At 39.6% G+C, this 57,671-nt stretch carries 62 protein-coding genes, 1 pseudogene and 1 riboswitch (2 of these 64 only partly in view); all 63 genes and pseudogenes read right to left on the bottom strand.

What is annotated here, in order from left to right; genetic code table 11:
• Positions 1-26, bottom strand: the beginning of a protein-coding gene (gene eutD, locus DW738_RS03605) for an ethanolamine utilization phosphate acetyltransferase EutD (RefSeq protein ID WP_023023508.1). Its footprint begins 601 nt before the window's first position; only the first 26 of its 627 coding nucleotides appear in the window; its start codon is at positions 24-26; the stop codon falls past the left edge of the window.
• A gap of 16 nt (positions 27-42) precedes the next feature.
• Positions 43-648: a hypothetical protein gene (locus DW738_RS03610; RefSeq protein WP_224781603.1), complete on the bottom strand. Its 606-nt coding sequence runs from the start codon at positions 646-648 to the stop codon at positions 43-45.
• Between the two features lie 203 nt (positions 649-851).
• On the bottom strand, positions 852-1,133 hold the full coding sequence (locus DW738_RS03615; protein WP_003006897.1) for a BMC domain-containing protein: 282 nt from the start codon (positions 1,131-1,133) through the stop codon (positions 852-854).
• A gap of 33 nt (positions 1,134-1,166) precedes the next feature.
• Positions 1,167-1,460, bottom strand: a complete 294-nt coding sequence (locus tag DW738_RS03620) for a BMC domain-containing protein (protein ID WP_123160347.1) — start codon at positions 1,458-1,460, stop codon at positions 1,167-1,169.
• 31 nt (positions 1,461-1,491) lie between these two features.
• A complete protein-coding gene (locus tag DW738_RS03625; RefSeq protein WP_023023514.1) occupies positions 1,492-2,967 on the bottom strand; it encodes an acetaldehyde dehydrogenase (acetylating) in 1,476 nt (491 codons plus the stop codon).
• Positions 2,968-2,978: 11 nt separating this feature from the next.
• Positions 2,979-3,611 (bottom strand): BMC domain-containing protein, encoded by a 633-nt coding sequence (locus DW738_RS03630; protein WP_023023516.1) that lies wholly within the window; start codon positions 3,609-3,611, stop codon positions 2,979-2,981.
• A 14-nt stretch (positions 3,612-3,625) separates the two neighbouring features.
• Positions 3,626-4,279, bottom strand: a complete 654-nt coding sequence (gene eutL / locus DW738_RS03635; protein WP_009730856.1) for an ethanolamine utilization microcompartment protein EutL — start codon at positions 4,277-4,279, stop codon at positions 3,626-3,628.
• A gap of 16 nt (positions 4,280-4,295) precedes the next feature.
• Positions 4,296-5,219 (bottom strand): ethanolamine ammonia-lyase subunit EutC, encoded by a 924-nt coding sequence (gene eutC, locus DW738_RS03640; RefSeq protein WP_023023519.1) that lies wholly within the window; start codon positions 5,217-5,219, stop codon positions 4,296-4,298.
• Positions 5,220-5,235: 16 nt separating this feature from the next.
• The gene (locus DW738_RS03645) at positions 5,236-6,606 is read right to left on the bottom strand and encodes an ethanolamine ammonia-lyase subunit EutB (RefSeq protein WP_023023521.1); all 1,371 of its coding nucleotides are present in this window, start codon (positions 6,604-6,606) and stop codon (positions 5,236-5,238) included.
• A 26-nt stretch (positions 6,607-6,632) separates the two neighbouring features.
• Positions 6,633-8,063, bottom strand: a complete 1,431-nt coding sequence (gene eutA / locus DW738_RS03650) for an ethanolamine ammonia-lyase reactivating factor EutA (RefSeq protein ID WP_023023523.1) — start codon at positions 8,061-8,063, stop codon at positions 6,633-6,635.
• Between the two features lie 105 nt (positions 8,064-8,168).
• Complete coding sequence (locus DW738_RS03655) at positions 8,169-9,605, bottom strand: sensor histidine kinase (RefSeq protein WP_023023525.1); 1,437 nt, start codon at positions 9,603-9,605, stop codon at positions 8,169-8,171.
• On the bottom strand, positions 9,592-10,170 hold the full coding sequence (locus tag DW738_RS03660; RefSeq protein ID WP_009730851.1) for a response regulator: 579 nt from the start codon (positions 10,168-10,170) through the stop codon (positions 9,592-9,594). Before DW738_RS03660 ends, DW738_RS03655 begins: the two co-directional genes overlap by 14 nt.
• Positions 10,171-10,192: 22 nt before the next feature.
• On the bottom strand, positions 10,193-10,537 hold the full coding sequence (locus DW738_RS03665; protein ID WP_006596180.1) for a BMC domain-containing protein: 345 nt from the start codon (positions 10,535-10,537) through the stop codon (positions 10,193-10,195).
• 128 nt (positions 10,538-10,665) lie between these two features.
• Entirely contained in the window at positions 10,666-11,859 is a 1,194-nt protein-coding gene (locus tag DW738_RS03670; protein ID WP_123160348.1) for an acetate kinase, read from the bottom strand.
• A gap of 144 nt (positions 11,860-12,003) precedes the next feature.
• Positions 12,004-12,717: an MIP/aquaporin family protein gene (locus DW738_RS03675; RefSeq protein ID WP_006596178.1), complete on the bottom strand. Its 714-nt coding sequence runs from the start codon at positions 12,715-12,717 to the stop codon at positions 12,004-12,006.
• 17 nt (positions 12,718-12,734) lie between these two features.
• A complete protein-coding gene (locus tag DW738_RS03680) occupies positions 12,735-13,226 on the bottom strand; it encodes a heme-binding protein (protein ID WP_123160349.1) in 492 nt (163 codons plus the stop codon).
• A gap of 26 nt (positions 13,227-13,252) precedes the next feature.
• Positions 13,253-13,633 carry a glycerol dehydratase reactivase beta/small subunit family protein gene (locus DW738_RS03685; protein ID WP_123160350.1) on the bottom strand — a complete coding sequence of 127 codons (381 nt, stop codon included), beginning with the start codon at positions 13,631-13,633 and terminating at the stop codon, positions 13,253-13,255.
• Complete coding sequence (locus DW738_RS03690) at positions 13,614-15,473, bottom strand: diol dehydratase reactivase subunit alpha (protein ID WP_123160351.1); 1,860 nt, start codon at positions 15,471-15,473, stop codon at positions 13,614-13,616. Before DW738_RS03690 ends, DW738_RS03685 begins: the two co-directional genes overlap by 20 nt.
• Positions 15,474-15,499: 26 nt before the next feature.
• Entirely contained in the window at positions 15,500-16,009 is a 510-nt protein-coding gene (locus DW738_RS03695; protein WP_123160352.1) for a diol dehydratase small subunit, read from the bottom strand.
• Between the two features lie 15 nt (positions 16,010-16,024).
• Positions 16,025-16,696 (bottom strand): propanediol/glycerol family dehydratase medium subunit, encoded by a 672-nt coding sequence (locus DW738_RS03700; RefSeq protein ID WP_123160353.1) that lies wholly within the window; start codon positions 16,694-16,696, stop codon positions 16,025-16,027.
• Between the two features lie 12 nt (positions 16,697-16,708).
• Positions 16,709-18,373 (bottom strand): propanediol/glycerol family dehydratase large subunit, encoded by a 1,665-nt coding sequence (locus DW738_RS03705; RefSeq protein WP_123160354.1) that lies wholly within the window; start codon positions 18,371-18,373, stop codon positions 16,709-16,711.
• Between the two features lie 18 nt (positions 18,374-18,391).
• Positions 18,392-19,096, bottom strand: a complete 705-nt coding sequence (pduB, locus tag DW738_RS03710) for a propanediol utilization microcompartment protein PduB (RefSeq protein ID WP_009730843.1) — start codon at positions 19,094-19,096, stop codon at positions 18,392-18,394.
• Between the two features lie 42 nt (positions 19,097-19,138).
• The gene (locus DW738_RS03715; protein ID WP_123160355.1) at positions 19,139-20,281 is read right to left on the bottom strand and encodes a 1-propanol dehydrogenase PduQ; all 1,143 of its coding nucleotides are present in this window, start codon (positions 20,279-20,281) and stop codon (positions 19,139-19,141) included.
• Between the two features lie 277 nt (positions 20,282-20,558).
• Positions 20,559-20,704: riboswitch (adenosylcobalamin (AdoCbl) riboswitch) on the top strand.
• Between the two features lie 309 nt (positions 20,705-21,013).
• A complete protein-coding gene (locus tag DW738_RS03720; protein ID WP_123160356.1) occupies positions 21,014-21,616 on the bottom strand; it encodes a cob(I)yrinic acid a,c-diamide adenosyltransferase in 603 nt (200 codons plus the stop codon).
• Between the two features lie 21 nt (positions 21,617-21,637).
• Positions 21,638-22,702, bottom strand: a complete 1,065-nt coding sequence (gene cobT, locus DW738_RS03725; RefSeq protein WP_123160357.1) for a nicotinate-nucleotide--dimethylbenzimidazole phosphoribosyltransferase — start codon at positions 22,700-22,702, stop codon at positions 21,638-21,640.
• Positions 22,695-23,570 (bottom strand): kinase, encoded by an 876-nt coding sequence (locus DW738_RS03730; protein WP_243634244.1) that lies wholly within the window; start codon positions 23,568-23,570, stop codon positions 22,695-22,697. Before DW738_RS03730 ends, cobT begins: the two co-directional genes overlap by 8 nt.
• Positions 23,567-24,652: a threonine-phosphate decarboxylase CobD gene (cobD, locus tag DW738_RS03735; protein ID WP_123160358.1), complete on the bottom strand. Its 1,086-nt coding sequence runs from the start codon at positions 24,650-24,652 to the stop codon at positions 23,567-23,569. Before cobD ends, DW738_RS03730 begins: the two co-directional genes overlap by 4 nt.
• Before the next feature lie 50 nt (positions 24,653-24,702).
• Positions 24,703-25,137: a EutP/PduV family microcompartment system protein gene (locus DW738_RS03740; RefSeq protein ID WP_123160359.1), complete on the bottom strand. Its 435-nt coding sequence runs from the start codon at positions 25,135-25,137 to the stop codon at positions 24,703-24,705.
• Positions 25,138-25,146: 9 nt separating this feature from the next.
• Complete coding sequence (locus tag DW738_RS03745; RefSeq protein WP_123160360.1) at positions 25,147-26,466, bottom strand: haloacid dehalogenase-like hydrolase; 1,320 nt, start codon at positions 26,464-26,466, stop codon at positions 25,147-25,149.
• 391 nt (positions 26,467-26,857) lie between these two features.
• Positions 26,858-27,559 carry an MIP/aquaporin family protein gene (locus DW738_RS03750; RefSeq protein ID WP_123160361.1) on the bottom strand — a complete coding sequence of 234 codons (702 nt, stop codon included), beginning with the start codon at positions 27,557-27,559 and terminating at the stop codon, positions 26,858-26,860.
• Between the two features lie 70 nt (positions 27,560-27,629).
• Positions 27,630-29,456, bottom strand: a complete 1,827-nt coding sequence (glpO, locus tag DW738_RS03755) for a type 1 glycerol-3-phosphate oxidase (protein WP_123160362.1) — start codon at positions 29,454-29,456, stop codon at positions 27,630-27,632.
• 33 nt (positions 29,457-29,489) lie between these two features.
• Positions 29,490-30,998 (bottom strand): glycerol kinase GlpK, encoded by a 1,509-nt coding sequence (glpK, locus tag DW738_RS03760; RefSeq protein ID WP_023026892.1) that lies wholly within the window; start codon positions 30,996-30,998, stop codon positions 29,490-29,492.
• Between the two features lie 155 nt (positions 30,999-31,153).
• Positions 31,154-32,593, bottom strand: a pseudogene (locus DW738_RS03765) (helix-turn-helix domain-containing protein).
• A gap of 286 nt (positions 32,594-32,879) precedes the next feature.
• Positions 32,880-33,731 (bottom strand): CbrC family protein, encoded by an 852-nt coding sequence (locus tag DW738_RS03770; protein WP_117744343.1) that lies wholly within the window; start codon positions 33,729-33,731, stop codon positions 32,880-32,882.
• A gap of 54 nt (positions 33,732-33,785) precedes the next feature.
• On the bottom strand, positions 33,786-34,175 hold the full coding sequence (locus DW738_RS03775; protein ID WP_117744344.1) for a hypothetical protein: 390 nt from the start codon (positions 34,173-34,175) through the stop codon (positions 33,786-33,788).
• A 53-nt stretch (positions 34,176-34,228) separates the two neighbouring features.
• Complete coding sequence (locus tag DW738_RS03780; RefSeq protein ID WP_117744345.1) at positions 34,229-34,420, bottom strand: hypothetical protein; 192 nt, start codon at positions 34,418-34,420, stop codon at positions 34,229-34,231.
• Positions 34,421-34,473: 53 nt separating this feature from the next.
• Positions 34,474-35,361, bottom strand: coding sequence for a DUF4300 family protein (locus DW738_RS03785; RefSeq protein ID WP_123160363.1), 888 nt, complete (start codon positions 35,359-35,361; stop codon positions 34,474-34,476).
• A gap of 211 nt (positions 35,362-35,572) precedes the next feature.
• Positions 35,573-35,845, bottom strand: a complete 273-nt coding sequence (locus DW738_RS03790; protein WP_123160364.1) for a hypothetical protein — start codon at positions 35,843-35,845, stop codon at positions 35,573-35,575.
• Between the two features lie 113 nt (positions 35,846-35,958).
• Entirely contained in the window at positions 35,959-36,453 is a 495-nt protein-coding gene (gene lnu(C) / locus DW738_RS03795) for a lincosamide nucleotidyltransferase Lnu(C) (protein WP_019543803.1), read from the bottom strand.
• A 23-nt stretch (positions 36,454-36,476) separates the two neighbouring features.
• Positions 36,477-37,514 (bottom strand): IS1595-like element ISSag10 family transposase, encoded by a 1,038-nt coding sequence (locus DW738_RS03800; RefSeq protein ID WP_061087933.1) that lies wholly within the window; start codon positions 37,512-37,514, stop codon positions 36,477-36,479.
• A gap of 586 nt (positions 37,515-38,100) precedes the next feature.
• Positions 38,101-38,793, bottom strand: a complete 693-nt coding sequence (locus DW738_RS03810; protein WP_123160365.1) for an Ltp family lipoprotein — start codon at positions 38,791-38,793, stop codon at positions 38,101-38,103.
• 144 nt (positions 38,794-38,937) lie between these two features.
• Positions 38,938-39,477: an RDD family protein gene (locus tag DW738_RS03815; protein WP_117744349.1), complete on the bottom strand. Its 540-nt coding sequence runs from the start codon at positions 39,475-39,477 to the stop codon at positions 38,938-38,940.
• Between the two features lie 79 nt (positions 39,478-39,556).
• Positions 39,557-41,308, bottom strand: a complete 1,752-nt coding sequence (locus DW738_RS03820) for a glycoside hydrolase family 13 protein (RefSeq protein ID WP_123160366.1) — start codon at positions 41,306-41,308, stop codon at positions 39,557-39,559.
• A gap of 259 nt (positions 41,309-41,567) precedes the next feature.
• Positions 41,568-42,179 carry a Fic family protein gene (locus DW738_RS03825; RefSeq protein WP_023023568.1) on the bottom strand — a complete coding sequence of 204 codons (612 nt, stop codon included), beginning with the start codon at positions 42,177-42,179 and terminating at the stop codon, positions 41,568-41,570.
• Positions 42,179-42,355: a hypothetical protein gene (locus DW738_RS10300; RefSeq protein WP_023023570.1), complete on the bottom strand. Its 177-nt coding sequence runs from the start codon at positions 42,353-42,355 to the stop codon at positions 42,179-42,181. The genes DW738_RS03825 and DW738_RS10300 overlap by 1 nt, the downstream gene beginning before the upstream one ends.
• A gap of 120 nt (positions 42,356-42,475) precedes the next feature.
• Positions 42,476-43,495: a DNA/RNA non-specific endonuclease gene (locus tag DW738_RS03830; protein WP_123160367.1), complete on the bottom strand. Its 1,020-nt coding sequence runs from the start codon at positions 43,493-43,495 to the stop codon at positions 42,476-42,478.
• 184 nt (positions 43,496-43,679) lie between these two features.
• Positions 43,680-44,123 carry a GNAT family N-acetyltransferase gene (locus DW738_RS03835; RefSeq protein WP_123160368.1) on the bottom strand — a complete coding sequence of 148 codons (444 nt, stop codon included), beginning with the start codon at positions 44,121-44,123 and terminating at the stop codon, positions 43,680-43,682.
• Positions 44,124-44,138: 15 nt separating this feature from the next.
• Positions 44,139-44,576 (bottom strand): hypothetical protein, encoded by a 438-nt coding sequence (locus DW738_RS03840; protein ID WP_123160369.1) that lies wholly within the window; start codon positions 44,574-44,576, stop codon positions 44,139-44,141.
• A 14-nt stretch (positions 44,577-44,590) separates the two neighbouring features.
• Positions 44,591-44,929 (bottom strand): type II toxin-antitoxin system RelE/ParE family toxin, encoded by a 339-nt coding sequence (locus DW738_RS03845; protein WP_123160370.1) that lies wholly within the window; start codon positions 44,927-44,929, stop codon positions 44,591-44,593.
• On the bottom strand, positions 44,922-45,215 hold the full coding sequence (locus DW738_RS03850; RefSeq protein WP_123160371.1) for an antitoxin: 294 nt from the start codon (positions 45,213-45,215) through the stop codon (positions 44,922-44,924). The genes DW738_RS03845 and DW738_RS03850 overlap by 8 nt, the downstream gene beginning before the upstream one ends.
• 199 nt (positions 45,216-45,414) lie before the next feature.
• A complete protein-coding gene (locus DW738_RS03855) occupies positions 45,415-46,188 on the bottom strand; it encodes an alpha/beta hydrolase (protein WP_123160372.1) in 774 nt (257 codons plus the stop codon).
• A 129-nt stretch (positions 46,189-46,317) separates the two neighbouring features.
• On the bottom strand, positions 46,318-47,196 hold the full coding sequence (locus DW738_RS03860) for a phosphotransferase (protein WP_123160373.1): 879 nt from the start codon (positions 47,194-47,196) through the stop codon (positions 46,318-46,320).
• A gap of 106 nt (positions 47,197-47,302) precedes the next feature.
• Positions 47,303-48,349, bottom strand: a complete 1,047-nt coding sequence (locus DW738_RS03865) for a DMT family transporter (RefSeq protein WP_123160374.1) — start codon at positions 48,347-48,349, stop codon at positions 47,303-47,305.
• 342 nt (positions 48,350-48,691) lie between these two features.
• Positions 48,692-49,417 (bottom strand): CPBP family intramembrane glutamic endopeptidase, encoded by a 726-nt coding sequence (locus DW738_RS03870; RefSeq protein ID WP_229038959.1) that lies wholly within the window; start codon positions 49,415-49,417, stop codon positions 48,692-48,694.
• Between the two features lie 196 nt (positions 49,418-49,613).
• Positions 49,614-49,937 carry a TfoX/Sxy family protein gene (locus tag DW738_RS03875; RefSeq protein ID WP_123160375.1) on the bottom strand — a complete coding sequence of 108 codons (324 nt, stop codon included), beginning with the start codon at positions 49,935-49,937 and terminating at the stop codon, positions 49,614-49,616.
• Between the two features lie 170 nt (positions 49,938-50,107).
• Positions 50,108-51,466 (bottom strand): 23S rRNA (uracil(1939)-C(5))-methyltransferase RlmD, encoded by a 1,359-nt coding sequence (gene rlmD, locus DW738_RS03880; RefSeq protein WP_123160376.1) that lies wholly within the window; start codon positions 51,464-51,466, stop codon positions 50,108-50,110.
• A 62-nt stretch (positions 51,467-51,528) separates the two neighbouring features.
• Positions 51,529-52,854 (bottom strand): LCP family protein, encoded by a 1,326-nt coding sequence (locus DW738_RS03885; RefSeq protein ID WP_123160377.1) that lies wholly within the window; start codon positions 52,852-52,854, stop codon positions 51,529-51,531.
• Positions 52,851-53,705 (bottom strand): prephenate dehydratase, encoded by an 855-nt coding sequence (pheA, locus tag DW738_RS03890; protein WP_123160378.1) that lies wholly within the window; start codon positions 53,703-53,705, stop codon positions 52,851-52,853. The genes DW738_RS03885 and pheA overlap by 4 nt, the downstream gene beginning before the upstream one ends.
• Entirely contained in the window at positions 53,696-54,181 is a 486-nt protein-coding gene (locus DW738_RS03895; protein ID WP_123160379.1) for a shikimate kinase, read from the bottom strand. The genes pheA and DW738_RS03895 overlap by 10 nt, the downstream gene beginning before the upstream one ends.
• Positions 54,174-55,457, bottom strand: a complete 1,284-nt coding sequence (gene aroA / locus DW738_RS03900; protein ID WP_023023589.1) for a 3-phosphoshikimate 1-carboxyvinyltransferase — start codon at positions 55,455-55,457, stop codon at positions 54,174-54,176. The genes DW738_RS03895 and aroA overlap by 8 nt, the downstream gene beginning before the upstream one ends.
• A gap of 273 nt (positions 55,458-55,730) precedes the next feature.
• On the bottom strand, positions 55,731-56,069 hold the full coding sequence (locus DW738_RS03910; RefSeq protein ID WP_023023590.1) for a YlbF/YmcA family competence regulator: 339 nt from the start codon (positions 56,067-56,069) through the stop codon (positions 55,731-55,733).
• Between the two features lie 99 nt (positions 56,070-56,168).
• Positions 56,169-57,275, bottom strand: coding sequence for a prephenate dehydrogenase (locus DW738_RS03915; RefSeq protein ID WP_023023592.1), 1,107 nt, complete (start codon positions 57,273-57,275; stop codon positions 56,169-56,171).
• Positions 57,276-57,287: 12 nt separating this feature from the next.
• Positions 57,288-57,671, bottom strand: the end of a protein-coding gene (aroC, locus tag DW738_RS03920) for a chorismate synthase (protein ID WP_123160380.1). The gene runs 783 nt beyond the window's last position; 384 of the gene's 1,167 nt are visible here — the last part of the coding sequence; the start codon falls outside the window, past its right edge — the gene reads right to left on this strand; it ends in the stop codon at positions 57,288-57,290.

The following is a 57,671-nucleotide window of genomic DNA, read 5'->3' on the forward strand; positions in this document are numbered from 1 at the left end:
TTATCAATTAAATTTTCTAATGACATTGTTATTCTCCACATTCTATTCTAAAGTAAGCCATACTAATACTTCAATCGATTTCAATAATGCAATCAGTTTCTCAGCATAAATATCCTGAGTTTCGGATACTACAAGAGCTAATTCCTTCCGAATATTAGCAATCTCAATATATAACTCATAACACGAAAGTTTCCAACTCTCACATTTGAAATCAACTTGTACACTTCCTTGATCCAACTGTTTAATCACCCGAACAGATTGTAACTCTTCATTCGTACCAAGATTTTGATTATAGTATGATATATCCTCTTCGATATAACAACCTACAATTTTTTCTATAATATGGAGAAGATTTCCTAATTGTTCTACTTTGTCATCAAGAAAAGCAAGGTGGAGTTCTTTTTGGCATCTTAGAAAATACGTATATAGTTTCGTTAGCTTGAAAAGTAGTGGATACACAGCAGACTCTTCTAGAGACGAAACAGTCTTATGAAATGTTTTGCTAATCTCTGTTTGAGTTTTTATTTTCGAATCAGTATAAGCTATCTGGATATGGCGATCATGCAAGAAACCTCTTGCTGCTGGAGTCAATTTATCATCACTCGAGAGTTTTAGAACGTTTTGCTCACTAACCTGTCCATCTTTCATTAGCTTCCTAATTCGTGATTCAGTATAAACTGTCATGCATTCACATCCTTCTACCACAAATTAAACACAGGGATACAACGAGGTTGAGATATAACTTCCCAACCTCGCTCAGCTATTAATATGAATGAATATTCTTTACATCAAAATGCTTATTCCTATCAAAACATTAATTGCTGATTACCTGCATGAGAAATTTTGAAAATCTACTCTTTATGAGGTAGGATTACTTCTACTTCTGAATGTGGACGTGGGATGACATGTACTGAAATCAATTCACCTACAGTTTCAGCTGCTGCTGCACCTGCATCTGTTGCAGCTTTAACAGCACCTACATCACCACGAACCATTACAGTTACCAAACCAGCTCCGACTTGTTGTTTACCAATCAATGTAACGTTCGCTGCTTTTACCATAGCATCTGCTGCTTCGATAGCACCTACTAAACCTTTTGTTTCAACCATTCCTAATGCGTTTGCGTTTGACATATTCTTTTCCTCCTATTATTGACTTAAACTTAATTATTCAGCTGATGGATGTTGATGTGGTAGAATGACTTCTACTTCTGAATGTGGACGTGGGATAACATGTACTGAAACCAATTCACCTACAGTTTCAGCTGCTGCTGCACCTGCATCTGTTGCTGCTTTAACAGCACCTACATCACCACGAACCATTACAGTTACCAAACCAGCTCCGACTTGTTGTTTACCAATCAATGTAACGTTCGCTGCTTTTACCATAGCATCTGCTGCTTCGATAGCACCTACTAAACCTTTTGTTTCAACCATTCCTAATGCGTTTGCGTTTGCCATTTTAATTTCCTCCAATTATGAAATAAGTAAATTATTTAGTTAATTTTGATAACACACGTTGAACAAGTAGATCGACCAATTGTTCCTCATCAACTTGCTTTTCGACTTGACAGTCAAGAATCTCTTGGTTTTCAGAATTTCTCAAATCTGCTAATTCTGATGTACCATATGCAACACGGCGAATATTAATCAGATTCAATGGACTGACATTATCAGAAGTAGCACTTCCACCGACAGCTCCGCAACCTAAAGTAAAGGCTGGGAACAAGCCAGTTGTAGCACCAACTCCTCCTAGCGCTGCAGGAGTGTTGACCAAAATTCTTGAAACAGGTTTTCTTAAAGCAAATTCACGAACGATGTTTTCATTTTGTGTATGGATTACCATGGTATGACCCGCACCTTCATGGTGAAGAATACGAATACTTAATTCACACGCTTCTTCCCATGTTTTAACAGTGTAGAAACCAAGAACTGGTGCAAGTTTTTCCATTGAGTATGGATATTGTTTACCAACCCCTTCTCCATCAGCAATCAAGACACGTGCATCATCAGGAACAGAGATTCCAGCGAGTTTTGCGATAACTTGAGGAGTCTTACCGACCATTTTTGGATTCATTGCTCCACTTGGTAAAATGATGAAGGCTCCTAATTTCTTCGCATCTTCTTTTGGAACGAAGTAAGCACCTTGACGTTTAAACTCTTCGACAACCTTTTCTTTCATTTCTTCTTCAACAATGATAGATTGTTCTGAAGCACAGATCACACCATTATCGAATGTTTTTGAATCAAGAATTTGACGAACAGCTTTAGGAACATCGGCAGTTTTTTCAATAAATGCTGGTCCATTACCAGGTCCTACACCAATTGCAGGAGTTCCTGAAGAATAGGCCGCTTTTACCATCGCATTTCCACCAGTTGCTAAAATCAGATTTGTATCCTTATGTTTCATCAATTCATTAGTTGCTTCAATCGAAGCACGTTGAATCACACTGACAGCACCTTCTGGGCATCCTGCTGAAACCGCTGCCTTTTTAATAATATCAACTGTTTCATTGATACATTTTGCAGCATGTGGGTGTGGAGAGAAGACAATACTGTTTCCACCTTTTAATGCGATAAGTGCTTTGTAAATAACTGTTGAAGTTGGATTGGTTGAAGGAATTAACCCGGCAATGACCCCAACTGGAACACCTACTTCAAAAACTTTATTCTCTTTATCTTCACGCAAAATACCAACTGTGCGCATATCCTTGATTTCTTCAAGGATGCCTTTTGAAGCAAGGGCATTTTTAAGAACTTTATCTTGCCACTTACCAAATCCAGTTTCTTCTGCGGCCATTTTGGCTAAACGTTCTCTTTGATCATAACAAGCTTTAGCTACAACTTTTACAATAGTATCGATTTGTTCTTGACTCATCAATGCTAGTTTTTGTTGAGCAACTTTAGCCCGTTGAATCAAATGGCGAACTTCCTGAATAGATAAAAGATCTTTATCTTCAATATACATTCAACTTTCTCCTATGATTTCAATTTTAGTAAAGTTTGAATAAGTAGTTGTTTATTCGCAAATTTAATTTCTTTCTTAGACAGATCGACTTTATCTTCCCGATAAGCAATACTTCTTAATTCAACAACTTTGAATTTTTTTAATTCTTCCTCAGAATATTTCGGCTGTCCTTCTGTTGGAATTTCCTCTTCAACCACAATATCAGAAACAATATCGGAAACAATTTCTTCAACGCTAGTTTCTTCAACTTCTGACACTAAAGGTTCTGGAATTACCTCAGTTATTTCTAATGAATCAAGATCATTTGATTCACTTTCTTCAACAGATGAGGTAGTTTCAACTTTTGACACTTCTTTACTCTCTTCCTTACGAATTGGAATGAGGATTGAATCTGTTTGTGAGTCTAGTCGTGCAATCACATGACTATGAAGATAGTAAGGTTGATCCTGTGCAATCTCAACTGCAGCTTCTACAGCTGATCTTACTGCACTAACGTCGCCTACTAACTGAACTGTGTTCAAACCTGACTTAACAGTTTCTACATTTAATAGTGAGACATTTGCAGCTTTCAAAGCAGCATCTGCTACAACAATTGCTCCAAGAAAACCTCGCACTTCAATTAATCCAAGTGCCTTTTCTACCATGAGCATACCTCATCTTAATAATTCTGTGGATTGTCTGCAATACTAATAACAGTTCGTGCAAATGCATCACACGCAGCACGACAAGCAGATTGAGATCCAGTCAATAAACCACCGGCAAAGTTTGTTTCACTTGGTGGACCATAGAAGGCTCCAACCGTCACATCAGCAGCTTTCAAAGCAGCATCCAAACCGACCATAGCTTCAGCAGGAGGGGCAATCAAGTAAGCAATTGCTGTTCCTTCTTGTGCGTTAGCACCTTCTGACAAATAAGTACCCGCTCTTGAAATACAATGAGCAAAATATGGGATACTATCATCATCATTTGCACTATAGAAGCTAGCTCCGTTTTCAATTTCATAGACCACAACATCCAAGCCACTACGAACTTCTTCTGGGTTTGGTCCTGCAAGGATACCGATAACTTCACCAGCTAGTTTAGTTGAGGCATTTCCAGCTCCAGCATACATACTGCGAGCGTAAACAACTTCAACATCGGCTGCCTTTGTTGCTTCATCCAAAGCAACATAGGTTACATCATCGCAGTCAGAGGTAACAATACCCAAACTTCTGTGATGTGGTTTCAATTCCAATGATGCTGCCAACCCTGCATCTACATTAGAAATCAATAATGCACTTAATACGTTAGCGCCAAGTCTATCATTTCTCAAAATCTAAACCCCATTTCTATTTTAATTCTACACCTGACTTCTTATTATCAAGAATCTTCTTAATAATTTCAGCCACGTAGGCACCAGCTTCAACCGCTGGAGTTCCACCTTTATGGATATTTGATACTACTGTACGACGAGATTCTGGCATACCAACTGTAGGTTTATAAGCCATGTAAGCACTCATAGATTCAGCTGTTACCAAACCTGGACGTTCACCTACAAGCATACAGATAACTTCAGCACCTGTAAGTTCAGCAATTTGGTCCATTGCTGCAACACGAGCATGTTTGATGAAAAGAACTTCATTAAACTCAAGACCAAACATTTTCAAACCTTGTTTCAAAGCTGGCAAGAAATCTTTTACGTTTGCTTCAATGGCTGATGAACTCAATCCATCACCAACAACAATCTGGACTTTTGGATTTGATTTGCAAGATTCTTTAATAATTTTTTGTTGATCTTCTGGGAACACACGACCATAGTCTGGACGAGTTAGGTATTCATCTTTAGTTGCCGCTTTGGTTTGAACAGGAATGAATCCCATTTCTTTAACAAAATCATCTGATACGTAAGAGAATACTGCATCTTGTGCCGCCGCGTGGTCAGCACGGAAACGAAGAACTGTTTCAGTCTTGTAACGGTTACCAGCTCTCCACAATCCCAAACGAGCTGGTGTGAATTTTTTAATCTTACGATAAGCTTCTTCGTTAATGGCATTCGGAATTAAAAATTGTTCCTGAATATCCACTTCTGTGATATCTGGAATAATTCCATCCTCAATGTGGCTTTCTTCTTTATCAGGTTGAACACTATTACTCACAGGAGCCTTCAAATCAGAGTTAACTGTCTGCACCTCTTTTTCAGGTTCTGTTATAGCATTCGTATCTAATTCACTTAACAAAGAACGAATCATTTCTTTTAAATCTTGTTCATTCACTGTCAGTACCTCCTCACTAATTTTGTCTCATAAAGATAGATCCATCTCCACCAATTTCAGTAAGATGTCCATCTTTCATCAATCCCATGCCTTCCATCCATTCTTCAAATTCTTTGATTGGACGTTTGTTCAAGAGATCACGCATTGTTGCAGTTTCGTGGTAACCAGTAGTTTGGTAGTTCAACATGATATCATCTCCATGAGGAATTGCCATGATGTAGTTAACGTTTGCTGCACCAAGTAGAACCAATAGGTTTTCAGCATCATTTTGATCGGCTTTCATGTGGTTCGTGTAACAGATATCACAACCCATAGAAATACCAGTCAGTTTACCCATGAAGTGGTCTTCCAAACCTGCACGAATAACTTGTTTTGAATCGTACAAATATTCAGGTCCGATGAATCCAACTACAGTATTTACCAAGAATGGATCAAAGCGTTTTGCAAAACCATAACAACGTGCTTCCATTGTTACCTGGTCAGCACCATGGTGAGCATCTGAAGACAATTCAGAACCTTGACCAGTTTCAAAGTACATCACGTTTGGACCAGCTGAGGTACCAACTTTTTGAGCCGTATCTTTAGCTTCTTGAATCACTTTCGCATCAAAACCAAAGGCTTCATTTCCTTTTTCAGAACCTGCGATAGATTGGAAGACCAATCCTGTTGGAGCGCCTTGGTTCATTGCTTCAATTTGAGTTGTAACGTGAGCTAGTACACAGTGTTGTGTTGGGATCTTATACTCTTCGATAAAGTCATTAAATTTATGAAGAATACGTTTTGTACTTTCAACAGAATCATCTACTGGGTTCAATCCTAGAAGAGCATCCCCACATCCATAGGCAAAACCTTCCATTGTAGAAGCCATGATACCATCAGGATCATCTGTAGTGTGGTTTGGTTGCAAACGAGAAGAGAATGTTCCAGGCATACCAATCGTTGTATTAGCACGTTTAGTGATGATGATCTTATTCGCTGCAACAATCAAGTCTAGGTTGGTCATCAACTTAGCAACCGCTGCAACCATTTCTGAAGTCAATCCACGAGATAGCCATTGAATATCTACATTTTGGTGTTTGTTATCCAAAATCCACTCACGGAGTTCAGAAACTGTCCAGTTCTTAATTTTTTCATAAGTTCGAAGGTTTACATCATCGATAATAATACGTGTTACTTCGTCCTCTTCGTATGGTACAACTGGATTGTTAAACAAATCGGAAAGTTTTAATTGTGATAAAACCACCTTAGCTGCCACACGTTCTTCAGAAGATTCAGCAGCTACGCCCGCAAGTTGGTCACCCGACTTGTATTCATTGGCTTTAGCTAGAACTTCTTTTACTGATTTGAATTCATAGACTCTTCCAAATAATTTTGTCTTTAAAATCATTTAAAGTCTCCTCCTTTAATAATTTCCTAATTAAAAACTAACGTTTTAACGACGACCGGTAAAACCGATCCCTCTATCACTGGATTACCAATATCTATATAGTCTCCATTTTGAACATCAACGGAATCTATACATACAAAAGGATAATCCTTCGGCAAGATAGCAAATAAACATTGTCCTAAAACTTTAGCCATATCTTCTCTCACGACCACCAGTAAGGGAATATTTTTTCGAATCGTTTCACTCATTCCTTGGACGATGGCTGTAGCATATTCTTGTACTCTTACAAAACTTGGACTTTTTTCTCCATTAAGTGCTAAAGCAACCTGTTGGACTTCATTTTCCAAAGTAAACCATTCTAATTTATCACGAATGATCTTGGTTAATTTTTCGCAACTTTCTAGTTCATCGTCCTTGGCTAATTTCAAAACAGGAATGTTCCTAATCGGTAATGTTTTGGAAATATAAGTAATGGTACTTCCACTAACTTCTGTTGTATGGCTACCAGCCCCCACAACTGTTGCCCGAATCGTTTCAGCCGATTCAATGACTTTCTTTTGTTCAAAAATTTTTGATTGACGAATGGCGCGTCCAAGTATGATACCAATGTCCCCGTATGCGAAATCATTCGCTACAGCTTCTTCAGTGATAGCATCTGCTACTCCACCAGAAAATGAAACACAATTAATTTCATAATCTAGCCTCAAACCATGATTGGTTTGTAAGAATTCATAATATGGAGCATCAACATCTAGGCCAACAGCCTTTTCTAATACACGGACCATGATTTGAATGAGTTTATTTAACTCATCTTTATTGACAATATCATTTAAGAACAATCTTAAATTTTCTTGTTTAATAATTTCTTGTAATTTTGGTGCAATGTATTGGATTTTATAGGTCGTTGGATCAATTTTGATCAAGCGTCCACCAATATCTAGACATCCAGTATCTATCACGTCCCCTTCGCGAAACGCTGCGAAGTTTGAAGTTCCACCTCCAATATCAATATTTACTACTGACGTATGGTGTTCCTGAGAATATTGATGAGCACAGGCACCCTTGCCCGCGATGATACTCTCAAGATCTGGTCCAGCAGTAGCAACTACGAAATCACCTGCGTAACCACTCAAGGCTTGTAAAACCTGACTAGCATTTTCCTTTCTAGCCGTTTCACCGGTAATGATCACAGCCCCCATTTGAATATTTTGCTTTTCAATTCCAGCTTTTTTATATTCTTGAATAACAAAGTCTTTTATCTTATCAACTTCTATCAAAGATTGATGTGAGATGGGTGTAAAAATAATTTTACTTTTGTAAAGGACTTTTTTATCCGTTATATAAACTCGCGGGATTGTAAATACTGAAGCAATATTTTCAATGGTAAGTTCAGATAGGACTAGTTGAGTCGTTGCAGTTCCTAGGTCTAACCCAACACTCAAAATTTTATCCGACATAGGAAACCTCCAAAAAAGACGCCTAAAGAATGCACTGAAACATCGTTTCTGCATTCTTTAAGCGTCATTGCTTTTCGACTGACTTCATTGTTAGTCTTTTATTATTTACACTTTAAAAATTATCTTAACTTGTGTCCCCTCATGATTTGAAGTTGTCACAAGTCTTCCAGATAATTTACTATCTACAAATCGTTGAACAAGGATTAAACCAAGATGCTCTTGGCCCACGGTTTCGACATTGTAACCGCTACCATTATCAATTACTTGTATACGTATTATATCATCATTTTTCGTCATTTGCAAACGAATACATTGATTTTTTTTATTTTTTTGATATTTTTTATTGGAAAAAGCATGCTCATAAGCATTTTGTAATAATTCATTAATAACCAGCGCTAATGATGATGCTCTATTATGATCTAGGTAGATTTGATCACATAATTCCAATTTTAATTGAATATCAGGTCTTTCTGCAAAACAACGTTGAAGATTAGATGAAACAATTTCAATCAGGGACTTCAGATCGATTTGCTCATGTTCTTGACTAGAAAGAAGCTCATAGGTAGCAGCAATCGAGAAAATCCGGTTAATACAATCTTCGAAAGCAACCTTTGTGCCCGATTCTTTAACCTGTGCTCCTTGCAATCGCAATAAAGAAATAATGGTTTGCAGATGATTTTTAACTCGGTGATTAATTTCTCGAGACGCTATCACACTCTCTTGAATCTCTTTGTCTTTTTCTTTAAGGTCACTGATATCCCTTATGGTAAGAACAGTTTGATGATTGCGAGCATTGGGGTAACACTTGACTTGAAAATAGTGCTTCCCATACTTAACGGTTTTATTACTATCTGAAAAATGATCTTCTACTAATTCAGAAAAGATGGTTCCATCCAAGGAAAGATTATCATAATGCATTCCTTGAACACTATCCAAGTAGCCCAACTTCGTTCGATATAAGAGAACAGCAGACTGATTGCAATGGAGTAGAAATCCTCCCTGATCAAACACTAATACTGCATCTTCTACATAATCCAGTAAGGAAACTTCGTCTTCTCGACTTGATTCTGAAGGAGCTTGAAAAATGTAAGAATTGTCACCTTTAGAAGGCTTGAGAGAGAAGCTAGACGAAAAGCTATTTGAAAAATCACTTTCAACAATTAAAGTAGCAATGACTTTTTCTCCTCTAGTAATCGGAAAAACAGTCTGTTCAATTGCAACTCCTTCTTGCGATTGTCCACGGAGTCCAACAGAAGGAACCCCTGTCTGAAGAGTTCGTAGCACCCCTGGTTCGTTTTCCAAAAATGCTGATTGCCCTACCACTGTCTTTTCATACAAGCTTTCCTTTGTATGAGGCTTTCTATGGAAAACGACAATTGCATGATCAGAATAAATATTTTTGACATCAATGAAGACGTCCTTATCCATAAACTCTTTGCTAGATAAAACCGCCTCTGATTGCCGAATCAAGTAATCAATATCCGCCTCATTTAAATCCGTTTTATCTTCACAAAATTTCTTTATTTGATTATTGTGCTTCATTATTTAATAACAGCAATTTTGCAATTTCAATCATTGGAACGCGTTTTTGCATACTAATGGTCCGAATCTGTTTAAAAGCTTCAGGTTCTGAAAGATTATCTCTTGTCATCAAGAGCCCTTTTGCCTTTTCTAAGAGAATTCGATCGTCGAGCTTTTTACTAATTTTGATTAATTCCTTTGAAAGTAATTGCTGTTGCCGCCCTTTCTCTATACAAACTGCTATTGTAGGAATTAACGATTTTGCATCCAACGGTTTTACTAAATAGGCACTAGCACCCGTTAAACTCGCTTTTTGAACATAATGGTCATCGCTAAATGCAGAGAGAATAATCACCCCGTACGCCAATCCATCATCTAGTATTTTTTTCCCCGCGGATAATCCGTCCAGTAATGGTAATTTAATATCCATAATGACTAGATCGAAAAAGTGTTTTTGGCAAAGTTCGATAGCTTCAAAACCATCACTTGCTTCTGCAGCCACTTCATAATCTGACTGTTCTAAAATTTGTTTGATATCTAAGCGAATAATTGGATCATCATCACAAATTAGTATTCTGCCCTTCATGAAATCCTTCCCTCGTTTGAAATTATGTTCTTGTTACAATGGTACTTGAAAAGCCTAGTATTTCCTCTAAGCCATTTAGAACTGCATGGAGTGAAGCATCTACTGATGCAACATCTCCAGTCATGACAACCGATCCACTAAAGCGATCGACAAAACCAATCTGTACTCCCGCTGCTTTCGTAGCAATATCCACAGCAATAATAGCTGCCTCACTTGGAGTGATGGTTAATATTCCAATAGCATCTTGAAAATCAGTCTGTAACCCCAATTTTTCAAAAATTACTGGATCAGGACTCGCAATCAAATGAGCTAATGTGACTTGTTTCCCAGGAACATATTCCTGAATCATTCTTTGTTTTTCTGACATATATTACCACCTCTGGATTGGTTTTACAATAAATATAGTTCCAAATAATATGATTATACTATAATTGGTATCCGCTTTCAACTCTAAATTTTCACAATCTTTGTTTCAAACGTCTATCTGTCTTTTATCTATACGCTTAAACGATAAGTTTCTCTAGCAATCATCAATTCTTCATTCGTTTGAACGACAAGGATCTTACAATTGGAATTGGAATCTTGGATATACAAACTGCCATTTTCATTTAGCTCTTTGTTCACAGACATTCCGAACACCTGTAATTTATCAACGATCAAGGAACGGATTAGGGCTGCATTCTCACCAATTCCTCCAGTAAATACTAAAGCATCAAGTCCATCCAGATCTACAATATAGGATGCGATCGTATGGGCCACACGATTCACAAACATCTCAATAGCTAATGTTGCTTTTTGATTCCCTTCCCTAGCGGCTTGAATCAAATCACGCATATCATTACTCATTTCGGAAATTCCAAGAAGACCAGAAGCATCATTCAGTAGTTTCTTGACTTCATGGATTGGCATCTGCTGTCTTTCAACCAAGTAAGGGATGATCATTGGGTCAATACTTCCACATCGTGACCCCATCATCAATCCATCAATGGGTGTGAAGCCCATACTAGTATTCACTGACTGCTGCTCTTTGATGGCACAAATACTGGCACCATTTCCTAAATGACAACTAATAATTTTAACATGTTGCTTAGGATGCTCTTCTTGTTGAAAGATCTTTTCTATCGTTTCTGCGATATAGGCGTGGCTGATGCCATGGAAACCATATTTTCGAACATGAAACTTTTCGTACAAACTATAAGGCAAAGGATAAAGGTAGTGGACCGGGTCCATAGTCTGATGGAAAGAGGTATCAAAAACAGCGACATTTTTGATGCTCGGAAAATGAGTTTTAAACGATTTGATGACAGATAGACTGATCGGATTATGACTCGGAGCCAAATCTCCTAAGTCTGAAATGATCTCCTCATTTTTTTCATCTACCAATACAGATCCCTTAAAACTCTCCCCACCATGAGCAACCCGATGTCCAACTCCAACAATCTCTTCTATTGACTGAATTTCTCCACTCTCTACAAGGGTCCCTAGCAATACTTGGACTGCAAATTCATGACTAGGAATACAAACATTTTTTTGAATCTGGTTTCTTTTGGTTTGGTACTTTATTTTACCATCTTTGAAACCGATTCGATCAAAAATCCCTTTCGCTATAACTGCTTCATCAGGCATTTCTAGTAACTGAAATTTCAAAGATGAGCTTCCTGCATTGATTGCTAATATTTTCTCCGACATTTTTTCACCTTCTTAAATAAAGAAGTAGGACAGACCTTATTTCAATAGCTTCTGTCCTACTATCTATTATGTACAACTTTTTAAACAATCATGCTTGTTCTCATTAAGTTGTATATTTTTCTGTATTTTTTCCGTATTCCACGATTACATGATATTGACAAGTAGGACTGCTAAGATCGCTCCAATAGTAGGACCTACGATTGGAATCCAGGCATAAGACCAATTTGCATCCCCTTTATTTGGAATCGGCAAAATAGCATACGCTAAACGAGGACCGAAATCACGTGCTGGATTTAGGGCAAATCCTGTAGTTGAACCCAAAGATAGACCCACTGCCATGATTAATAAACCAACTAGTACAGGTGTCAAGCCAGGTGTTATTTCACCATGAGTAATCATCAGCAATGCAAAGATAAAGAAGAAAGTCGCAATAATTTCACTTAGTAAATTATAGAAAGGATTTGGAATAGCTGGACCTGTTGCAAAAATGCCCACTGAATTTCCTTCTTCCTGGCTGGTTTCCTTAAAGTGTGTATGGTACATTACCGTTATAATCGCTGCACCAACGAAAGCTCCTGCTACTTGCGCAATGATGTAACCAAACACTTGATCCCAAGGGAATGATCCGCCAATTGCAAATGCAATGGTAACTGATGGATTTAAATGACCACCTGAGTTATAAAATCCTGCCGTATAAACGCCTAGAGTAACTGCTAAGCCCCAAGCAAAGACAGCTGTAAACCAACTAGGAGCAAAATTTTTAGCAATTGCCTTGTTCAAATTGAGAGATGCTCCAAGACCATTACCAAAGACTATCAGGACCATTGTCCCTAAGAATTCACCTAAATATTTTTCCATTATGACACCTCTAATGATTATCTACCGATGGCATATAACGCAATTTCTTGGTCTTGTATAGAATTTCCACCACTGACTCCAATGGAACCCAGTAGATGTTCTCCCTCAAAAATTGGAACCCCACCAGAAAGACTGACAATTTTATTGTCCAACATCATTTCCAATTGATATAACCATTCTCCTGGTTGAGTTAATGGTTTTAAATCTTTCGATTCCATTTTCATTCCTACAGCAGTATATGCTTTTTTATAAGCCATCTCATCGCTAACTAATAACGCATTTTCCATTCTATAAGTCATGATGACGCGAGCACTTGAATCAAGAAGCGTAATGACTACATCAACTTGTAAATCTTTCGCTTTTTTCACTGCTTTTTGTACAATATCCCATGCCTTTTGATAGAGTGGATTGGAATAATTCGAATGATTTGATTCAACAGGATAACGATTCAAAATTTCTTTAAGGATATTTAAAGTCATTTTTTCAATTTTATCCTCATTAATCGTCACTTTAACCACCTCCTGCTAATCTTGAACTAAAATGTAACATCAAAAACCGAACTTGTGTTAAAGGGGACACCTTTAACTAACCGAGCAGCATTCGTGCCCAGTAAACGTAACTCCCGATTTCCAACACCGCTATATTGTTTAATTCTATAAACATATTTTTCTTTGGGTAAATTCCTATAATGAAGGACGATATCATGTTTATTGGCCGCTATGCCAACTAGTAAGGACGATTCATGAGAAGCACGATGGGCCGTTAAAACAACATCTTCAACTGTTTCTGTCTGAATATATTCAAACGGTATCCCTTCTTCTTCAATACCAAAACCAACTTGATCAAAAACAGTTGTTTCACTATCCTTTGGGATATAGAAAATGATCTTTGGCTTATTAGATAATTGAATAGTCATAACGACCACCCTCTGCCTCTCTAGCATACGTTAAGATTAACCCAGTGGCTACAGCATTCCTTGGCCCTTCATTTCCTCGTACATTTCCGCGACCTGCTACGATTGCATGTTGTGACAAAGCTTCTGTCACTAGCTGTGGAATTTCAAAGTCTAATGCAGAACCACCAACGATGACTACAAAAGGAATATCACGAATATTTTCGGTAGGACTAACCCGTTTCAGAGCACGAATCGCATTGGTGACAAATACACGCTCTTTAGCAGATTGCCGAACGAGGCGAATCTTCTCAATAGAATAGTCCTGGTTGTTCAATGGAACAAACTCTTCTTCACCTTTTACAATAACCACACGTGCAAATAAATCACTCGATAAGGGTTGATCAAAGAATTGAACAGTTCCGTCTTCATGACGGATATGGAACAGACTCTCCACTTTAGCCAAAGGATATTTTTTGATATCTTCAGCTAAATGACGATTCTCAAGGCCAAGCTCTGAGTTAATCAGCATGGTCACCATATCCCCTGCTCCTGCCAAGTGAATAGCATGTATCTCACCTTGCTTATTAATGATTGAAGCATCCGTAGATCCAGCACCCAAATCCAAAATAGCAAGTGGTCTGTCTGATCCTGGAGTGGTTAAAGCCCCTAAAATGGCTGCTTCTGCTTCAGAGCCTCCTATTTCAACTGGGATCCCCAACTCATGTTCAATTTCTGTAGCTATGATAGACATTTGAAGTTTATCAGAATTAACCATAGAAGCAATTCCGACCGCTTGTTCCATCGAAAATTCACCGGCCAAGCCACCTTGAACAGAGATCGGGACAAAGGTATTTACTGCCAATAAATCTTGAATAGCTATCTGATCTTGACTTTTATCTGTCAGTTTGGCCATGGTTTGCCGTACTTTTTCAAGCATACCACCAACGTTTGTTCCCGCTTCTCCAATTACGTTTTGGATATTTTTGGCAAGGACCACCTGCTCCATGATTGCTTCAGATCCCTTAGAAACATCCACACGTAAGATTTGATTTTCACCAATAATTTGTATAGTCCCTGCTGGAATTTTGCGGGCTTTGACATCACCTTTTGGCGTTTTAATCACTACCGCTGAACGATTTCCAATTAGGGCACGCGCGATTGGCACAATGCTCTTGGTTTCTTCTGGATTCAGTTCAAAAACAGTCGCAATCCCATAAGGATTAGATAACTGTGTAATGACTTTCCCCTGCTCTACAACTTCTACCGCAGCTAACATCCCCAAAGGTACCTTATCAATGTATAAAATCTCATCTACAATCGGGATTTTAGATGTTAAACGATTATTGACTAAGACGCCATCATCTGCTTGGAGAACAGCTCCTTGAATATTGTAACCGTTTTCAAAATAAGCATTGATAAGCTTCGCTACTAAATCAAAATCAATATCCTTTGGAACAACTACAATATAAGGCTCCGTTTTCACTTGATTAATTAAATCAAGAATATGAACTGTTTTTCCAACACCTAAACCAAGTCCGCCTGGAGTCCGAGGATTATGACCAATCATTGTGGATTCTGTAATCACAGTTTCCGTAATGGTTTCCATAGCTACGTCCCCGATAACCGGGGTTGCTTCGTTAATGCGAATCAAACTAATATCTTTTAAATCAAGTGACGTCTTAGCCATTAATTTGCGAAGAGAGTCATAGATTCCGTGAACATTTTCTTTCGTTCCCTTAATACCAGTCGTATCAGAAATAGCAGATGAAAGGAAGTGAAGTTTATTTTGTGCAGTATCAAATGCTGCTAACGCAGTTTCTGTTGAGGAATTCCCAATATCAACACCAATGATATATTTCACTATTTTCCTCCAATTCTATCGCGCTGCTAATTATCGCCTTTCAATTTCTTACGACGTTCATAATGTTCAGCAGCTTCTCTAATAAATCCTGCACAAATCTTTGCTTGATATTGTGTTTCCAATTCTTCTGCAATGGATAAGAGTTCCTCTTTAGAAGAACGATAAGGACGTAAAGCATTGTAAATTTCTAGAACACGTTTGTCTGGAACACGAGTCAATTCAGCAGCCCGAGAAAAGTTATATTGAATAGCCTCACGACCAGAATTTTTTGCGATTTCACCTTGTTTAATTAGAATCTCTGGTTTAATCCGCAAGTCCTGAGATGAAATTTGACCTGAAAGAATATTTTCCAATGTAACATCTTCAAATTTCTTGTTATCTCCAATTTTAATCCAGTCTGGATGCTTTTTAGAGATTGGATAATCATTAGCTGTTGCTTCGCCTTGATTGTTACTTGAAAAGCTTGGAGCACTTGTCTCAGAATGATTCATTTGTTCCAAGATTTGTTTTACTAATAATTCAACTGATTCTGCCATTTTGGACCTCCTACTTTAAATTAACACACACTCATCTGCAGGCTTACCTTTTACAACCAATTTTGTTTCTTTAATGTGAAGTAAAGCGGAGTATGCCTGATATTTAGGACGTGCCATTTGATCATTCAAGGTAGGAACAGGGTTTGGTGTTTCACCTTTTGCATATTTGGCAGCATTTTTGCCGATTAAACGATAGGTTTCAGGAGTCAAGAGTGGGGCTTGAGGGAAGAGTTCAAGATTACTCAATGGTGGTAAATCACGTTGGTGGATAACAGTAGTTCCTTTGGACTGGACACCAATAGAAATTCCAGATCCAGAAAGGTGGTCTCCTTCAACAGCTACGAAAGCCACGTCAGATGAACGATACACTTTCACAATCCGAGCTTTCAAGCCTTCTTCTTCAATTCCTGCAACTAATTGTCTCAGTACTTCAGTGTGCGGTATGTCAACCATGGTTTTAACTTGCTGTTCCCCAAAAGCTGGACCAACTGCAATGACAACCTCATCAACAGATTGACTTGGCTGGGCAACTCCAACTTTTCGAATAACTGTTCCCTCATTGACTGATGCTGTAGTTGTAGCATCTACATGATGAGTCGATTCTACATGACCGTTAGATTCTGCTTTTACTTCTTTTAATACACTCTCGATGATCGAGCGCAACAACGTTTCATTTATTTCTGTCATCGTTAGGTCCTCCTAAATATCACGAGGGTCGATCGCACGTGGAATATCTTTAACCTTTTCCCATTCTTCTCCCACTAAGCGATGTCCAGTACCGACACCAACATAATCGTTTGGAGAGTTAATAGCTGATATAACATTCCAATCTTTATCGAAAATAGCAGACGTTTGTAAAAAGTCACCTGCAGCACGTTGTTTAAACAAATTCAAGAGTTCATTGGCAATTTCTGGGAAGCCATTGTTTGCCAAAGCCTTAATCAGATCCACACCTTGAACCCCACGTTCAAGGATACCTTGAGCTGCTTTGATATCTTCTACCTTATCGCGTTCAGGCATATCTTTTGAACCGTGTGCATAAGTTGCTGCTTCCACTTCTTCATCTGTGATAGCTGGCAATCCCAAACCTTTAAATAAAGCTTGCATCACGCGCGCTGCTTTATTCCGTACTTTAATAACTTCTTCTTCACGAACTGGACGCAAACCACCGTCTACACGCAAATCGCGTTGAATAACGTTGTAGTCATCAAAATCATCTGCGTCCCAGTTAGATCCTGCAAACATATTGTCATAGTTCGGTGTTGCAGAATAACCTGAGTTAATAAAGTCTGTACCAGGAGCCAACTGCATCAAGGTACGTACAGAACGCCGCAAATCTGAGTGAGTAAATGTTTGGTCATTTGAAGAGGCACATTCAAGGTCCAGCATCGTCGCAATTAAGTTTTCAGCAACGACTGCACGAATACCACTTGGAACAGCTGCTGGAATACCAATACAACTTACAGATCCATTTTGTGTTCCTTGAACACCCGCCGCTTTTGTAATGTATAGACAGCGAGCTTCCAAGTAAAGCATGGACTTACCTTCTGCTTGTCCCATTTGAACTTCTGAACCAGTTCCTGAAGTAAAGCGCATCTTCAAGCCGCGAGAAGCGTAGGCAGACGCCAAAAAGGCTTTGGACCAAGGAGTATCATCACCATCTGTAAATACATCTTCTGTACCATAAACGGAGATGGTTTCAGCATAAGCCGTAAAGCCACGCATACCAAATTCAAGTTCTGTTGCTTCTTCCAATGAACACTGAGTAAGAACTCCAGGACGACCAACTTGCGAGCCGATCATAAGAGACAAGGCATTGAAAGGTGCATACCGAACAACGGCTACTGTCGTTTCTTGTTCAGCAAATCCACGTAGAGCCCCTTCTGCAGCATCCGCAGCGATCTGTACCGGATTATCATTGACGTTTGTAACGTGCGCTTGTGTTGCTGTTTGTTTCCGTGTCCGCATTTTTTGCAAACACATCATGATTTCAACAACATTCATGTGATTCACAACTTCACAAATCTTAGCAGGAGTCATTGCTTTAGTCAATCGAACAATTTCAGAACGTGGTACATTCGGAGTTAAAATTTTGTTAGCGATCTCTTTAGAATCCATTCGAACAACTTCTTCTGCATGTTTCAAATCAATTCCATAAGTAGCTATAAACTGATCGATTAAATCAAATTCTTCTCTTGATTTTCCATCTAATTCAACTACGACGCCATTTTCAATACGAATACTAGGCTTTGGATCATTAGGGCTATCCATAGCCACTAAACCTTCTTCAACCCACTCTGTTACGAATCCATCCTGATTAATTGGTCGTTTACTGAGCACTTCAAAACGTTTTGATTTTGTCATGATTCATTCCCCCATTCTCTAAATGTAGGATGGCTGACCATTCACTGGTGTATCACCGAGACTTCCAAGCAATTGAAGTCCGATTTCTCTTGCAGAAACAACAGCTTGTCTCACTGCTCCAGAGTCACCACTGATAAACAAAATAACCTCATTTGAATGGCTTGTTCCACCATTACCTGGTGAAGCATAACCAACAACATCAACTGTTGCTGATTTAACTGCAGTATCCGCCATAACAACTCCGATAGCAGCAGGCGCACCTACAATGAGACCAAAGGCACGACCAACTTCAGCACCAAAAGCTGTTTCGATGGCATGGCTTGCTCTCGCAGTGTATTGCAATTCGATATGGCCTGCTTCATTGGCATAGACATCCCCAAATGTACGATTGACTTCGCCTAAAGTTACTTCTACTGCACGGCGTACATCTGATACATCTTCTCCACCAAAGATAATTAAGTTACCATGTCCTGCTCCACCTTTTGTATCACGAGGTAATTCGATGCTAACGATCTCTGTATTTGTAGCTTTTACAGCTTCATCTGCAGCCATAATATGAGGTCCAGCTCCTGTACGAGCACCTATAATACCAATAGACCGATAGTATTTTTTCAACTTCATAGCATCCAACAACTGTTGATCGACATTGGCAATCACGAGACCAATGGTATCTCCAGTTGGATTTGAACCAACAAATTCAGTAACATTACAATTATTAGCCATTTTATTACTCCTTTATGTATGATAAAAACGACTGTAATATTTTTAAAAAGCCTGTTCTACAACTTTCAACAATTCTTCAACTGTAGGAACTCTTGGATTCGTAATCGTACACTTATCCACTAAGGCCGCTTCTGCAATCTCACGCTTATTTTCATTAAAATCTTCAAGTCCTACTCCATAAGCGCTCAATGAAGTTGGGTGATCTAATTTCTTCTGAAGTTTCCGAACAGCATCGACTAGTTGACGTACACCAAGAACAGGTGTAGAAGCACTCAAGCCTAATAAACGAGCAATCTGTTGATAGCGTTCAGCAGTTTCTTTATTCAAATTACCTGTGCGGGCACCATTAGTTGTCACATTAGCATTATACTGGATAATATGTGGCATTAAGATGCTGTTGAGACGTCCATGTGGGATATGGAATTTTGCGCCTGCAGCATGGGCGATACTATGATTGATCCCCAATGAAGCTGAGTTGAAGGCCATTCCTGCCAAGGTAGAGGCCACATGCATTTTTTCACGCGCTTCCAAATCATGCCCGTCTTTGTATGCACGAGGTAAGTATTCAAAAACTAATTTGATAGCTTTTTCAGCCAAAGCGTCGGAAAAATCAGTCGCTTTATTAGAAACATAAGCCTCGATTGCATGCGTCAACACATCCATACCAGTGTCAGCTGTGATATTAGCTGGTAAAGTTTCCACCAAATTCGAATCCAAAATTGCGACCTCTGGTAAAATATCCCAATCGACAATCGGATACTTTTGTTCTTTCTCAGCATCGGTAATCACTGCAAAACTAGTCACTTCAGAGCCTGTTCCACTTGTAGTCGGGATAGAGATTAGTTCCACGTCTTTAAAGACACCTTGTTTCTTAGCAAAGTAATACATGGCTTTAGAAGCATCGATTGCAGATCCTCCACCAACTGATAAGACAATATCGATTGATTTTCCTTCAGTAGCTTTGATCCCCGCCACGATAACATCAATAGGCGGATCTGGAACGATATCCGTAAAGATAACAATATCGTTACTTGCATCTAAGAATTCAAGAATTTGATCCAACTGTCCAGATTCTTTTAAAAATGGATCCGCAACAACCAATATCGATTGGTTGTGGTAATCGCCCAAGTGAGCCAAGGCACCCTTGCCGACAAAAATTTTTGTTTTGTAGTAAATGTTATACATTCGTTCTCCTTTCTTTCTTGAGTTTCATTATTTTACCTCCTTTACTAGTTGAAACTCTTCAGAATACATAAAAAGAAGCCACATGAAATACAGCCAAATCACACAAAGTTTTGGCATATTTCATATAGCTTCGTCGCTTAAATTTGTACTCCTTTGTACTTTACAAAGAGTATACCATAAAAACGTTTTCAACGCAAAAGAAAAAGCATATATTTTTATATTTTTTAAGCATAATACTTGCGGTTTCTTCTAGATCATGTTATTATTTAGTTACTAGAAATGATTTTAGTACTTTTAAGGGTATGGAAGTTTGGTGAAAATCCAACACGGTCCCGCCACTGTGATAAGCTTTGCTTTAAGTCAGGTCTTTATTCTTAAATTTTAGTAGATTTCACGCCTCGATGTAAGGTGGTGATGTCAGTTAGGAAATACACCAAAATAGTGCTTTCCCCTATTGACTCTACGTTTAAGTACGTATCATTTTCTAAGGATGGGTTTTCCATCATCTGCGAGGAAGCAGAGTCAATATTTGGAAAGCTACTGTTAACCAATGACGCTTAACACGAAGTTTGTACACTGTTGTACATATGGCTTTCGAAAGTGAACCTTGCCTTTCCCTCTGGGAAGGTAAGGTTTTTTTATTCTTCTGATGCATTCTCTATCACCAAAATTTAGTCTCGAAATCAACAGAAAAGCACTACCCTACTTTTACTTTGGGTAGTGCTTTTTCTATTAGCTATTATTCTTCTGCGCCCAACGCTCCACATCTGCTTTTGTAATATTGTGGAACACCTTTGCTCCTCTTTCATAAGGAATATCTTGGCAGTGTTTACGATAATTAATGACACGTGCAAGCGCAAAGAAATAATCAGATAAACGATTGATAAAAATCAAGACTTGGTTATTGATTTCATTTGTCCACATGGTCGCTACCACAAGACGCTCTGCACGTCGTGCAATGGTTCTTGCCACATGAATCATAGAAGCAATTTCATCGCCACCAGGTAAAATAAATCTTTCCAGAGCTGGCGGGATATCCGCATAAGTATCAATGCGTTCTTCAATCCATTTAACGAGGCTTTCATCTACTTTATATGGGTATACACCATGTGGAGTAGACAAATCAGAACCACAATCAAACAGATAATGCTGTAACTGATACAATTCGTCTCTCAATTCATCATCTGGATCCATTCTACTAATCGTATAACCGACCCAAGTGTTTAATTCATCTACGGTACCATAAGCATTGACACGATCTGAATCTTTTGCAACGCTTTGGCCACCTACTAATTTTGTGAGACCTTTATCTCCAGTCTTTGTATATAGTTGCATATTTTCCTCCTTTATTACCCTTTATCTAATGTCGACGTAGTCATCCCGGTCCAGTTTTACCTCCTCAAAAGTCGGCATACGCTCTATAGTATACACGGAACTTTCCATTAAAAAGAAAGCTAAAGGACAACCAGATCCTTCCCCTAAACGCATATCCATCTGAAGCATTGGGGATAAGCCTAAATAATCCGAAACAATTTGATAGCCCGGTTCTGTAGAACAATGAGATGGGAAACAATAGTCAAGCACTTCTTTCTTTAACTGTGAAGCAATTAAGAGTCCTGTCAAAGAAATCAACCCATCAATGACACAAGGAAGTTGGTGCTGGGCACAAGCTAAATAGGTGCCAACCATCCCTAACATATCCAGGCCACCAACTTTGGAGACGAGATCGATAATATCGCTATAGGGGGCATGTTTGGTTACCGCTTCTTGAATGACAGCTGTTTTATGAGCCTTCATCTCTTCCGTCACTCCCGCTCCGTATCCTGTCACCTTTTGGGCAGGGATTCCCAAAGTGGCAGCAATGACTGCGGCGGAAGTTGTGGTGTTTCCAACCCCCATCTCTCCTGTACCAAATAAGGTATAGCCCTGATGGATCTTTTCAACCGTTCTTCTATACCCAACTAAAATGGCTTCCATGGCTTGCTCTCGCGTCATGGCAGCTTCTTTTAGCATATTGCGCGTTCCATGTAATACATGGTCCGGGTTATCGGAATAAATTGGACTCTTACAACCAATATCAATGACACAAATATCAGACCCAGCATGTTCTGCAATATTACAAACCCCTGCTTTACCATTTCTAATATTATTAGCTACAATAAAGGTTGTTTCGATAGGATTTGAGGAGATTCCTTCTTCACAAATTCCATTATCCGCCACATAGATCATGACGATTTTTTTTGATAGCTGGATTTTGTTAGGAAACATCGCATATAGCTTGGCATACATTTTTTCCATTTTACCTAATGCACCAAGAGGTTTTGCTAAGCGATCACACACCTTTACACCCTCTTCTAATGCTGTAACATTAATTGGTACAATTTTTTCTAGGATTTGATTTAATTCTTCTTGCCTATTCAAAGATCTCCTCCACCTTCTTTACCTGGAGCCCGTCGTATATAATCTTGCTTAGATTTCTGAGAGAATAATAACTTGCCAAAGGATGGTGTGCCAGTCGTCTTTCTAACTCAGTCATGTGCATCAGTTGGTCTTCTGTCAGCAGAATACCAACTACACTACCACTATGGGCAACATTAACTCCTAGTAGACCTAATTCATTTACGATGTCGATAATATCGTTTAAATAGGGTTTAGGTAGTCGTTTGTTATTCAACAAGGCACTTGTAGTCGCAACAGCGCCTAATAGCTGCACATTTTGCTGGTCACAGGCTATTTTAAAATCAGTCAATAATTTTTTTGATTGCTCAGCAGGATATTTGGGACTATCCGTCATTCTTATGAAACTCGTCGTATCAACAATTTGATCTGGCTCTAGAATGTATACATAAAGCTTTGGTTTCCACCTTGTCTGCCATTGAATCTCACCATTAAGAGGATTCATCACGGTCCAGTCTGAAAACCCAACGGAATCACTTGGTTCAATCTTTGAACAAAGACTCGTTAATAAGGGAATCGACACTTTTCCATGTTTATAGGCAGAATAAGCTCCTAAGATCGAAAGCATATCCGCTGTACTACTAGAATAGCCCTTTCCAACAGAAATATCTGTTTGAAAAGTATAGTCGAAATCTATCTGATCTGTTAGTTCATGGATAACTTGCAGCATTTTAGGGCGTAACACTTCTTCCATGACACCTGTTTGAGGACCAATCACTACTTGACTTTTCTTTTCAATCCCATAAGACATCAAAAATTCTTCACCATCCACCACACATTGAAACAATTCTCCGCAAGATCCTGGACAAGATGCTTTCATCGCTCTTATCACTCTTCTTCTCCTCCAAGAATCGCTTCCAAGGCAGCTAATAAACAGCTATTCTCTTCTCTACTACGAATCGCAATGCGGTAGTAATTACTAGTCAAATTCCGATAGTTCGCACACGAGCGGATAAAAATGTTATAACGCCATAATTCTTCTCGTAAATCCTTATCCCCTGTATACTGAAAGAAGATGTAATTGACACTCGGTTTTAGAACCCTTAATGCAGAAAAATTTTCCAAGGATTGATAGAGGTAATCTTTCTCATTCTGTAACCATTTTAAAGTTTGAGTTTGATAATCTCGATCCTTTAAAATTACCGGCAAGGCTTGAAGAGCCAATGCATTGATCGTCCACGGAGCCCGCCGTTCATTCATTTTTGCTAAACAAGGATGGATCCCAAGAGCATAGCCTAAGCGTAAGCCTGGTATTGCGTGAAATTTCGTTAAAGAGCGAACGACAATCGCATTTGCGAAATCACTCAAATAGGGAACAAAACTATACTCTTTCTCATCTTCTAAAAAGTCAATAAAAGCTTCATCTAGAATAAAATGAATATTCTGTTCCAGCAATCTTTTTCCAAGTTCTAGCAAGTGACCAACTGGAACAAGAGAGCCAGTTGGATTGTTAGGATTACACAATAAGACAGCATCTCCAGCTTCCAATTGGTCTATGTCGGACAATAGACCTTCCACAGTCCAAGTAAATTGAGGAGCCGTTAAATGATGATAAAGAATTTCTGTCCCTTCTTGATGAAAAGCTTTTTCATATTCCATGAAGGTGGGACTTAAAATCAGTAATCTCTTTGGCTTTAAGATCTGAGCTAGTTCATAAAATAAACCAACTGCACCATTTGACAAAAGGATTTCTAAATCTTGATTTCCATGATGCTCCCTTAGCAAATCCTTTTCATATTGGTTTGTGATATCTGGATATTCCGTAATTCTATCAATACTGTCCACCAAGACTTGTCGGAGGCTTGTAGAAACTCCAAGCGGATTGATATTGGCACTAAAATCAATCCACTTTTCAGAAGAGTTCCCATTTTTTTCAGCTAATAGACGTCCATTCCCTCCGTGTTCAACAATCATACACATCTCCTTCTTGAAAGATAAAGTAGTCCTTTTAGATTATATCATGTTTACTCACTCTCAAGAAAGGCCTTTAAAGCATCGATTCCAGTATTCTCTGTTGAAGAAATTTCAAAAATCCGTTTAACACCTGCATCTAACAACTGCTTGCGCGCGAATTCTAATTGCTCCTCAGAATCTACCAAATCAATTTTGCTAATGATTCCGATTACATCTTGGTTGAATAATGAAGAAAATCCTTGAGGAAAAGTTTGCATGGTCGAATTTCCTGCGATTAAGAGTCCAATGATTTCAGCTTCTGCTGCAGTCACTGTTAACGCATTATAGTACCGTCTATGTTGTAAAAATTCCCCTGGCGTATCAATAATACTATCATGGAATTGAACAGCCTGCGTTTTAAAATACTCAATATCTAATCCTTTTAACCGTTGAGTTAGCGTTGTTTTACCTACTCCAACAGAACCAACAAACATGATTTTCTTCATATATGTCTCCTATTTTTTAATTAACTGTGCCTCATCCGTTCCTAACTTAATTGTTTCACGGCTCTTGACCAAAACACCCTTGTTTTCATCACGACCTTGTAGGAAGTATTTAGCATCCTTGCTATCATATGTATCTACTGCAGTCTGTGATAACAAACCAATTCCTTTAGAAGGATCACGCAAAAGATTGAAGATAATGCCCATTTGTAATCCATCAAAGTCTTTCAACATTGCATAATCCCCATTACTATCTCCTGCAATTAGGATAGGATCTTGGTTACCATGCTTGTTAGCAATGAATTTCTTGATTGTTTTCGTTTTTCCTTCACCTTGTGTTTGGAAGTAGTCATTATTGTATTCTGATTGAATAACACCAGATTCATCTTTTACTAGTTCCATACCGTAAACATGGTCGTCAGTGATATTGTAGCCATATTTTTCTTTAGTTGCAAAAGGAACAATAACATCACGGAAAGATGCTGACACAACATAGACTTCAATACCGTTGTCCTGGAGAGCTTTATAAAGATTTTGCATTTCTTTTACAGTACGAACACCACGTTTAAATTTGATTTCAACCTGCCCAGCTTCACCCTTTAAGCTTTCAGGACTTTCCCAAGTTTCGAAGACTAAATCTTCCTCAAGAGCTCGATCAATAGCTTTTTCGGTTAAGGCTTGAACCTCTTCAGAAGTCATTCCAGTAAACAAATATGTTACCCATGGATAAGAAATATCTGAACTGAAGGTTCCACCAATCGCTTCGTAAAGATAACGTAATTTTGCACTGAAATCTTTGTACTCATCTAATTCTTTAACTTCTTCTAAGCTCTTTGACCCATTAAATTCCTTATACTCATTATAAATCACTGTATAATCAGAAACAATGTCCTTAGCAATCTTATGAATATTGACTGGTTTACCTTCTTTATTGTTATGATCTTCCGTAAAGTCATCTTCCGGAATATTTGTACGAATCGCTTTGTCTAACTCTTCTGGAGTCATCTTAAAACCTAGGTTTTCAATTTGATAAGTAAAGGTTGCTTCACCAATATCATTGATTACCGTTGTATTGTCCCAGTCAAATACAGCATACGGTTTTGCAGATTCGTCATATTTAGAACTAGATTTACCATTTTCCTTAATGACATTGCTTAATTTCTTATAAAGCTTATCCTCCCATTGACCACGTTCAAGGACTTGATCTTCTTTCTTAACACTTGTTTCTTGACTAGCTTTACTTGTTTCCGTCGTTTTAGACGACTCTGAAGATTGACAGCCAAACATAAAAAGAGCAAGACCACACACTAAAAGTAGACGATGTTTTCTCATTGAAAAACCTCCAAATAAATATTTTTGAACTACAAAAAGGCAACAAAGCATCTATGATTTGAAACGGTTGCTCCATTGCAATCATAGGCCTCATTGCCTTATGTATATTGACAAATCTATTATACTAATCAAACTATAAAATGTCAACCGAAAACGGTTTCATTTTTTAAAAAATAACTATATCCATGTAATTTGTTTCTAACACATAGAATATTATTTTAGAATGATAGCAGAATCTAGTCCTTTAGAATCGTAAAATCATCCATTTTAACTTACTACTATTAGATTTAACAGCATTCTTTTACAAATCTTTACAGATGATTGATTATTCATCAAATATTCTTCCACATGAATTGAAAAAGCCCACTTTCGAAGGCTTTTAAGATATTCATTAAAACATCCCAAATACGACAACTGCTAATACTGCACCGATGATTGGACCAACTACTGGGATCCAAGCGTAACCCCAGTCACCATCTCCTTTGTTAGGAATAGGAAGGAGGCTGTGCATGATACGAGGTCCTAGGTCACGAGCTGGGTTGAGAGCGGAGCCTGTAGTTCCACCGAGAGACAAACCAATCCCTGCAATCAAGGTACCAACAGCAAAAGTACCAAGCCCTGCTTGAAGGTCATAAAGACCAAGCGCAAAGATAGTTAGTAGCAAGACAAAGGTTCCAAGGATTTCACTGATGAGGTTTGAAGTAGTGTCCTTAATTGCTGGACCAGTACTGAATGTTCCAAGGATATTTCCAGGATTTTCTTCTGCTAAGTAATGCGGTTTGAACTGCAACCAGACAAGGACTTGACCGACCATGGCTCCGGCAAATTGTGCAAGGATATAAGGAATGACAGATGCCCAAGCTAGGCCACCATTAAGAGCAATCCCAATTGTTACTGCAGGGTTCAAATGGGCCGGACTTAACTTACCAGAGATGAAGGCTGCGACAGCAACCGCAATCCCCCAACCAAGAGTAATGACGATCCAACCTGAGTTGTGGCTTTTCGTTTTTGGAAGAACCACTCCTGCTACAACCCCATTTCCCAGAAGAATGAGGATTAAAGTTCCTAAAAATTCACCAAATAATTCTTTCATATGATTTAATTCTCCATTATAAAGAGGGGAAGGTTAGACAGTCTTCTTTCCAACCCCTTTTTTGTTTTTCTTAGTTTTTTAATGCTTCCAAGTCATTGTTTTCCAAAGCGACTTGCAAGTCTTGACGGTAGCCAGCTTTTTCTTCTTCTGACCATTCATAGAAGCGTCCCATTTCATCCAAAACAGGTTCGACAATTGCATCTAAGCTATCTCGCATGAAGAGCATGTGGTTCGTCCGACGAAGAAGGAAGTCAACTGGGCTAAGTGCCAATTCATTGCGCATTGCATAGTGAAGTGATAAGGTATCTGCTAGGCTCAATCCAGGTGCTTGTTCCACGCTATGAGCAAGGGCGAAGACCTTAGGTGCATTAGAACCGTATAGGTTAGCTAGGTAGTGAGCTTCCTTGCTATCCAAGCCACGAGATACGCCAAGTTGAGCAAAGGCTTCGATTTCAGAATCCACGTTCGTTGGGTTAATTTCTCCACCTGATACTGGATAGGTCTTAGAGTTGATCAATTTGAACTGACGGTCAAATTCTTCCTTGAGAATGGTCAAGACACGCTCCATCGCTCCTTCAGCCATCTTGCGGTAGTCTGTAATCTTCCCACCAGCCAGGGTCAAAAGACCATTGTCATCGCGGTCTAAGCTTGATCCACGAGAAACAGCAGATGGATCCAAATGTTTTTCAGAAGTGCTGCCTTCCAAGTGGCTGATTGCTGATTCAACATCTTCACGCGATTTTTCTTTAGAAAGATAGCCTTCAACTGTTGCAATCAAAGCATTAAAGCTTTCATCACTGATAGTGCCGTTGTTTCCACCATTGTAGTCAGAAGCACTGTTTCCTGAGATCAACGGACGAAGACCAGCCCAGCTACTTTCGATATCATCGATGGTGATGTGAGCTTCTGGGAAGCGGTTATTCACGATTCCTAACAAGTAGTCGACATCTTCTTGAGTTACTGTTGGATGCTCTAAGTCGCCAGTGTAGTCCGTGTCAGTCGTTCCGAAGTAAGTTTTGTTTTCACGTGGCAAGACGAAGACCATCCGACCATCTCCAAGACCAGTATCAAAGTAGACTGGTTGAGAAACTTTGATCTTGCTTGAATCTACGACCAAGTGAACACCCTTGGTTGGACGCATTTGTGAATGCTGCTCTCCATCGTTTGAGAGGTTACGCACTTTATCGCTCCAAGGACCAGTTGTATTAATCACCAAACGAGCCTTGATTTCAAAGACTTCATCAGTCAAGAGATCACGCGCCACTACACCTGTGATCTTGCCAGATTCATCAAAGAGGAATCCTTCAGCTTTTACGTGGTTAGCAATGAGGGCCCCATCTTGGTTGGCACGTTTGATATTTTCAATCACCAAACGAGCATCGTTGTTACGGAAGTCTAGGTAGACCCCACCTCCGACTAGACCTTCTTGTTTCAACTCAGGCTCACGAGCCAACACTTCTTCTTTGGTCAAGACCTTGTTGGCAGCTGGAGTATTGCTGACACCTGCCAAGAGGTCATAGAGGTCCATGGCTACCTTAAGACGGAAGAGGCTAAAAGTTGCCCCATCTTCATCATAGACTGGTAAGAGCATTGGGTCTGGTTTTGGAATATGAGGAGCAATTTGTTGCACTACTGCACGTTCTGATACCGTATCTGATACCACTTCTACGTCAAATTGTTTGAGGTAACGAAGTCCACCGTGGACCAATTTTGTTGAACGGCTTGATGTCCCTTCCGCAAAGTCCTGCATTTCAATCAAACCTGTTTCAAGACCACTTGCTGCTGCCTGCAAGGCTACCCCAGCACCTGTGATCCCTCCCCCGATAATCAAAAGATCCAGGGTGCGTTCTTGCATTTTCTTAATCGATAATTCACGAGTTTTCTTTGAAAATTCCATAATTCTTCACTTTCTATCCTACTGAAGTCTTGACTAGTCTTCAATTTCTGCAAAGAGTTGGGTAGCTTTAACAGCTTTCTTCCATCCCTTGTAGAGTTGTTCTTTACGAGATTCGTTCATAGAAGGCTCGAAGAGTTCACCAGTTGCATTGAGTTCTTTCAATTCATCTAGGTCTTTCCAGTAGCCGACTGACAGGCCAGCAAGGAAGGCTGCCCCCAAAGCTGTTGTTTCCAAGTTTTTAGCACGAGCGATATCAATACCAAGAATATCCGCTTGGAACTGCATCAAGAAGTTATTCATAGCTGCTCCACCGTCCACTTTAAGGACTTGAATAGCCGTCTTAGCATCAACCTGCATAGTATCGATGATATCCCGTACTTGGTAAGCAATGGATTGAAGAGTCGCCTTAATAAAGTCTTCTTTGGTTGTTCCACGAGTCAAGCCAAAGACAGAACCACGAGCATTTTGATTCCAGTATGGTGCTCCTAGACCTGTGAAGGCCGGTACCACATAAACTTCATCATTGTTGTGAGAATCACGCGCATATTTTTCAGATTCAGGTGAGTTTTCCACCATACGAAGACCATCACGAAGCCATTGAATGGCACTACCCGCGATAAAGATGGATCCTTCTATGGCATAGTATACTTTCCCGTTAATTCCATATCCAATGGTAGTTAGCAAGTTATTTTCAGATAGCTGCATCTCTTCACCTGTATTCATGATGATGAAAGATCCAGTACCGTAAGTATTCTTGACCATACCTGGTTCGAAGGCCAACTGTCCAAAGAGGGCCGCTTGTTGGTCACCCGCCATACCAGAGATAGGAACTTCTCCACCGTAGAAATGGAAAGGAGCTGTTTTTCCATAGATTTCAGAGTTTGAACGCACTTCTGGAAGCATAGCCTTAGGAATATTGAGGACTTCCAAAATCTCATCATCCCATTTTAGGTCTTTAATATTGTAGAGCATGGTACGAGCAGCATTTGAATAGTCTGTTACGTGAGAAGCTCCGTCTGTCAACTTCCAAACCAACCAAGTATCGATGGTTCCGAAAAGCAATTCTCCTTTTTCAGCCCGTTCTTGTGCTCCTTCTACATGGTCCAAGATCCAGCGAATCTTAGTTGCTGAGAAGTAGGCATCAATGACCAAACCTGTTTTTTGGTGGAATTTTTCGACATACCCTTGGCTCTTAAGCTGTTCAGCTAAAGGAGCAGTTTGGCGAGACTGCCAGACAATGGCATTGTAGATTGGAAGTCCAGTATTCTTATCCCAAACAACGGTTGTTTCCCGTTGGTTGGTAATTCCGATAGCTTCGATTTGTCCTGGTTTGATGCCACTCTCGATAAAGGCACCAGCGATAACAGACTGAACAGAGTTCCAGATTTCATTTGGATTGTGTTCAACCCAACCAGCTTGAGGGAAAATTTGCGTGAACTCTTTTTGGCTAGAGCTTACTTTTTCTCCTTTTTTATTGAAAATGATGGCTCTTGAACTTGTTGTTCCTTGGTCAATTGCCATAATGTATTTTTCTTGTGACATGAACTGTCCTCCTGGGAAAAAGAAATATTCTTTAGGAGACGTACTCCTTACATTTTCTATTATACAATATAAACCGCTTTCATGATCATCAATTTTTTTAAGAATTTTAAAAAATTTGAGTAGATGGGTTCAGAACCCTTATTTCATAAGGATTTCTAAGACTTAGAAAATTGGTAGATCATCTGGCGAATATTGGCTAGATCGATCATATCTAAATCATATTTTAAATAATAGACAGGAATCCGCTGGGTAAGGCTAATCGGATTGTTGGTCACGATCAAATCGTAATCTGAAGCTGGATCAAAGGCTTCAATGGTAATAAAACGATTGTACTCTAAGTAGCGCTTGAGGACTTCTGTCATCCGTGTATAGCCTAAATAGCCCACTGTTAAGTCTAAGCCGATCTTAATTTGTCTCCCACTATTTTCTGCGATATAATCCATTAACTGGAGCCACTCCCACTTTATTTTTTTATCCAGTGCTGTCCCTTAGCAAAAGATTGGAAGTTTGCTAAAGATAGTGTCTGCTACTTCTCTATAATCATGACTACTAAAGACATAAGGATTGTGGCTTTCAAGTTGGTACTTATACTTGTCTTGAAGAAGGTAGCCTGTAAAAAGATATACCTGTCCACAAATTTGGCTTAATTCATAGGTCACAGGGCCTTCGATATAATCCCCTAACAACTTCCGGGTTTTCATTTCTTGAATGAGTTGCGTTGTCAGATGACCAATCTCCCCCCCAAAGCCTAAGATGTACTCCATCGTATGAAGCGGAAGGATCCGATGGGTGACAAGGAAAGCAAAGAGGACTAGCATCTCTCCATCATCATGGCTAAGAGCAATGTGTTTCCCAGAAAAGAGCTGGTTTACCCGACCAAACAACCGTTGGTAAAAAATATTGTCCGTATAGCCCTTCATCTTCTGTTCAATTTCTCGAAACTGACAGGCATTGATCTTGAGTCTTTGCTGAGTAATATGGGACCAGAGAACATAATCCAAGCGTTGGCCTTGAGACAACTTGGCACCACAGAGTTCTTCTAAAGTTTCAATTTCGGTTTGCCTTTCTTTCTTGGCAAGTTCTTGTTTCCAGTCTGCACTAGCCCAAACCTTTCGTAGCAAGCCAAAATAAAAATAACGAATTTTATGTTCAGGTCCCTTGAGGCGCCCATTTTGAATTGAAATAGAGAACTCAGTTAATAATTTATTCAAGCCAGAAATATGACGCCCTAGTGTGGCTTCACTAATCAAGAGTTCCTGAGCTAGTTGCTGGGCTTGAAACTGGCCATGATAAAGTAAATAGATCAATAGTTGGTACTTGATCGAATTGTCCAAAAAAGCCCGCCGAATGTCACGCCCCTTTGTATCTGCCCCCACAAGAAGGCGAAGATGTTCATCTTCTAACTCAATGGAAAGGGCCAGCTGATTCTCTTGGGCCTTGTCATTGATTAGTGAAAGATATTTGTTCAAGGTTGCTTTGGAAAAATCTGTCTCCGCCATCACTTCTGACAGACTGCTTGGAGAATGTTGTAGCAGATGAGACAAGATTAAAAACTGCCCACCCTCACTTTTTTCCATTAAATCAGCTAAATGCATTTTCAGAAAACCCTTCCATTATTCTATCCTTAGAGTACCATAATTTAGCCAAAACAAAAAACAATCTGTTTCTATCCTCATCAGCATAAGCAAAAAGAGCCCTAAGGCTCTTCTTTTTATGTAAAATGCTTATAAAGATCTGCTAGGATCTAACCGCTTTAAAAATTCCATTGTCGGGCTATCTTGGTATAGTTGTTTGATACATACCAGATTGAGACTGATTGTTTTGAAATAAATTTGCTCATTTTTCCTCCGTAACGGGATAATCAATTAGATAGATTGCACCCTAATTCGCATCGACCCAAAGATGGTATTGTTCACAATGCAGGCATCGAAAGAGGTAGCCACACATGTCACCATCCTTGACTAGGTAGTCAGCCACATCCTGAAATTCACCACGCGCTTCATATTCTTCCAAAACTCGCTCCGCAATCCCCATCTCCTCCAGTTCACGAGTGCCCACAGTTCCCAAATAGGCACAGTAGTCTTGACAACAGGAGAGCCAATTCTCGCCTTGCCAGCTGATATAACCTGGAGTTTGACAGAAGAGGACCTGATCTTTTTCCTTATCCATGACTCCTTGCCAATCAGCATCTTGGATAAACTCTGCTTCAAACTTCTGGGCAGCACGACCAGTAGAGATACAAGTTGGACAGAGATTTTCCACATTCGCTATACAATAGGGTCTCAAAGCATAATAGATGGTATGGTCTACCCCACACGAAGGGCAGGTCTTAGGCTCCCCTTCCTTAAAGGAACCCGTCGCTAGTGGATCCGGATGATAGCGGAAGGTTGGCAATTCACTGACTTTCTCCTTATGAGCCTCTTTTTCTTTTTCGGTCAAGGGACGAGAGAGAGCAAAGCGATCTCCATGACTTAGACTCATCTTTTCTAAGGTGAAAAGTTTCTTAACTTGCTTGCGATCTGACTTGTCGACAAGCCCCAAAAAGAGCGTATAAGCACTGGCATATAAGCCCAACTCTTGGTAGACATCCACCAAGACCTGCTTAGCTTCTGAAGTTTCCAGTAAGTTCAGCCGATCCGCAAAATCATAGAGAGCTAGGACGCTGGATGAATCCTTATCTTGCGCTTGGAACTGCTTTTTCAAGTGGATATATTCTTTCATAGAGTCGTTCATAGAATTGCTCACTTTCGTTTTTACAGAGAATTAAATCTTGGTGTCATTTCTATTCTAGCGCTGAAAATGTACTTTAAAGCCATACTTACCAGCATTTTGCTTGAGTTTTTCAACCAACAGTTCATTCTGTTTACTTTTACCAAAAAAGAAGGGAATGGTCTTTCCATTTCTGAGTTCGATATAGAAAGCATAGCGACTCCCACCACCAGCGCGACCACGGAGCAATAAATAGGTTATCTGCTTCATCTCTTTCAATGGGATCATACGACGGCTAAAACACAAAGGCACATGAATGAAGAAGATGCCATTCGAAATGTGGTAAGGTTCAAAAAATGAGCCTCCACTACGTCGGCTAGCTAACCACCGACGAACGAATAAAGTAATGCTGAAGAAGGCGATAAAACCAACACTTAATAATAGTGGTCCTGATCCTAAACTTGCCATTCCATTTCTTCCTTCATAAATTCTAAATACACAGTACAATTGTTGATTCGGACTTAATCAGAATGCTTTTTATTCTTTGTCAATAAGATGATGGCACCCACTAAGAGAAGAATTCCAAACCCGAAAGCAACTAGTTCAAAATCTTTTAATCCTTCAATGTAGGGTAGGATATACATACTTGATTCTACCAGTAAAAAACCGATAAGAAGAAGTGCGAGAGCGAAATAGACGAGTTTTTTATTCATCTGTAGGTCCTTTCTTTAGCTGGAGTTTTATCGAACTTAACTAGCTGATAATTCTATTTGGTTTCAACCCATTTTTCATTGTCCATGATAAAGGGCTTGGCTAGACCTTCACCTGTGTAATCCTGGTATTTGGTCTCCAAGTATTTGTAGACATCTTCCTTGGTCGCAAACTTGATCGCTTGATAGGGCTCTTCAAAGGTCAGCTTTTCGACAAAGAGGTAGCCGTCCTTGGCAGGAACCAAGACACCGACGTGCCCGACAAATAGGGAATTGCCATCTAGGTTATCATGAACGATTACGGAAAGCATGCGGGCATTTTCATTGAATTTGAAATTGGCAAAATACTCTTCCATCTTTTTAGCATGGACCTTGACATCCGTTGTATCCTCTGTCGGAACCCGTGAATACAGAATGTTAAAGGCTTCCTTGTCTGCCTCATCGAAGACTTTCCCTTTTTCAATCGCATCATTGTCCACGAACAAGAGTTCACTATCCGCCTTTTGCTTAGGAATCTCGATGCGATTCTTCAACAAGGTATAACTATTGATCCGGCAGTTGGTTCCGACGAAATCTCCCTTTTTCTTGGTCCACAAGTCACTAATCTTCTCCACATCGTATTCCGTCTTTTTGAAGGTGGTAAAGTCGCCCGTCAAGCCAACAGATCCAACGATATTATCATAGTCCGTTACGAGACCAAGAAACTTGTCTACACTCTCCTGATCCAAATAAGCAGACAAGAGAGCCCGTACTTCTTCGACACTTTCCTTGCTATTGAGATTGCTGTAGGTACCCTTGTAATGCTCCTTGTCTGAGCTGGACTGCTGGACAGTGGAGGTTTCCTGCTTTTCTTTGGATTGCTTTTGATTGGTCCCACAAGCCGATAAAGCAAAAATCGCCAAGGCACAGCTAGTAAGGAGCATGATTTTTTTAGATGGTTTCATAAATTTTTTCCTTTTCTATATACTAAGATGGTTTGTAATATGGAATCGCGTTTCATAACATGATTCATTTCTTTTTCCTATCGAATCTCCTTCTCCTATATTATAGTTTAAAACGGACTTAGCTCCAACTATTTTTCACGAAATGAGGAAACTTTATAGGTAGCAAAAAAAGAGCTGGCAGACTGTCCAGCTCTTTAATGAATAATGAATCCTATTTAATCTTATGTTTGTTCATCTTTTCTTCAAAGACTTCCGTCATGATGACACGCAATTCTTCCCGTTCTTTTTCAGGAAGGTCTCCTTGGCGTTTGGCCACGGCATAGAGTTCAGGATAGCGCATAGCCACACGTTCGATCGTCTTTGTTGTCGCATGCCCTCTGACAAAGAAAGGAATACGCTTGACCCATTCTTGCGGTACAAGAGCAAGCAACTTCTTCGCCGCTTCTTTATCAGAAATCTCAGCTGTACTCAAACCTTGGTTGATCTGTTCTTGTTCTTTTTCTGTAAAATCTTTTAGGCTATGTCACAACAAACAGTTGATAAATAGCCATTTTTATAGGGGAGTATCAGAACTCCCCTACAAACTGTTATTTGCAGTTATCTATACTCATTTGGAATTTCGATATGAAGTGTCTCACACAATAACTTCACATCATGTGCATCATTTTCATCAAACTCGTATCCCAGATGGAACATTACTTGACTATATGGTTCAATACAGGAAACCTCTATTTCCTCAATTCTTCCTTTACCCGAAAAAGTTTCTACCGGAAAACAATCCCCATCATAAAGAATTTCACCTTCGTCCGTATATTCAAAACAATGCAAATCAATAATTCTGTTTTTCAAATCTTCCCATACAGTATGGTTCAATGTTGTATATTCCATCTTAATCTCATAAAAGCCATTAGCTTTCATTATTTCTATAAAGTTCTGATAATCGTTCTTTTCTACAAAAATGTCAATATCATTATGGGCTCTTGACTGATATCCAAGAAGAGCATCTACACCCCAGCCACCATCAAGAAAGACTTTAATCTCCGCATCTATTGCAAATTGAAGAATCTGTTTTACATCTGTTATATTGACCATCTTATCATCTCCACAAATTCTAATTAGGCGACCAGAGGAACTGCTGGTCTGTTTGATAAATCTCTGCATTTAGCAGTTTTCAATGTTGCCAAAACGAAAGTTAAGAAGATGTTCCTTTTCTCTATGTCGCTTTCTTTGGCGTAATTTACAAGGTTATTCCACACAAGATAGTTGTTCAGATACTTGGTAGAAACACCGTTAAAGCCACGCATAAACCTCTTTAGCTGGCTATGGTAGCTATTGATATGTTGGATATTATAAATGCCTTTCTTGGCTTTGCCAGTCTTTAACTGCACAAGGTCAATGCCATTGGCATTTGTAAATCTCACATAGGAGTTCATCTTGTCCGTAACAAGAGTGGAATTGGTCTTAATCCTACCATCATAAATATGATGTAAATCTCTTGTAGAAACTCTACCAGTATTCGTAATCTTGGAGATAGACAAGCCATTCCTATTAACCGCACAAGGAACACATACCTTTTCTTGGGACAAGCCTCTGATATGTGTAGAATGACCACGCTTATGAGCCTTGCGTGGCATAGCAAATGTCTTACTCTTGCTATGATTGCCCTTGTACGAGATGGCGAAAAAAGTTTCGTCAGCCTCAATAATGCCGTCAAGGGTAACATCGTCTGCCATATTCTGAAGTGCATCCAAAATCTTGTGTCTCCAAAGGAATGCGGTGTTTCTGTGAATCCCACAAGCAACAGCAGTCTTACGAATGGATAAGCCATTCATCATACAATCAATGTACTGCTCCCACACGGACAAGTCTTTTCTTGTACCAGACACAATGGAGTTCGTAGCAATCACGAAGGACTTGCCACAATCCTTACATACATATCGCTGTGTGCCATCTTTACGATGACCATTGCGAACCACATGGATACAGCCACAAAGAGGGCATACACGACCATTTGCAAAGCGTTCCTTTGCTACGAAATCTTCAATATTCAAAGACTTTACAAAGGCAGGACTTAAAAGCATTGTTTTAAGGCTTTCCTGCTCTGCGACAGTCAACTTACCGATAATATCTAATGCGTCTTTGATAGTAGGCATATCCAATTACCTCCTTCGGTGGTACTGTTTCTTACTATTATTATACGCTATTTCTCGTCAAAAATCAACCATTTGTTGTGACAGAGCCATCTTTTAATTCCATATAAATCACCTTACTCTACTAATTTCTTTACCCAAGGACACATTATACACCTATGTAGGGGAAAAGTACAACTAAAGGAACCGAAAAATAGAGCTAAGGCAAGTCATCCCTCACTCTATCTCTTCATCGTTAAATCTTATGAAGTATATTGATTTCCGAATTACTGTGGTGCATCTTCCTTTTACTTTAAATAATAGTTACTTGCCTCAGTTAGTTTTTTATAATAATGATCGTAACTCTTACTTAATTGTCTAATCAGGGGAATAGCTACTTCATAGTAGTGATGGTCCATTAAAAATGTTTTCAGTTGATCTTGTATAGTTTTCATTGAACTTGTTTTGAAATCATCACTGTTCAAATAGCGATCATAAATAGTAATTGTGTCCTTATGCTCATTATGCCACTTTTCATAACTTTCTACCGCAGCTATCTTAGCTTCATTAACCTCTTTTAAGGTCTTTAAATAAATACTAGAACTATTGTCTAATCCAACAAATCTATTTTGGCATGTTCTATAGCATACTCAGCTTCTTCTTGAGTGAATTTTTTATTCTCAACAAGTATTTCTAATAACTTTTCTTTCGAAATCTTGCCACTGTTTACATAAGATTCCGCTTCTTTCACAGCATTCTCCTTCCAATCGAAATTTACTTGTTCTACAGCATGGTCAGCCTCTTTTTGAGTAAATAGTGCAACATTTATCAGTTGCTCAACTAACTTTTCTTTTGAATAACGATACTTTTGAAGTGATTTTGCTGCTAAAACAGCCTGCTCTCTCCAGTCTATATTAAGCTTATATACAGCGTACTGGTTAGCGCCTTCAGAATAATTATAAATCTTTATTTTATTTTTGATAGCCTGCATCGAAATAGGAGAATCCGCTGACAGATTTTTAGCTGTTTCATATGCCCTTTTAAATTCTTTTTCTACTAAAGTTGGAGAAAAAAGTTTTTTAACAAGCAAATTAAATAATAATTCGAAATTATCATTATATTCATCAATTGGATTAGAGTATTTTTCTACAGGATAAGTTACTTTTTTCCATGAATAACTCGAATGCTTATGAGCATTCTCATAAGCTCTATCATAACTATTTAACATAAGAGCTACAACTACTACCATCAATACAAAAATCGAAACAAACATCCAAAAAATAAATTTCAAAAATTCTTTCATAATGAATACCTTTACTTGTTTGTAGTCAAATTAATTTGTTACTTTGTTCTTAATAAAACAACAGTGTAACGCAATGCTCTCATTCATATAAATACTTCCTAACAATGTGTTTTTTCTTTAAGAACAGGATAAACATTCTGTATCCTATTCTTCTTTTAGTTGTACTTGAGTATGGGCTAGCAGGTCACCTAGATGTCTCTTATCTTTCCTAAACAGCGTCATTGCCAGTAGCAAAACTGCGAGTAGAGTCGCCGAAATCGAGAGGATAATGGATAATCCATCAAAATTACTATAGAAACCATGAATTGTGCCCATATGGCCTATTTGCCAAGGTAAAAATTTAATGGTGTTTCTGATCAAGCTAGCTTGTACTGTTTTTTTCTGGTAGACCAGTTCAAGTCCTGCTTTTACCTTCCCAAAACTCCCATTTTTTGCATAATCCAAGTATGTGAAAAGGAGTGTGATTGGTAAAATAGAGGTAAAAAATACGAGCCACTGCGACTGAATTTCTGTAAACTCTGGGACACCATTAAAAAAAATAATGTAAATAAGCATCGAAACTATAAACAGAAAAACTAAATAAGTTAGAATGAAAAGATAATCGAATAGAAATTCTATCATTCTTTTTTTAACCGAAATAGGATTGATTGCTAACATCTTCATCACCGTCTCCCCCTTTCTCATCTCCATTATAATATAAGGGTACGAATAAAGAAACTATTTATAAAAAAAGACTGCAATCTAGCAATTGCAGTCTTCAAACCTACTTATCTTCTCTATAAATAACAAATCCATTTGGCTGAATAATCAATCGATCATCGGAAATGCTCCCAAGAATCATCAGATCTGCTTGTCCTCTTTCTAAGAAAAAGTCTTTCTTCGACTGGTTAAAGTAGGCTTTAAGGAGCTGTCCTTCATGCTGCCATTCTACTGCCACCACATCCGGCTCCACTTCTTCTAGACTCACTTGACCATGTTGGATCAACTCTGCTACTTCTTTTCGTAGCTGGATCAAGTCCTTCATAAAGTTCAACATGTCATTGTCCGCGGCCACGCGCTCCCATGGCATGACACGGCGGCAATCTGGGTCGGGACCACCAATGAGGGCTAACTCCGTTCCATAGTAGATACATGGTGTACCGCGTTGCAGATAGAGGAAGGCGAGAGCTGACTTGACGGACTGGAGATCACCTTTGGCCGTCGTCAGGATGCGCTCTGTATCATGCGAGTCCAAGAGGTTAAACATAACCTCAGAGATCTGTTGCCTATAGTACATAGACTGGCTATTGATTTCCCAAATGAAGCGTTGCGTCTCCTTATGCCCCCGCAGGAAATAATCCTTGATACTTTCAGAGAGCGGGTAATTCATAACTGCATGGAACTCATCACCATTGAGCCAAGGTTGGGACGAATGCCAGATTTCTCCTAGGATATAGAGGTCCGGTTTCTTGGCTAAGACCGCTTTACGGAAATCGCGCCAGAATTGATGGTCGATTTCATTCGCCACATCCAAACGCCAAGCATCGATATCAAACTCTTCAATCCAGTATGTCGCCACCTTCAAGAGATAGGCCTTCACCTCTGGATTAGCCGTATTGAGCTTGGGCATATAGCCCGCAAAGGCAAACGCATGGTAAGACAAGTTGCGACTATTCCACAGATTTTTTGAGGAGACAGGGAATTCTTTAATATGGAACCAGTCCTTATAAATCGAATCCTCCCCGTATTTGACCACATCCTGCCATTGGGGGGAATCGTAGCCAATATGGTTGAAGACGGCATCCAACATGATCTTCATCCCACGCGCGTGGGCCTCTTTCACTAGCTGGTGGAAGGTCTCCTTATCTCCAAAATGACGATCAATTTCAAAATAGTCAATAGTATCGTACTTGTGATTGCTCGGAGATTCAAAAATCGGACAAAGGTAGAGCCCTGTAATACCTAACTCCTGCAAGTAATCTAGGTGATCAATAATGCCTTGTAAATCTCCACCAAAGAAATCCAATATTTGAGGAGCAATTGATGCATCCCACGGACGGACGCCTTCTGGAGAAAGGGCTGGATTCCCATTGGCAAACCGTTCTGGGAAGATTTGGTACCAAATCGTCTGCGCCACCCAATCTGGAACAGCACAACCATCAATCTCATGGATAAAAGGTAGCTTAAAGCCGTTCATGACGAATTCAAGGTTCTCCTTGTTATAGGAAGCCATACCTCGATCTCCGTACAAGACCTTCTTCCCTTTTGTATCTTCTAATTCAAAGAGATACTGGATCCGTGCATAGCCAACGGCTACGGAAACCTGCCAATAATCAAACAAATCATCTGAGGTTACCTTGTCCATCTCCTCAGTTTCCTCATATAGATCCTCTGTAAAAATAAAGGGATCCCCATAATGCAAGACGATCCGTTTGATATCCTCTTTTTTGGTCCTGATGCGAATGTGGAGCTGGCCGTCCTTATAAAGATAGGCGTACTCCGATTCAGGCCGATGATAAATAGCGGTTAATTCCATCTGTCTTGTCTCCTACTTTTATTTCTTTACTCATCATTTATCAATTTATGCAAACGATTACAAAAAATCATGTACTAGTATACAACTTTATGAAAAGGTTTGCAAGATATTAGAGGAGATCATTCATAACTTCTAACTTTTTTAAGATTGTATTGCACATAAAAAGCCCAACGATTGGGCTTAAAGATTTTTGTTGAAGCAATGACTTTACCTTATAAGCATCACTTTATACTGTTTCCTACTAAAATATACTACAGTTCTATATTTCTGTTAATAGTTTATTGAACAGTTGTTCGAGCTTACTAGTATCTCCATAAACTGTTCCATCCATATATAAGTGATAGATATCATCATCTAAACCAATTGAAATTTCACATTCATAACCTTTCATCAAAGCTAAAGAACGGATAACTTCTCGTTGAGTACGACCATTTCCTTCTCGAAATGGGTGAAAATAATTTAGATTATCTAATATCTCAGCTAAACTTTTACAAATCTCAATTTTATTATTTGCGTTAAGTAAATAGTTTGAAAGCAAAGTATTTAAAAATTTTTCTGCCATATCAAAAGACTGAACTGGCATAAAAGCATTTCCACTTTTAGAGATATTTACTTGACGGTATTGACCTGCCCAAGTATACATTCCTTCAAAAAGAAACTTATGAATCTTTAAAATATCTGAAACAGTATTTACTTCAATTGGATTAATAAACAGTTTTAAACTTTGACTTGCTACTAAACGATATTCTAATTCTCGTGCTTTATTATCATTTTTCTCATTAAATTTATTTATGAGAACAGATGAATGGGGATAGGTGTACAAATTATCAGGGTCTATATAATCATACCCATCATATATTTTTCTGACCATTATCCAACTCCTAATGCAACTGCCTCTTCTCTCAGTCGCTCCACGTCTTCTACCGTGGGATGCCATCCTTCAATCATATTGGTGCTCAGAGCAAACCAGACGCTCTTAAAAACCTTTTTGTTGTCAAAAACCACACCCATAATCATCATTTTTTCTTTATCTACATCTAAGGTCATATTCTACCTCCGTCCTATTATTATAGCATATTTTCAATCATTTTAGTTCTCCTATTTAGTACTTACCCTACAACAAAAAGCCCAGCAATTGGGCTTTCTTATTATCAAAATAACTGATCCTCATTCCTTACTTGTATGCCGCTTTCCAAGACTTAGCGCTTGCTCTTCTGACATTTGAACAACCTTAGAAAAGTTAGTATTGCGAGGCATACTGTCCAAAGAATACCAATAAACATCCGCACTCCCATTTCTGGCCACATAAACAACTGGAGCTAGTTGAGGAGTTGGTGCTACAGGCTCGACAGGTTGAACTGGCTGAGCTGGCTCTACTGCTTGACTCGGTTGAGGGGCTTGACTTGGTTGCGTCTCTACAGAAGGACTAGCAGGTTGAGGTTGACTACTTGGTTCTGTCGGCACTAAAGATGGCTTGGCAGTTCCCTTCAGATAGTCAATGGTCGCATTCTTAGAGTAGTTGTCCAAGGTAACAGTGGTAATCCCATAAACATCTACTGACTCTTTGGGACTACTTAAATTGATTGGTAGAAGGTTGCCATCTCGATCAATTCCTACATATTGCAAGGTCACCTGCCGAGGAATTAATTCATCACCAGTATAGACCGGAGTCACCTTGTAGTCTAACCAGTAATTTGGGTGGGTGGCTAGCCAGCTATCAAGTCGTTTCTCGTAGTAGAGCATGCCCTCCACATTACTATCCGCTGTCCCTTTATAATTCCCCGTATTGGTCCATGCAGTTAAGGGAACTAAATTTTTCCCTTCATTAGACAAGCCACTAAATTGATAGCCGACCAGATGCCCTCTATGGAACAACCAGGCCTTCTTCCCTTTGTTTCCATAGGACAGCTTATAATTATGCCAGCCAACTGGATTGTAGGTAAGCCGTGGCTCTCTTTTCTGCTTTGGTTCATCCTTATCTTGTAACTGTATATGAGCTGAAGTCGCACGACCTAAATGATCAAAATCCCCCAGTACTAGCTGCTTATTGCCATTAAAAGGCAGTAGATGAAGACTCTGGTAATCGAGTCCAGTTTGCTGAGCTTGAACTCCTTGAACAAAGGTTAAGGACATGAAAATCGCGACTATTCCAACGAAGATATTTTTCAAAAACCGTTTAATAACCATAATAAACTCCCGTATTACTATCTAGTATTATTATAGCAGAAAAAAGCGGTTACAAACATAGAAGATAGGCAATTTCTTCTCCTATTTCAATTAGATTTTAAAATGAGTTTATTTTTACTTTATATTTCTTTAGTGTATAAAATAAGGACTATTTTTTAAATACATAAAATGATACACAACTGTTCTATATCAACTTATATTCATACCACTCTTCATCTACTTTCTGAAATCCCAAAGCTAAAAACACTCTTTGACTTTGAGTATTAAATGGATAAATTTGTGCAGAGACCTTTACCATTTTTTGTTCTTTTGCCAGCTGTATCATTTCAGAAATACATCGTCTTCCGATCTGTAAATTCTGATACTCTTTGCTGATCACTATAGAAAGTTCCGAGTTATCTTGAAGTGTCACATCTCCAACTAACACTCCTTCATATTGGATATAATAGCAAGAACCATGTGAAGATAGGTAATCATACATTTTATGAAGTTTTGTTACATCGTAAATCTGATCAGTATTATCCACTTGTTTGCAAATCTCACTATCTTGATACCAAAGAAGGGAAATATCATCATTCCTATAATAAGGAATAAGAGTGATCTGTTCGTCTACTAATCTATTAATCATGACTTGTTCTTATTTCTATTTAGACGCTTCTTCCGATTCTTCAATATTCTCCACAAACCAATTGGCCATCTTTTGGCTCTTGCTTTTATACGGGTTAGGGTGAAACAGAGTAAAAGGAGGAATGCTGGCATCGGGGAAAGATAATTCTACTCTTAACGTCCTCTCCGGGTTATCATCAGCATAGGCTGTAAAATGGATAAGGTAATTGCCGCTCACATCACCACCATTATCATACTCACCTCTAGCAGTATTTGGCAATAAGGTCACGGACTTTATGCCTTGCTTTTCCTGGGCTAAGTATGCGATAATCTCACTCTTAATAGCAGCTTCATGATTTCTAATGAAATTACTATCATCACTATATGCAGGATGCCCATTGAGCGAATAGAAAACAATAACCATCAGGAAAGGTAGGGAAATTAAAAAAATGATTAGCTTATTGGATTTTAACATAGTGGTTCCTCATTCTACTTATAAAAAATTTTCACCCAATCCTGCTTTGCACTTAGTATACGAGCAACATGCACTGTATGCTTCTCAATATAATAAAATGCGAGATAGTTCTCTATTGGCATATAACGATAGGGTTTTCCATCATTAGTCATCTCACCATAGCCCCGACTTGATACAAGAGGACATGCTTCTGGAAACAGCTCTAGGGTTTCAAGAGCACTTAATAGCAAATCGACTTTGCCATCTGCAGCTTGCTGGCTATAAAAATTCACAAGAATATAGTCGTGAATCTCTCGCAAGTCCTGCTTAGCCTGATCTGCCAGAAAGACCTGATAGCGTTTCAACTTAGTCAAGACCAAATTCCTTTCTCACATCAGCTACAGAAGTGACTTTCCCTTGAGCAATTTCCTGGTGCCCAACTAAAATCTCCTTCTTTAAATCTTCAAAGGCTACCTGATACTGTTTGTCCTTCAAATCACTCGAAACAAATTCTTCTGGATCCACAGTCCCGTTGGCAATTTTTCGAAGTGCTGCATTTAGGACATCAGACACAGAAATTTTTTGATCCGCCAGCACCTCTTTTGTTTTCTGATAAAACATCGCATCTGCTCGAAAATTCACTGCTTTCGTGTTTACCATTTCTACCTCTCCTTTGTACATACAATTTGTATATACATTCTACCATAAGATAGAGAAGGGATTCAAGTGAAAAATGGATTCCTCTTTCACCTAATAAGATATGAGAGCTGCATTCATAACTGATGATACATAGTTTTGATAGAAAAAAGGTGATAGATTGTTCTGTCTATCACCTTGTATTTTGTATTTACGAAGTTCCTTATTTCCCCTTTAAAAATGGTTCCACCAAATCAATCCACTCTTGAGGCAGGTAAGCTGACAAATAGCCATGATTATAGCCCTTTGCTTCATACAAGATCGTATTTGGATGCAGTTGTTGAAATAATTTCGCTGATGCTTTCACACAGTTCAATTCTTTTTCACCATAAATATAAAGAACTTGAGCCTTGCTAGCAGAAACCGTCTTCTTCAGCTTGTAACGCCCCATATAGGTTTTGTAAATGGTCACTAATGTTTTGATAGTCGTCCTTGGCAGATCCTCCAAATAATATGCTTTTATCTCCTCTGGATAAGCCAGTTTAGGATAGAGTTTGTTCATCATACTTAATTGAAGTTTACAAGAGAATTTACTGAACATCAGTTTACCAAATAGGGATACTAGAAAGATGCTGATTTTAGCTAACCTTGGTTGAGGAATACAGAGGCTTCCGTCTATGATGGCCTTCTCAGCAATTTCGCTGTCTGAGGACAAAACCTCAATAGCAATTTGACCACCAAGTGAAACACCACCAATCGCAAACACCTTTCCACCACAGTTTGCTTTGATATAGTCTAGGATCTCCAAAGCGGAATCTTCAGTAGAAACATAATCGAGTGGATATTCTTCGCCGTGGCCATTCAAAGTAGGTAAAATAACACGGTATTCTCCTGACAAGATCCGTGCTTGACGAAGATAGTTCCACCAAGAACTACCACCGCCATGTATCAGTAAGATAGGAGGCAAATTCTTATCCCCAAATTCATGGAATTTCATGTTTAAACTCCTTACTGTAAGACTTTAACTCGTAGTGATAAAAATCATTTGTTTTAAAGATAGTTAGATGTATTTGAAATTGAGCAAGTAATCCTGACATTTCTTCAAATTGACATTTAAGCTCTTTTATTATTCAGCCGTCTTCTTGTTCAAGTACCAACTAGGAATGATTTGCTTCATATCATCATACCATTCTATAATTTCCTTAGCTTGATGTTGCATTACCACTATTTCTTCAGGTCCGTAAGGTACAGCCCAGGGAAGTGATCCAACTAAGTTATTTAGAATATAGATAGCGAGAAGATTCCAAAATAAATCTGGAACCTTACCATCAAAATATCCATCTATCATACCAGACGCAAAAGAGGGAGAGACTTGAGCAGACCACACAATCCGATTGAACTCCTCCCAAGGATCTCCAAGGTCAAATCGATCAAAGTCAATGACATAAATTTTGCCATCTTCACCAATCATGAAATTTCCGATATGATAATCCCCATGTTGGAAAACCTGAGGTCTATCTTTTAGCCATTCTCGATTTGCATTTAAAAAATCAATAAAGATCTGACCGTTTTCATATTGAACGGGACATTCTTTGTATTTGGCGATTTTGTCATCAATTTTTCGATTAAAAAAGCTTTCCCAATCTTCACGAACTTCTGTTACAGGGAGTGAATGAATTTTATGAAGGATGCTTCCTGCTTCTACTCCGTAAGTGTATTGTTGTTCTTTTGAAATAGTTAGAATGGTTTCTCTTGCATCTTTTCCGTCAATCCATTCGTGTAAAGAATATACTTTGTCATCGCAGAGTTCTATGCTAATTGGTTTACACATCGGAACTCCAAGAGAAGCCACTTTCTCCATCATCTCAAATTCAAATTTCTTAGTATCTAACTTATCCTTATCAGAAACACGCAAGAAATAGTTTTGCTGATTTTGATCTGTCACACAATATTTTTTATCATCTGACCAGCCTTTATTTATGGCTATCTTACTAATAAAATTCATCAATCACTCTCCGATTCACCTTCCAACACTTCTTGCAGTTTTCACTAGTAACTCATCCAGTTCGTCTACACTTTAGTTACCTAGATCAAGATTTAGATAATGAAAACTAGTCAATTCTTTTTTCCTCTGCTAGACTCTCTAGTTCCTTGATAGAATGGCGATGTATGTGGTTCTCTTCTGTTAGATAATGCTTGTGGACATGCGAATGCCATACCGTATGCGTGTGGGTACTTCCGCCATGGGTATGGCTGAAGCTATGCTGGTGTTCATGGGTGTGTTGGCGAATAAGCGTATCTACCACCACTAGAGCAGAACCAATGATCATCACGATCAAGGCGATCACATACGTCCAGGATAAGGATTCACTTAAAAACACAAAAGCAAGGAGGGCTCCAATCAACGGATTGACAGCATAATAGGCACTGGTCTTAGCTGCTCCGAGAACATTCTGGGCTCTCACATACATGAAAATGCTAAGACCATAGGCCACAAAACCTAAAGCCAAGGCAATGGCGATATAGCCAAATCCTGGAAAGGACTCTTTTTTTATCAGGGCAATGACTAGAGCGCAAAGTCCAGAGCAGAGGCCTTTTAGTATGACAATTTGATAGGTGCTCTTTGATGATAGCTCTCTCGTGCAATTATTCTCAAGTCCCCAGCAAATGGTAGCTAGGATCACTAGCAAAGAACCATAAGAAAAATGAAAGCTGTCTGTTCCTTCAAACGACAGCAAGATACTTGACAGGGTGATTAGCCCAATAGCAAGCCATAATCTTTTGGTGACAGCTTCTTTGAAGAGAATCAGTGCAAGGACCGTCGTCGCCACAATTTCAAAATTCCCCAGAAGCGAGGCATTTGCTGAAGAACCATAGCTAATTCCAAGCATCAGAAAAATCGGAGCAGCAATATCGAGAACAATCATTCCGATAATATAGGGAAGATCCGCTTTTGTCAGGCTCTCTGCTTTCTCTCTATCCTTCTTGTTAAACAAGGACATTATCCCAATACCAATCCCGGCACCAAGGTACAGCGAAGCTGCCATTGTAGTCGGGCCAACATGCTGCAAAAGAACCTTTGATATTGGTACATTTATGGCATAAAACATAGCTGCCAGAAAGGCGAATATAATTGCTTTTGGCTTATTGTGCTCCATCAATTCAACTCCTTTATTTCATTTTTTCTGGCCATGACCTCCATATCAGAGCCAAGATCAAAACTACAGTACCACTCCGCTCCCAAAACATCCAAACCGGAATCTCGCTAAGGACTTAAAAGGTTTGGGAGACCTTTTGAGGATTAACTGCGTTTCACTAACAAACTCACACACTCGACGTTAAACGAGTGAACACTAAGTATGTCAAGTGAACCTGTCTGCATATGGAAACATGTCTATAGACCTTTTAACGATAGCATAAGGTTATCGTTAAAAGGTATTACCTCTACAAACTGGTATTTGTTTATTATGATACCTTTAAATATATAAAATTCAAAAATACTACATAAATATCATGAAAAATACAATTCCAGCTACATTGCAAAGAATGTGCGAAACTGTTGAAATCAAACAATTTCCTGTCTTTTTATAATTTATGGCATAGATTATACTGTCAATAAAAATCGTAAAAACATCATAGAATACGAGTCCAAAGTTTCCGATAGCAATATGGGCTATTGCAAACAATAAAGCAGACATAAATGCACAAACCCAAAATGGAAAAAATTTAATTGCTTTACCAAGGAAAAATCCACGCCATGCAATCTCCTCTACTAACGCTGCAATAACTATTTGAATCGTAAGGATCGGTATTTTATTATAGGACAACATCGTATCTGTTCTTCCAATAACATGAGCAGAATACGTCCCATTAAATATAATATCTCCAATAACCACCGACACTATAGCCGTAGCTACTGTAAGTAGTACCAGAGGAATTACCCATTGTTTTTTCATATCACTAAAAAAAGTTTTAAAGCGTAATCCTGATTCTATTTGTAATTTTTTGTCCATGTTGTCGACAACAAAGAAAAATAGGACTCCTGCTATAACTGAAGCTCCTGCAATGGATGTTTCGGGTTTTATCTTTGTCAAAGATAATATAGCCATCAAAGCAATCCCCATCATTGTTATATAGAATGTCTTATTTTTTATTTTAGTATAACCCCACATATAATTATGCCCTCCATAAATTCTAATTTGTCTTTGTTTAAGAATAAATCCCATTATATAATTCCATAAACTATTTAGCAAACTTTGTTGCAAGTTCATGATCAAATGCAGTGGCTAAGGTTTATCTTCTCATTCTACGAGTCCTATCCTAGAGTATAAAATATTCTTCTACTTCGCTGATACCTCAGCTCGTACAAGCAGTGATACCGCCTCAACGTGGTGCGTTTGTAGGACTCAAAATGGAATTCTGTCAATATTTCTTTTTCTTTGGTTTTGGTGCAGGTAACTCATCATACATTGAATCAAATAAGCAGGTTAAATATTCTTTGTTGTCAACATCATCTACCAATAGCATTTCCTTTGCTCCATCATATGGTAACTCGTACTTTGCATTTGGCATGTATGCTATTGCGGATTTGACAGGCTTCACTAAAAATCTATCATCATAAATTCCACCAATGATTTTCCCACGATAATAAATTATATATTCACCCATCATTGCTCTATATGATATTTCTTCCAACTCGGATAATTGTTCTAAAATGAAATCTAAATATTCTTTACTTGAAGCCATACTCCACCTCCAAAATTTGCATTGGTCTACAGGATTTTTAATACTTATATTAGTTCAATATGGTGGGCCTTCCGTTTCTACTATGCTACTTCGTAGCTCGTACAAGCAGTGAAACCGCCTCAACATGGTGCGTTTGTGGGACTCAAAAGGTTCAGTGAACCTTTTGAGGATTAGCTGCGTTTAACCAACAAACTCACACACTCGACATGATGCGTCTGCGGAAATAAGTCCACCGGCTGTACTTTCTTCAATTCATAGCCTAACTCTTGATAGAGTTTAATATCACGCGCCATGGTAGCGACGTTACATGAGATATAGGCGATGCGGTCAGCTCCTGTTTGGGCACTTGCTTTGATGAAGCTTTCAGTCAAGCCCTTGCGTGGTGGGTCGACCAGGATGGCAGTTGGTTGGATACCTTCCTTGAGCCAATTCTTCATGGCATTTTCAGCTGTATCACAGACATAGTGGGCATTGGTAATGCCATTTAAGCTGGCATTCTTCTGGCTATTCTCAACTGCTTCGGGGATGACTTCTACTCCATAAACTTCCTTGACATGCTTAGCAACTGATAAGCCAATGGTCCCAATTCCTGAGTAAGCGTCAATCACCACATCATCTTCTTTTAAGTCTGCAAAGTCAATGGCTGTTTGATAGAGCTTCTCTGCCATTTCGGTATTGACCTGGTAAAAGGCTGGTCCTGAGATTTGGAAGCTATTGCCCAACATTTGGTCCGTAATAAAGTCTTGACCATAGAGAACCCGCCATTCTTTCCCGAAAATAGCATTGGTATTCTGGTCGTTGATGTTCTGCATGATAGACACAATCTCAGGAAATTGCTTGATCAGCTGCTCGATCAACTGGTCCACACGGAAAATCTTGGGACGAGTGGTGACCAAAATGACCATGATTTCTCCTGAATGGTGCCCTCGGCGGACGACAAGGTTACGAATCAAGCCAGATTGTTCCTTCTCATCATAAGGCTTGAGATCAAAACGACGAATCAAATCCCGAAGCGCCAAAACTACCTGATCAATGACTGGATCTTGAATGTAGAAATCTTCGATCGGCATCAAATCATGAGAATTCTTCCGAAAGAAGCCTGTCTCGACTTGACCATTGACGCGACGAACAGGGACTTGGGCCTTATTGCGGTATTGAACAGGATGGTCCATGCCCAAGGTCAGGGGTACTTCTATATCAGAGATTCCTGCCATCTTGTAAAGACTATCCTTGACCTGTTTGGCCTTAAATTTTAATTGCTCCGGATAAGCTAAGTGCCCCAGGTCGGCAATACCGCTTCGCAAATAGGCAAGATCCAGCTCCTCATTGCGGTGAGGCGATTTTTCCAGGTACTCCTCTACTTTTCCATAGCCGATCTTTTTATTGACCTTGAGCACGCGCATGCGAATGACCTCTCCAGGCAGGGCATTCTCTACAAAAAAGACCAAGCCATCCACCTTAGCCACTCCGGCTCCTTCATGGGTCAGGTCAACAATTTCTACGGTTACAATTTCATTCTTATTTAGCATTTTTTTATCTTTCTACAAATTAAAAGGGACGGAGTTTGGAACACTCCTATCCCTTAATTATATCATCTTAAGCCCATTTGGGACAATTTCTTTTTATACGCATCAAAATCGACCAGCAGTCCTTGACCGCCATACATATCATAGGCATCGACCCAATCCCCATTTTCTGGAATGGTAATGCGTTCAATCCCCTTGCTGGCACTTCCGACTAGGCCAATCCCGTTGGTTAACAAGAAGGAGAACGGTACATTGGTCGAGGTCATAGCGAATACCTTTCCTAATGCTTCAGAACCAGTGAAGAGTTTTGTTGGATCCTTGATTTGGTGAACAATGGCAGACATGACTTCTTGTTGGCGTCTCGTACGTCCAAAGTCACCCTCATCATCTTTACGGAAACGAGCATAGTTGAGGAGGGTCCGGCCATCCATCCGTTGTTTTCCGACCTTAATGGTCTGATTCGGAACGACGCCATCCTTCATATTCAAGTCATCCGGAACTTCAACTTCAGAAACGGTTTCACCATCAATGGTGGAGAACTGCGCATTCATCTCCACTCCATTAGGAAAGAGGGTATCGATGGCTGTAGCAAAAGTCTGGAAATCGACCATGGCATAATATTGGATATCAATGTCAAAGTTATCCTTAAGCATCTGACGGACCAATTCCGCCCCTTGGTTGTTATTCTGCTCTCCAATGGTAAAGGCCGTATTGAGCTTCTGGTCATAGTAATCTGGATAGTCTGGATCCGTTTGCTGGCTGACGCCATCGATATGGACTAGAGTATCCCGCATGAAGCTGACCATCTTGATCTTGCCATCTTTATTATTGACATTGACCACCATGATGGAGTCTGTACGAGTCTCAGACGAGCTTTCCCCTATTCGACCATCAGTACCCAAGATAAGGATATTGACCCCGTCACTGGTCTTCTGGCCGTTAAAATACTCTTTTACAGCTGGTTGAGCATTCGTCCCACCAGGTTTGCTATTCAAACCCTTGATAAACATAAAGACCATTCCACCAAGAACCAATAAGAAGAAAAGGGCAATCCACTTTAAAATACGTTTGAAGCGGATTTTTCTTCCCTTCTTACGTTTGGGAAGACCTGTTACTTCCTCTCGATTCTTTTTATTGGATTTGGCTTTATCCTTTCGACTACGTGATGGATAGACAGGTAATTCATCAGACTCATTTTCTCCTCTACTTGAAGAAGCCTCAGACTCTTCAGCAATTGCTGAAACGGGGTCCTCTTGGAAATGTCCCTCTGATTTATTTTTTAGGTACTTGTATTCCGACTGCTCTTTCTCGTTCAGGTAATGGTAGTTGGAATAAAGGTAATCCAATCTCTTTTGTTCATGATAGGATAGGTTTTCTGATTCTCTACTCATACGTTCTCCGTTTCATTGTCTTTTAGCACATAGACCGAATAGTGGCCTAAGGTTTTGATGGATACTCCTAGGGACTCCAGTTCTTGATAGGCAGAAGCAAACAGTAATTCGTCAGCATCCACCACATCGATGATAAAAAAATATTCCCCTAGGGCCGTCTTTAAAGGACGGCTCTCAATTTTTGTTAAATTTAATTCTCTTGAAGCAAATGTAGATAGGGCCTGGCATAAGGAACCTGCAATATTACTTGGCAACGTGATGGCCAGACTATCCTTGCAGGCAACACTCTTTAAGGAGCGACTGCTTTCAAAAGGTCGCTGACCAAGAATCCAAAAGCGGGTATAATTCTGATCCATCTCTTGAATATTACTGGCTACAACTTCCAAACCATATTCATCCTTAGCCTCCAAAGGCGCAATGGCTGCAATAGGTAGTTCCGGATGTTGAGAGACATATCGAGCTGCATAGGATGTCGAAGTTGTCATCTCCAGTCTGGCTTGAGGGAAATGCTCTTGGACATAGGCTTTTCCCTGGGCTAAAGCTTGTGGATGTGAATAGATCACTTCAATGGCTCGATCCTGCTTAACGGCCAATAGTTGTTGCTTAATGGGATAAACCACTTCTGCGATAGCCTGGAAACTGGCCTGGTGAAAGAGATAGTCAATGGTCTCATGGACACTGCCTTCAATGGAGTTCTCAACAGGGATGACTGCATAGTCTACTTGATGGGATTCATAGGCTTTCAATACCTCAGTAATAGATCCATAAGGACACAATTCAGCGTCTTGAAAACTTTCTAGAGCTACATGATGGGTAAAGGATCCCTTAGGACCTAGATAAGCTACAAGCATCGAATCATCTCCACAATTTCTTCAGGTGTCTTATCAGCAACATCAAGCACATGTGTGGCTACTTCTTCATATAGGGGCAGGCGTTGTTCAAACAAGGCCTGAAACTCTTCTTGAGACTTATCAAGAAAGAGAGGGCGCTTATTTACAGGATCAGTTGCCAGTCGTTGATAGAGGCGATTAAAATCAATCCGCAAATAAATATTACAAGGATTCTTCTTGAGAAGCTGACGATTTTCAGACCTCAAGACAATCCCCCCACCAGTTGCAATGACGGAACTCTGTCCATTGAGCAAATCTTGCAACAAAAGCGACTCTTGCTGGCGAAAACTCTCTTCTCCAAAGCGAGCAAAATAGGCCGAAATCGGCATTTCTAAGCGTTGAACCAAGAGCGCATCCATATCTACAAAAGCTGGATCCAATAAACGGCCAATGGTTGTTTTCCCTGCTCCCATAAAGCCGAGTAGTACTTTAGGCATGGGACACCTTTTCTAAGTCTGCAAAGAAGGAAGGATAGCTGGTATTAATAGCTTCTGCACGCTCGAGTTCCACTTCACCCTCTCTCACAAGCAGGGCTGCAATCGCCCCCATCATGCCGATCCGGTGATCGCCAAAGGTTTGCAGACTAGCAGCATGCAAGGGCGTTTTCCCTTCAATGATCATGCCATCTTCTGTTGGAGTGATGGAAGCTCCCATGGCATTTAGACTATCTGCCACGACTTGAATGCGATCCGTTTCTTTAACTTTCAATTCTTCAGCATCTTTGATAATGGTTCGTCCGGAAGCCTGAGTTGCCAAAAGTGCAATGATTGGAAGCTCATCAATCAAACGAGGAATCAAATCACCTGAAATTTCCGTTCCGTGGAGATCAGAAGTCTCTACGACAAGGGTTGCAGCCTTAGCTACTGGATCAAGATCCAAGATTTGAAGCTTGCCACCCATTTTTTCAATAACCTCTAGAATGCCTGTACGGGTCTCATTGATCCCGACATTCTCCAGACGAATCTTGCTATTTGGGACAATCAAACCAGCTACCAACCAAAAGGCCGCACTGGAAATATCACCTGGTACCGTCACCTCACAGGCTTGGAAGCTCTGGGGCCCACGTAGGCGAATCTCTTTGCCCTTCACGCTAATCTGGCCACCGAACTGCTGGATCATATCTTCAGTATGATTCCGTGTCAGTTCCTTCTCTAGAATGACTGACTCCCCTTCTGCTTGCATAGCTGCAAAAAGAAGAGCTGACTTGACCTGCGCAGAAGCTACCGGTAATGAATAATGGATTGGTTGTAACTCTTTTGATCCATGCAGATGAAGGGGCAACATGTCTCGATCTGTTTGGCCCTGGACTGTGACTCCCATCTCTCGAAGGGGGATCGCCACTCGGTCCATTGGTCGTTTGGACAAGCTATCATCTCCAACCATGGTAACTGGGAAGGGACTTCCCGCTAAGACACCTGCTATTAATCGAGTAGAAGTGCCTGAATTCCCCATATCCAGATCATTCTTAGGCTGTTGAAAGGCCTCAAAACCTTTCCCCTCGATGGTGATCACTTGACCATCATCTTGGATAGAGACGCCTAGGTCCCTAAATACTTGAATAGTGGATAAGACATCTTCACCACGTAAGATATCATAGACCTTAGTGGTTCCATGCGCAAGGCTACCAAAGATAATCGACCGATGACTGATTGATTTATCCCCTGGAACACGAATAATTCCATTTAAACCCTTACAATTCGTTTGTAATTTCATGGCTTACCCCTTCAAGCTTTTCTAAAAATTCTACCATAAAAAAAAGCCATTTTCAACGTTCACTTGGAAGGACCTCCAAGAGGAGGGAGAAAAAGAGAGTGGGACAGAAATCGGTCATTCGTTAGAATTCGATATCGTTGTCCCACCTCCGCACAGTTGAGTAGGGCTGTTAAAGCTGATGAAATCAGCGTAGTAGAGTCCACTCAACAGCTGCGTCTTGCTCGACAATCCAAAGACAATTGAGAGGCTAGGACTTTTGTCCCAGCCTCTCCCTTATTTAAATAAATCTTGAACTGGATCAAAAATAATCCGTTCAATATCTCCTAGATAAACAGATAGTTGCTGTTGTTTGGTGAAAAATTCATTCACAATTGGATTTCCTTGTAATTTTTCAGCAAAATCTTGCATCTTCTTTTGTTGGTCTTCGGTTGGCATTTGTCCAGACTGGATAACCCCATGGATTTCTTGTTGGAAAGCAAGGTAGTCTCCGAATAAAGCTTTTGCATCCGCATCTGCATCAATGGCTTCCTTACTAGCAAGGACAGCTTTGTATTCTGGTAAGTCACGAATTCCACGTGACAATTCATTGGCTATATCATAAATATTTGACATGTGATTTCTCCTTAAAGGTTTGATTTCATTCTATTATACAAAGAATATTTTACATATTGCATTAGAAACTGATGTTTTTAAAAAAATCCTACTTGAGACCTATTTGATCACTACGCTATAATCCGTTTGCTCTGTAATCAGGGCTTCAGCCCTTGCTTGATCTGCAACTGTCTTAAAGGAAATTTGGAGGATTCCATAGACATCTTCCCGGTTTTCCTCATTAATATGAATATTGACCAAGGAAGTCCCACGAAGCAACTCCAAGATCCGAAGGATGACATCTTCTTCGTCTGGGACATCCACAAAAATGTCAAAGGTACTTTCCACCCCGCCTCGTTTGTGGATCTGCATGTGCTGGCGTTGCTCTCGACTCTGATCAAAGAAGGACCAAATGTCATCTTCTTGCCCTTGTCTTATCATATCGGCAACTTGGTCAAGGCGATTTTGAAAGTCCGCTATCCGATCAAGAACAGCACTTGGATTGGACAGCAAGATAGAAGTCCACATGCTGGGCTCACTCTCTGCAATCCGCGTCATATCACGGAATCCACCTGCAGCAAAGCGACCCGTAAGGCTATGCTCCTCTGTATAAGCAGCTGCTTGTCCCATCAGGGTTGCAGCTAATACATGAGGAAAGTGGCTGATTTGAGAAGTGACTCGATCGTGTTCAATAGGATCCACCTCGATGAAACGGGCTCCAAGCCCTGAGAGCAAATCCTTCATTTCCAAAATAGCACTGGGATCAGTCGCAAGAGTTGGAGTAAAAATGTAATAAGCATTTTCAAAGAGGGTAGAGTCAGCCGAGGCAGCTCCCGTCTTGTGACTCCCCGCCATGGGATGCCCACCGACAAAACGGACTGGGAGATGGTTAAAAGCTTCTTGACCCGCTTCTACAATCGCCCCCTTGGTCGACCCCACATCCGTTACAATAACCCCTTCTTTCAGTGGCATTTTTGACAATTGCTGAAAGGTTTCAATCGTTTGTTTCACAGGTAAGGAGACGATGATGACATCTACTTTAGAAGCAAACTCTTCAAGATTGGCCGTCACCTTATCAACAATCCCATTCTTCAAAGCAATATCCCGCGAGGCTTGACTGCGATTATAACCTAATAGAGTAACTTCTGGATGGCCCTTCCGAATCCCCATGGCTAACGAAGCTCCAATCAGTCCGAGACCGACGATATATACAACCTTTTCTTCCATTTATTTCTCCAGTTAGAAAGCTTTGGTATAGGCCCGATGAAGCTCGACAGCTTCCTTCAATTCCTCCAGATTATCAGAAGAGAACTTGTCCAAGACTTCTGTAGCTAAGACCGTTGCCACCACAGCCTCCATGACTACTCCCGACGCTGGAAGTGCTGTTGGATCACTCCGCTCCACCGTTGCCTTATATGGCTCATGCGTTTCAATATCGACACTCATGAGGGGCTTATAAAGGGTCGGGATTGGCTTCATAACCCCACGGACAATAATGGGCTCCCCATTGGTCATGCCTCCTTCAAATCCGCCTAAATGATTGGTTCGACGGGTATAACCATTTTGTTGGGACCAGAGGATTTCGTCCATGACCTGACTGCCTTTGCGACGACCAGCTTCAAA

The sequence above is a fragment of the Streptococcus sp. AM28-20 genome, from assembly GCF_003603595.1.
Lineage (GTDB): Bacteria > Bacillota > Bacilli > Lactobacillales > Streptococcaceae > Streptococcus > Streptococcus ilei.

What these genes read in the sequence shown, in the direction of transcription:
- DW738_RS03610 (WP_224781603.1), bottom strand. Translation starts at nt 648, where the DNA reads ATGAAAGATGGACAGGTTAGTGAGCAAAACGTTCTAAAACTCTCGAGT.
- DW738_RS03615 (WP_003006897.1), bottom strand. Translation starts at nt 1,133, where the DNA reads ATGTCAAACGCAAACGCATTAGGAATGGTTGAAACAAAAGGTTTAGTA.
- DW738_RS03620 (WP_123160347.1), bottom strand. Translation starts at nt 1,460, where the DNA reads ATGGCAAACGCAAACGCATTAGGAATGGTTGAAACAAAAGGTTTAGTA.
- DW738_RS03625 (WP_023023514.1), bottom strand. Translation starts at nt 2,967, where the DNA reads ATGTATATTGAAGATAAAGATCTTTTATCTATTCAGGAAGTTCGCCAT.
- DW738_RS03630 (WP_023023516.1), bottom strand. Translation starts at nt 3,611, where the DNA reads ATGGTAGAAAAGGCACTTGGATTAATTGAAGTGCGAGGTTTTCTTGGA.
- DW738_RS03645 (WP_023023521.1), bottom strand. Translation starts at nt 6,606, where the DNA reads ATGATTTTAAAGACAAAATTATTTGGAAGAGTCTATGAATTCAAATCA.
- eutA (WP_023023523.1), bottom strand. Translation starts at nt 8,063, where the DNA reads ATGTCGGATAAAATTTTGAGTGTTGGGTTAGACCTAGGAACTGCAACG.
- DW738_RS03655 (WP_023023525.1), bottom strand. Translation starts at nt 9,605, where the DNA reads ATGAAGCACAATAATCAAATAAAGAAATTTTGTGAAGATAAAACGGAT.
- DW738_RS03660 (WP_009730851.1), bottom strand. Translation starts at nt 10,170, where the DNA reads ATGAAGGGCAGAATACTAATTTGTGATGATGATCCAATTATTCGCTTA.
- DW738_RS03665 (WP_006596180.1), bottom strand. Translation starts at nt 10,537, where the DNA reads ATGTCAGAAAAACAAAGAATGATTCAGGAATATGTTCCTGGGAAACAA.
- DW738_RS03670 (WP_123160348.1), bottom strand. Translation starts at nt 11,859, where the DNA reads ATGTCGGAGAAAATATTAGCAATCAATGCAGGAAGCTCATCTTTGAAA.
- DW738_RS03675 (WP_006596178.1), bottom strand. Translation starts at nt 12,717, where the DNA reads ATGGAAAAATATTTAGGTGAATTCTTAGGGACAATGGTCCTGATAGTC.
- DW738_RS03685 (WP_123160350.1), bottom strand. Translation starts at nt 13,633, where the DNA reads ATGACTATTCAATTATCTAATAAGCCAAAGATCATTTTCTATATCCCA.
- DW738_RS03695 (WP_123160352.1), bottom strand. Translation starts at nt 16,009, where the DNA reads ATGGCAGAATCAGTTGAATTATTAGTAAAACAAATCTTGGAACAAATG.
- DW738_RS03700 (WP_123160353.1), bottom strand. Translation starts at nt 16,696, where the DNA reads ATGACAGAAATAAATGAAACGTTGTTGCGCTCGATCATCGAGAGTGTA.
- DW738_RS03705 (WP_123160354.1), bottom strand. Translation starts at nt 18,373, where the DNA reads ATGACAAAATCAAAACGTTTTGAAGTGCTCAGTAAACGACCAATTAAT.
- pduB (WP_009730843.1), bottom strand. Translation starts at nt 19,096, where the DNA reads ATGGCTAATAATTGTAATGTTACTGAATTTGTTGGTTCAAATCCAACT.
- DW738_RS03715 (WP_123160355.1), bottom strand. Translation starts at nt 20,281, where the DNA reads ATGTATAACATTTACTACAAAACAAAAATTTTTGTCGGCAAGGGTGCC.
- DW738_RS03720 (WP_123160356.1), bottom strand. Translation starts at nt 21,616, where the DNA reads ATGCAACTATATACAAAGACTGGAGATAAAGGTCTCACAAAATTAGTA.
- cobD (WP_123160358.1), bottom strand. Translation starts at nt 24,652, where the DNA reads ATGATTGTTGAACACGGAGGGAATGGACGTCTATTAGCTGAAAAAAAT.
- DW738_RS03740 (WP_123160359.1), bottom strand. Translation starts at nt 25,137, where the DNA reads ATGAAGAAAATCATGTTTGTTGGTTCTGTTGGAGTAGGTAAAACAACG.
- DW738_RS03745 (WP_123160360.1), bottom strand. Translation starts at nt 26,466, where the DNA reads ATGAGAAAACATCGTCTACTTTTAGTGTGTGGTCTTGCTCTTTTTATG.
- DW738_RS03750 (WP_123160361.1), bottom strand. Translation starts at nt 27,559, where the DNA reads ATGAAAGAATTATTTGGTGAATTTTTAGGAACTTTAATCCTCATTCTT.
- glpO (WP_123160362.1), bottom strand. Translation starts at nt 29,456, where the DNA reads ATGGAATTTTCAAAGAAAACTCGTGAATTATCGATTAAGAAAATGCAA.
- glpK (WP_023026892.1), bottom strand. Translation starts at nt 30,998, where the DNA reads ATGTCACAAGAAAAATACATTATGGCAATTGACCAAGGAACAACAAGT.
- DW738_RS03770 (WP_117744343.1), bottom strand. Translation starts at nt 33,731, where the DNA reads ATGAACGACTCTATGAAAGAATATATCCACTTGAAAAAGCAGTTCCAA.
- DW738_RS03775 (WP_117744344.1), bottom strand. Translation starts at nt 34,175, where the DNA reads ATGGCAAGTTTAGGATCAGGACCACTATTATTAAGTGTTGGTTTTATC.
- DW738_RS03780 (WP_117744345.1), bottom strand. Translation starts at nt 34,420, where the DNA reads ATGAATAAAAAACTCGTCTATTTCGCTCTCGCACTTCTTCTTATCGGT.
- DW738_RS03785 (WP_123160363.1), bottom strand. Translation starts at nt 35,361, where the DNA reads ATGAAACCATCTAAAAAAATCATGCTCCTTACTAGCTGTGCCTTGGCG.
- DW738_RS03800 (WP_061087933.1), bottom strand. Translation starts at nt 37,514, where the DNA reads ATGCCTACTATCAAAGACGCATTAGATATTATCGGTAAGTTGACTGTC.
- DW738_RS03810 (WP_123160365.1), bottom strand. Translation starts at nt 38,793, where the DNA reads ATGAAAGAATTTTTGAAATTTATTTTTTGGATGTTTGTTTCGATTTTT.
- DW738_RS03815 (WP_117744349.1), bottom strand. Translation starts at nt 39,477, where the DNA reads ATGAGAAAGGGGGAGACGGTGATGAAGATGTTAGCAATCAATCCTATT.
- DW738_RS03820 (WP_123160366.1), bottom strand. Translation starts at nt 41,308, where the DNA reads ATGGAATTAACCGCTATTTATCATCGGCCTGAATCGGAGTACGCCTAT.
- DW738_RS03825 (WP_023023568.1), bottom strand. Translation starts at nt 42,179, where the DNA reads ATGGTCAGAAAAATATATGATGGGTATGATTATATAGACCCTGATAAT.
- DW738_RS10300 (WP_023023570.1), bottom strand. Translation starts at nt 42,355, where the DNA reads ATGACCTTAGATGTAGATAAAGAAAAAATGATGATTATGGGTGTGGTT.
- DW738_RS03830 (WP_123160367.1), bottom strand. Translation starts at nt 43,495, where the DNA reads ATGGTTATTAAACGGTTTTTGAAAAATATCTTCGTTGGAATAGTCGCG.
- DW738_RS03835 (WP_123160368.1), bottom strand. Translation starts at nt 44,123, where the DNA reads ATGATTAATAGATTAGTAGACGAACAGATCACTCTTATTCCTTATTAT.
- DW738_RS03840 (WP_123160369.1), bottom strand. Translation starts at nt 44,576, where the DNA reads ATGTTAAAATCCAATAAGCTAATCATTTTTTTAATTTCCCTACCTTTC.
- DW738_RS03850 (WP_123160371.1), bottom strand. Translation starts at nt 45,215, where the DNA reads ATGGTAAACACGAAAGCAGTGAATTTTCGAGCAGATGCGATGTTTTAT.
- DW738_RS03855 (WP_123160372.1), bottom strand. Translation starts at nt 46,188, where the DNA reads ATGAAATTCCATGAATTTGGGGATAAGAATTTGCCTCCTATCTTACTG.
- DW738_RS03860 (WP_123160373.1), bottom strand. Translation starts at nt 47,196, where the DNA reads ATGAATTTTATTAGTAAGATAGCCATAAATAAAGGCTGGTCAGATGAT.
- DW738_RS03865 (WP_123160374.1), bottom strand. Translation starts at nt 48,349, where the DNA reads ATGGAGCACAATAAGCCAAAAGCAATTATATTCGCCTTTCTGGCAGCT.
- DW738_RS03870 (WP_229038959.1), bottom strand. Translation starts at nt 49,417, where the DNA reads ATGGGATTTATTCTTAAACAAAGACAAATTAGAATTTATGGAGGGCAT.
- DW738_RS03875 (WP_123160375.1), bottom strand. Translation starts at nt 49,937, where the DNA reads ATGGCTTCAAGTAAAGAATATTTAGATTTCATTTTAGAACAATTATCC.
- rlmD (WP_123160376.1), bottom strand. Translation starts at nt 51,466, where the DNA reads ATGCTAAATAAGAATGAAATTGTAACCGTAGAAATTGTTGACCTGACC.
- DW738_RS03885 (WP_123160377.1), bottom strand. Translation starts at nt 52,854, where the DNA reads ATGAGTAGAGAATCAGAAAACCTATCCTATCATGAACAAAAGAGATTG.
- pheA (WP_123160378.1), bottom strand. Translation starts at nt 53,705, where the DNA reads ATGCTTGTAGCTTATCTAGGTCCTAAGGGATCCTTTACCCATCATGTA.
- DW738_RS03895 (WP_123160379.1), bottom strand. Translation starts at nt 54,181, where the DNA reads ATGCCTAAAGTACTACTCGGCTTTATGGGAGCAGGGAAAACAACCATT.
- aroA (WP_023023589.1), bottom strand. Translation starts at nt 55,457, where the DNA reads ATGAAATTACAAACGAATTGTAAGGGTTTAAATGGAATTATTCGTGTT.
- DW738_RS03910 (WP_023023590.1), bottom strand. Translation starts at nt 56,069, where the DNA reads ATGTCAAATATTTATGATATAGCCAATGAATTGTCACGTGGAATTCGT.
- DW738_RS03915 (WP_023023592.1), bottom strand. Translation starts at nt 57,275, where the DNA reads ATGGAAGAAAAGGTTGTATATATCGTCGGTCTCGGACTGATTGGAGCT.